The organism is uncultured Succiniclasticum sp., assembly GCF_902793885.1.
Taxonomy (GTDB): domain Bacteria; phylum Bacillota; class Negativicutes; order Acidaminococcales; family Acidaminococcaceae; genus Succiniclasticum.
In genome coordinates this window covers 115,343-165,282 of the sequence record NZ_CADBFF010000006.1, presented here as the reverse complement: position 1 = coordinate 165,282, position 49,940 = coordinate 115,343, and the positions used below count along the sequence as shown (strand labels likewise).

At 50.7% G+C, this 49,940-nt stretch carries 43 protein-coding genes, 1 riboswitch and 2 other annotated features (1 of these 46 cut by a window edge); of the genes, 35 read left to right on the top strand and 8 right to left on the bottom strand.

Annotated elements, in window-relative coordinates; genetic code table 11:
- Nucleotides 1-245 precede the first annotated feature (245 nt).
- The 4 genes from glmM to QZV31_RS04900 all read right to left on the bottom strand — a co-directional run bounded on the left by glmM (nt 246) and on the right by QZV31_RS04900 (nt 4,359).
- The gene (gene glmM, locus QZV31_RS04915) at nt 246-1,592 is read right to left on the bottom strand and encodes a phosphoglucosamine mutase (RefSeq protein WP_093730098.1); all 1,347 of its coding nucleotides are present in this window, start codon (nt 1,590-1,592) and stop codon (nt 246-248) included.
- Nucleotides 1,593-1,594: 2 nt separating this feature from the next.
- Nucleotides 1,595-2,257, bottom strand: a complete 663-nt coding sequence (locus QZV31_RS04910) for a hypothetical protein (RefSeq protein WP_295358686.1) — start codon at nt 2,255-2,257, stop codon at nt 1,595-1,597.
- A gap of 3 nt (nt 2,258-2,260) precedes the next feature.
- Nucleotides 2,261-3,064, bottom strand: a complete 804-nt coding sequence (nagB, locus tag QZV31_RS04905) for a glucosamine-6-phosphate deaminase (protein WP_093730100.1) — start codon at nt 3,062-3,064, stop codon at nt 2,261-2,263.
- A gap of 401 nt (nt 3,065-3,465) precedes the next feature.
- The gene (locus QZV31_RS04900) at nt 3,466-4,359 is read right to left on the bottom strand and encodes a 4Fe-4S cluster-binding domain-containing protein (protein WP_295358683.1); all 894 of its coding nucleotides are present in this window, start codon (nt 4,357-4,359) and stop codon (nt 3,466-3,468) included.
- A gap of 173 nt (nt 4,360-4,532) precedes the next feature.
- A riboswitch (ZMP/ZTP riboswitch) is annotated at nt 4,533-4,609 on the top strand.
- Here QZV31_RS04900 and QZV31_RS04895 point away from each other — a divergent pair.
- Both QZV31_RS04895 and QZV31_RS04890 read left to right on the top strand, forming a co-directional pair.
- Entirely contained in the window at nt 4,582-5,904 is a 1,323-nt protein-coding gene (locus tag QZV31_RS04895) for a phosphoribosylaminoimidazolecarboxamide formyltransferase (protein WP_295358681.1), read from the top strand. Its footprint overlaps the riboswitch before it by 28 nt.
- Nucleotides 5,904-6,488, top strand: a complete 585-nt coding sequence (locus QZV31_RS04890) for a DNA-3-methyladenine glycosylase (RefSeq protein WP_295358679.1) — start codon at nt 5,904-5,906, stop codon at nt 6,486-6,488. Before QZV31_RS04895 ends, QZV31_RS04890 begins: the two co-directional genes overlap by 1 nt.
- A gap of 244 nt (nt 6,489-6,732) precedes the next feature.
- Here QZV31_RS04890 and QZV31_RS04885 read toward each other — a convergent pair whose 3' ends face one another.
- Nucleotides 6,733-7,728 carry a biosynthetic peptidoglycan transglycosylase gene (locus tag QZV31_RS04885; RefSeq protein WP_295358677.1) on the bottom strand — a complete coding sequence of 332 codons (996 nt, stop codon included), beginning with the start codon at nt 7,726-7,728 and terminating at the stop codon, nt 6,733-6,735.
- Between the two features lie 161 nt (nt 7,729-7,889).
- On the opposite strand from QZV31_RS04885, the gene argF reads away from it, so the two are divergent.
- The 6 genes from argF (at nt 7,890) to QZV31_RS04855 (ending at nt 15,644) form a co-directional block, all read left to right on the top strand.
- Complete coding sequence (gene argF / locus QZV31_RS04880) at nt 7,890-8,831, top strand: ornithine carbamoyltransferase (protein WP_093730109.1); 942 nt, start codon at nt 7,890-7,892, stop codon at nt 8,829-8,831.
- A gap of 239 nt (nt 8,832-9,070) precedes the next feature.
- Nucleotides 9,071-10,300, top strand: coding sequence for an argininosuccinate synthase (locus QZV31_RS04875; protein WP_295358674.1), 1,230 nt, complete (start codon nt 9,071-9,073; stop codon nt 10,298-10,300).
- A complete protein-coding gene (gene argH / locus QZV31_RS04870) occupies nt 10,300-11,712 on the top strand; it encodes an argininosuccinate lyase (protein WP_295358672.1) in 1,413 nt (470 codons plus the stop codon). Before QZV31_RS04875 ends, argH begins: the two co-directional genes overlap by 1 nt.
- Before the next feature lie 233 nt (nt 11,713-11,945).
- The gene (gene cdaA, locus QZV31_RS04865; RefSeq protein ID WP_295358671.1) at nt 11,946-12,842 is read left to right on the top strand and encodes a diadenylate cyclase CdaA; all 897 of its coding nucleotides are present in this window, start codon (nt 11,946-11,948) and stop codon (nt 12,840-12,842) included.
- Nucleotides 12,839-13,783 (top strand): CdaR family protein, encoded by a 945-nt coding sequence (locus QZV31_RS04860; RefSeq protein ID WP_295358670.1) that lies wholly within the window; start codon nt 12,839-12,841, stop codon nt 13,781-13,783. Before cdaA ends, QZV31_RS04860 begins: the two co-directional genes overlap by 4 nt.
- A 175-nt stretch (nt 13,784-13,958) precedes the next feature.
- A complete protein-coding gene (locus QZV31_RS04855; RefSeq protein ID WP_295358669.1) occupies nt 13,959-15,644 on the top strand; it encodes an FAD-dependent protein in 1,686 nt (561 codons plus the stop codon).
- Between the two features lie 103 nt (nt 15,645-15,747).
- Here the strand turns inward: QZV31_RS04855 and QZV31_RS04850 are convergent, their stop codons facing one another.
- Nucleotides 15,748-16,431 carry a 3'-5' exonuclease gene (locus QZV31_RS04850; protein WP_295358667.1) on the bottom strand — a complete coding sequence of 228 codons (684 nt, stop codon included), beginning with the start codon at nt 16,429-16,431 and terminating at the stop codon, nt 15,748-15,750.
- 232 nt (nt 16,432-16,663) lie between these two features.
- Here QZV31_RS04850 and QZV31_RS04845 point away from each other — a divergent pair, with 232 nt between their 5' ends.
- Nucleotides 16,664-19,699 (top strand): HD domain-containing phosphohydrolase, encoded by a 3,036-nt coding sequence (locus tag QZV31_RS04845; RefSeq protein WP_295358665.1) that lies wholly within the window; start codon nt 16,664-16,666, stop codon nt 19,697-19,699.
- A 16-nt stretch (nt 19,700-19,715) separates the two neighbouring features.
- A complete protein-coding gene (locus QZV31_RS04840; protein WP_295358664.1) occupies nt 19,716-22,748 on the top strand; it encodes an HD domain-containing phosphohydrolase in 3,033 nt (1,010 codons plus the stop codon).
- A gap of 292 nt (nt 22,749-23,040) precedes the next feature.
- Here QZV31_RS04840 and thrS read toward each other — a convergent pair whose 3' ends face one another.
- Nucleotides 23,041-24,957, bottom strand: a complete 1,917-nt coding sequence (gene thrS / locus QZV31_RS04835) for a threonine--tRNA ligase (RefSeq protein WP_295358662.1) — start codon at nt 24,955-24,957, stop codon at nt 23,041-23,043.
- A gap of 646 nt (nt 24,958-25,603) precedes the next feature.
- Here thrS and QZV31_RS04830 point away from each other — a divergent pair.
- The 9 genes from QZV31_RS04830 (at nt 25,604) to QZV31_RS04790 (ending at nt 32,635) form a co-directional block, all read left to right on the top strand.
- Nucleotides 25,604-27,199, top strand: coding sequence for a DUF4127 family protein (locus tag QZV31_RS04830; protein ID WP_295358661.1), 1,596 nt, complete (start codon nt 25,604-25,606; stop codon nt 27,197-27,199).
- 103 nt (nt 27,200-27,302) lie between these two features.
- Nucleotides 27,303-27,509, top strand: coding sequence for a hypothetical protein (locus QZV31_RS04825; protein WP_093730129.1), 207 nt, complete (start codon nt 27,303-27,305; stop codon nt 27,507-27,509).
- Nucleotides 27,510-27,595: 86 nt separating this feature from the next.
- Nucleotides 27,596-28,195 (top strand): chromate transporter, encoded by a 600-nt coding sequence (locus tag QZV31_RS04820; RefSeq protein WP_295358658.1) that lies wholly within the window; start codon nt 27,596-27,598, stop codon nt 28,193-28,195.
- A 14-nt stretch (nt 28,196-28,209) separates the two neighbouring features.
- Entirely contained in the window at nt 28,210-28,785 is a 576-nt protein-coding gene (locus tag QZV31_RS04815; protein WP_093730131.1) for a chromate transporter, read from the top strand.
- 48 nt (nt 28,786-28,833) lie between these two features.
- Nucleotides 28,834-28,941, top strand: a sequence feature (ribosomal protein L20 leader region).
- A 29-nt stretch (nt 28,942-28,970) separates the two neighbouring features.
- Complete coding sequence (gene infC, locus QZV31_RS04810) at nt 28,971-29,486, top strand: translation initiation factor IF-3 (RefSeq protein ID WP_295358688.1); 516 nt, start codon at nt 28,971-28,973, stop codon at nt 29,484-29,486.
- Between the two features lie 15 nt (nt 29,487-29,501).
- On the top strand, nt 29,502-29,699 hold the full coding sequence (rpmI, locus tag QZV31_RS04805) for a 50S ribosomal protein L35 (protein WP_093730133.1): 198 nt from the start codon (nt 29,502-29,504) through the stop codon (nt 29,697-29,699).
- 28 nt (nt 29,700-29,727) lie between these two features.
- Nucleotides 29,728-30,084, top strand: a complete 357-nt coding sequence (gene rplT / locus QZV31_RS04800; RefSeq protein ID WP_093730134.1) for a 50S ribosomal protein L20 — start codon at nt 29,728-29,730, stop codon at nt 30,082-30,084.
- Nucleotides 30,085-30,221: 137 nt separating this feature from the next.
- Nucleotides 30,222-31,124 (top strand): RNA methyltransferase, encoded by a 903-nt coding sequence (locus QZV31_RS04795; protein ID WP_295358655.1) that lies wholly within the window; start codon nt 30,222-30,224, stop codon nt 31,122-31,124.
- Between the two features lie 254 nt (nt 31,125-31,378).
- Complete coding sequence (locus QZV31_RS04790; protein ID WP_093730136.1) at nt 31,379-32,635, top strand: SLC13 family permease; 1,257 nt, start codon at nt 31,379-31,381, stop codon at nt 32,633-32,635.
- Nucleotides 32,636-32,870: 235 nt separating this feature from the next.
- Here QZV31_RS04790 and QZV31_RS04785 read toward each other — a convergent pair whose 3' ends face one another.
- Nucleotides 32,871-33,470, bottom strand: a complete 600-nt coding sequence (locus QZV31_RS04785; RefSeq protein WP_295358654.1) for a hypothetical protein — start codon at nt 33,468-33,470, stop codon at nt 32,871-32,873.
- A gap of 275 nt (nt 33,471-33,745) precedes the next feature.
- Between QZV31_RS04785 and QZV31_RS04780 the strand changes: the two genes are divergently transcribed.
- The 16 genes from QZV31_RS04780 to QZV31_RS04705 all read left to right on the top strand — a co-directional run.
- The gene (locus QZV31_RS04780) at nt 33,746-34,225 is read left to right on the top strand and encodes a GAF domain-containing protein (RefSeq protein WP_295358652.1); all 480 of its coding nucleotides are present in this window, start codon (nt 33,746-33,748) and stop codon (nt 34,223-34,225) included.
- Nucleotides 34,226-34,319: 94 nt separating this feature from the next.
- Nucleotides 34,320-34,562, top strand: a complete 243-nt coding sequence (locus QZV31_RS04775; protein ID WP_295358650.1) for a type II toxin-antitoxin system prevent-host-death family antitoxin — start codon at nt 34,320-34,322, stop codon at nt 34,560-34,562.
- Nucleotides 34,546-34,953 carry a PIN domain-containing protein gene (locus QZV31_RS04770; RefSeq protein ID WP_295358648.1) on the top strand — a complete coding sequence of 136 codons (408 nt, stop codon included), beginning with the start codon at nt 34,546-34,548 and terminating at the stop codon, nt 34,951-34,953. Before QZV31_RS04775 ends, QZV31_RS04770 begins: the two co-directional genes overlap by 17 nt.
- 326 nt (nt 34,954-35,279) lie before the next feature.
- Nucleotides 35,280-35,643: a binding site (T-box leader), on the top strand.
- 214 nt (nt 35,644-35,857) lie between these two features.
- Nucleotides 35,858-36,883 (top strand): phenylalanine--tRNA ligase subunit alpha, encoded by a 1,026-nt coding sequence (pheS, locus tag QZV31_RS04765; protein ID WP_093730189.1) that lies wholly within the window; start codon nt 35,858-35,860, stop codon nt 36,881-36,883.
- Nucleotides 36,884-36,897: 14 nt separating this feature from the next.
- Nucleotides 36,898-39,330: a phenylalanine--tRNA ligase subunit beta gene (gene pheT / locus QZV31_RS04760; protein WP_295358646.1), complete on the top strand. Its 2,433-nt coding sequence runs from the start codon at nt 36,898-36,900 to the stop codon at nt 39,328-39,330.
- 175 nt (nt 39,331-39,505) lie between these two features.
- Nucleotides 39,506-40,705, top strand: a complete 1,200-nt coding sequence (locus QZV31_RS04755; protein ID WP_295358645.1) for a coenzyme F420-0:L-glutamate ligase — start codon at nt 39,506-39,508, stop codon at nt 40,703-40,705.
- Nucleotides 40,706-40,782: 77 nt separating this feature from the next.
- Nucleotides 40,783-41,766, top strand: coding sequence for a glutamine-hydrolyzing GMP synthase (gene guaA, locus QZV31_RS04750; protein ID WP_295358643.1), 984 nt, complete (start codon nt 40,783-40,785; stop codon nt 41,764-41,766).
- A 135-nt stretch (nt 41,767-41,901) separates the two neighbouring features.
- Nucleotides 41,902-43,518 (top strand): phosphoenolpyruvate carboxykinase (ATP), encoded by a 1,617-nt coding sequence (gene pckA, locus QZV31_RS04745; protein ID WP_295358642.1) that lies wholly within the window; start codon nt 41,902-41,904, stop codon nt 43,516-43,518.
- Between the two features lie 185 nt (nt 43,519-43,703).
- Complete coding sequence (locus QZV31_RS04740; RefSeq protein WP_295358641.1) at nt 43,704-45,038, top strand: DUF3298 and DUF4163 domain-containing protein; 1,335 nt, start codon at nt 43,704-43,706, stop codon at nt 45,036-45,038.
- A 13-nt stretch (nt 45,039-45,051) separates the two neighbouring features.
- A complete protein-coding gene (locus QZV31_RS04735) occupies nt 45,052-45,435 on the top strand; it encodes a hypothetical protein (protein ID WP_295358639.1) in 384 nt (127 codons plus the stop codon).
- 190 nt (nt 45,436-45,625) lie between these two features.
- On the top strand, nt 45,626-46,255 hold the full coding sequence (locus QZV31_RS04730; protein WP_295358638.1) for a hypothetical protein: 630 nt from the start codon (nt 45,626-45,628) through the stop codon (nt 46,253-46,255).
- 58 nt (nt 46,256-46,313) lie between these two features.
- Nucleotides 46,314-46,811, top strand: a complete 498-nt coding sequence (locus tag QZV31_RS04725; RefSeq protein ID WP_295358636.1) for a hypothetical protein — start codon at nt 46,314-46,316, stop codon at nt 46,809-46,811.
- Between the two features lie 93 nt (nt 46,812-46,904).
- A complete protein-coding gene (locus QZV31_RS04720) occupies nt 46,905-47,858 on the top strand; it encodes a hypothetical protein (RefSeq protein WP_295358634.1) in 954 nt (317 codons plus the stop codon).
- A 28-nt stretch (nt 47,859-47,886) separates the two neighbouring features.
- The gene (locus tag QZV31_RS04715) at nt 47,887-48,522 is read left to right on the top strand and encodes a lactate utilization protein (protein WP_295358632.1); all 636 of its coding nucleotides are present in this window, start codon (nt 47,887-47,889) and stop codon (nt 48,520-48,522) included.
- Between the two features lie 257 nt (nt 48,523-48,779).
- Nucleotides 48,780-49,289: an Rrf2 family transcriptional regulator gene (locus QZV31_RS04710; protein ID WP_295358630.1), complete on the top strand. Its 510-nt coding sequence runs from the start codon at nt 48,780-48,782 to the stop codon at nt 49,287-49,289.
- Between the two features lie 13 nt (nt 49,290-49,302).
- A protein-coding gene (locus QZV31_RS04705; RefSeq protein WP_295358628.1) for a GTPase crosses the window boundary here: on the top strand, nt 49,303-49,940 show its 5' portion. The gene runs 478 nt beyond the window's last position; 638 of the gene's 1,116 nt are visible here — the first part of the coding sequence; its start codon is at nt 49,303-49,305; its stop codon lies beyond the right edge, outside the window.

Genomic DNA, 49,940 nt, shown 5'->3' with positions numbered 1-49,940 from the left:
AAATAAGGCATAAAAAGAGCCCCCGAGTAGGGGGCTGCCAGTAATAAGAGTGTGATTGTCGGGCCGTTTCGGTGCCCCCTTAAGGGGGCGACCACAGGAGTTAGGCCCTTATAGGGCCTGAGCAAACCACCCGTTCAACGGGTGGTTTTGATTATGCCATTTTTAATTGTTACAGGCCTTTCTCTGTACTTACAGTATCGCTATGCAGGTAATGCAGTAAGCGCGGCCTTGTGTATTCGCATTCCTTATGCAATGTGTCCTTTGGCTTTAATCACTTCGATGACTTCGTCCACGTATTTCTCGCAGACTTCATCGCTTTCCGCTTCCACCATGACACGGATGACCGGTTCGGTGCCGCTTTCCCGTACCAGGATACGGCCGGTATCTCCAAGGGCTTCCGCCACTTTGGCAACGGCTGCCTGTACGTCCGGGTCGTTCTGTGCGTCCGGTTTGCTCTTTACTTTCACGTTCTTCAGCACCTGCGGATAGAAAACAACAGGCGCCGCCAGCACGCTCATGGGTTTTTCCTTGGCCAGCATAACTTCCATCAGCTTCAGGGAAGTGAGGATGCCGTCGCCGGTGGTGGCGTATTTGATGAAGATGGTGTGGCCGGACTGTTCACCGCCGATGCGGTTGCCGGTATTTACCATGTTTTCATATACGTATTTATCGCCGACTTTGGTCTTTTCATATTCGATACCTACTTTATCCAGTGCTTTGTACAGACCGAAGTTGGACATGATGGTGGTAACCACTTTGTTGTTCAGCAGCTTGCCCCGTTCTTTCATGTACAGACCATAGATGTACAGGGTGTGGTCGCCGGTGACCACGTTGCCCTTTTCATCTACGCACAGGCAACGGTCCGCGTCGCCGTCGTAAGCAAAGCCGATGTCCAGCTTGTTGTCCACTACAAACTTCTGCAGGTGTTCGATATGGGTGCTGCCGCAGTCCGTGTTGATATTGCAGCCGTCCGGCTGGTTGTTGATCACATAGACCTTGGCGCCCAAAGCGTCAAACACCGCTTTGGCAATCTGCCAGGAGGCGCCGTTGGCTACGTCCAGGCCGACCTTCACATTCTTGAAGCTGAATTTGGACAGGGAGATCAAATAGCCGATGTACCGGTTGCGGCCTGCCACATAATCCACCGTACGGCCGATGGCAGCCCGTTCCGCCATGGGAACGTCGATTTTTCCGTCAATATAGTCTTCTACTTTCAGGATGGTTTCTTCGTCCATCTTTTCGCCGTTGCTGTTCAGCAGTTTGATGCCGTTATCATAGAACGGGTTGTGAGAAGCAGAAATCATGATGCCGCAGTCAAAATCATCCACCCGGGTGATGTAAGCTACGGAAGGCGTGGTCGTCACATGCATGATGTAGGCATCCGCGCCGGACGCCACCAGGCCCGTGCAAAGGGCCGATTCGAACATGTACGAGCTGCGACGGGTGTCTTTGCCGATGACAACTTTTGCTTTTTTGCCCAGCCGGGCGCCGTAGTACCAGCCCAGGAAACGGCCGATCTTCACCGCATGCTCAAAGGTCAGGTCTTTGTTGGCTTCGCCGCGGAAGCCATCTGTACCGAAATATTTACCCATCGTTACATTTCCTCCTTATGGATGATTTCTCCGCTGTTCTTCCAGATGGAATCAGCAGGTACAACGCCTCTCACACAGGAGGTGGGATAGACATTGCTGTTCCGGCCGATGACCGTGCCCGGATTCATAACCGCGTTGCAGCCGACTTCCACGTGGTCCCCCAGCATGGCGCCAAACTTCTTGATGCCGGTTTCAATCTGTTCCGTCCCGTTGTGGACGACGACCAGTTTTTTATCTGCCTTTACGTTGCTGGTGATGCTGCCGGCGCCCATGTGGCTGTAATAGCCCAGGATGCTGTCGCCAACATAATTGTAATGGGGAGTCTGTACGTGATCAAATAAAATTACGTTCTTCAGTTCCACGGAGTTGCCCACTACGCAATCCGCACCCACTAATGCGGTGCCGCGGATAAAAGCGCCGTGACGAACTTCCGTGTTGGGCCCGATAATACAGGGCGCACCCAGATACGCGGTGGGGAAGACGGTTGCGGTTTTATGAACCCAGACCTGGGGCTTTACTTCTTCATAGTCGGCGCCCAGAGTAGGGCCCAGCTTCAGGATCAGTTCCTTGATGCCTTTCAGGGCTTCCCAGGGATAGGTGAAGCCTTTCAGGTAATCGGCAGCCAGGGTATGATCCAGATCATACAGATCAGTAATGGTATACATGAATTACAATCTCTCCTTCTTTTCGATATCCAGGAAATATTTGTAGGTGTCTACGGTCAGTTCGCCGCAGGCCGCTTCATCACAGGCGATAATCGCGCCGTTGTGCATCTGCAGGGCGCTGCAGGTCCATTTGTGGGACATGCCGCCTTCTACGGTAGCCGCCAGCGCTCTGGCTTTGTTGTGGCCGTTGATCAGGATTAGCACTTCCTTGGAATCCGTTACGGTGCCAACGCCGACGGACAGCGCCTGGGACGGAACCTTTTCCGGATCGTTGCCGAAGAAACGGGAATTGACAATACGGGTATCCGTGGTCAGGTTCCGCAGGCCGGTACGGGAAGCCAGGCTGGTGAAGGGCTCGTTGAACGCAATGTGGCCGTCTACGCCGATGCCGCCCATGAACAGGTCGATGCCGCCGTAGGAAGCGATCTTGGCTTCGTAATCCGCGCATTCCTTCACCGGATCTTTGGTCATACCGTTGAGGATGTTGATGTTCTCCGGTTTCATGTCCACCAGGTGATTAAAGAAATTGTCGTGCATGAAGTACCAGTAGGACTGATCATGTTCGTGGGGCAGGCCCAGGTATTCGTCCATGTTGAAGGTTACCACGTTGGCGAAGCTCAGTTCCCCGGCCTTGTTCATGCGGGCCAGTTCCTTATACACGCCAATCGGGGAAGACCCGGTGGGCAGACCCAGTACGAACGGACGATCCTTTTCGGGACCTGCGTTATGGGCTTTAATACGGTTTGCGATATAGTTGGCGGCCCAAAGGCACATTTTTTCATAATTATCCTGAATAACGACTCTCATTATTTCATTCTCCTTTTGTCTTTTTACAGTTTTCTGATTTTGTAACTTCTTTCAGTGATAAGAGAACCTCTGTTACGGTTTTAATTCCGCTTTTTGCTTTCCCTTTCACGATGCACTGTGCACCGTGGCAGCATCCGCCGAGTCTTTCGACAACTGCCAATCCTCGTCACCCGTTCAGGGCCTGGCGCTATAGAACCTCCTGCTTATCCTCCCCGGTCAGAGATTCCATTTACTTTTGGGGTACCTTATTGACGTATCTCCGTCTGAAACGTTGCAAAGTGTTTTAACGCAATATGTTGGTTGAACCTTTACAAACCACTCCTAATTATAGTAGGAAATTGCGATGGCGTCAATAAAAAATTGGGATTTGTCCTCACAAGTATGCGGACAAAATCGGAGCATTACACTCCGGTCCCGTCAAAGCAGGGGATGAATTCTCCGCAGGCTGATTCTTCTTCCTGCACGAACCCGTCTTCGATACCGCTGTCGAAGAGATAATCTTCCACTTCTTTATATTCTTCCGGCGTAACCTTCCGGTTCAGTTCCGGGTATTCGTTGGCACGGCCGCAGGGTACATACTGGTGCATGAGGCTGAACATCACATCCCCGGGCTTAAAGGTCTGCGCCACCCAGTCAATGACGCGTTTCGTATTTTCCAGATATCCGGGCAGTACCAGGTGGCGGATGATGACGCCACTCTGCATGATGCCGTCTGCGTCCAGCCTGTAGGGGCCGACCTGCCGGAACATTTCCAGAATGGCTTTCCGGCTGATGTTCCAGTAATCGTAGGCATTGCTGTATTTCAGCGCCAGCGTATCGTCGCTGTATTTCAGATCCGGCAGCCAGATCTGTACCTTGCCTTCGAATTTCAGCAGCGTGTCTGTGGCTTCAAAGCCGCTGGTGTTGTATACCACGGGCACCGGCAGCTTCTCGTCCAGGCTTTGCAGAATGGAATAGGCGAAGTGGGTAGGGGTGACTAAGTCAATATTGTGTACACCCTTGTCAATCAGTTCGTGATAGATTTCTTTCAACCTTGGCACGGAGATTTCCTTTCCTTTGTTCAGGCAGCTGATCTCGTAATTCTGACAGTAACAACAGTGCAGATTGCAGCCGGTGAAGAACACGGTTCCGGCGCCTTTTGTGCCGCTGAGGCAGGGCTCTTCCCACATATGGACACCGGCCCGGGACACTACCGGTAAAATCCCGACGCCGCAGCAGCCGAACATGCCGTCGGTATCGTGGATGCTTTCGGGGCGGTCAACGCCGCAGCGGTGAGGGCAAACGTAACATAACATGGCAGAGGGCTTCCTTTCTATGTTTTTGGTTCTTGATTATACTGTAAATCCGATAACATCTCATTGTGTTTTACTACTTGCATTATATATATTTTATCACAGAAAGGCTGATGCTGCAGAAAATGTTCCGGCTCGTTGACAAGTTCCGATTATAAAGGATATAATAAAGCACAGAAAGGTCATGTGACTGACGGAAGTGGATTCACCACATGGAGCATGACTGTGAATGCCGACCGTCTGGGCGAAAGCACAGGACTGGCCGGCTTTTGCTTTTATAGCAGCGAAGTGTTTGACCGGAGCATCCTGTCGAATCAGTCTTTTGTAAAAATTGAATCAGGTTTAAAACAAAACCGCAAGGAGGAACTGCACATGAATGAAATGGCGCTGAAGTATGGCTGCAACCCCAATCAGAAAATCGCGAAAGTGTATATGAAAGACGGGAAGGATCTGCCTTTTACTGTACTGAACGGACGTCCCGGCTTCATCAATCTGCTGGATGCTTTTAACAGCTGGCAGCTGGTAAAAGAATTGAAAGAAGCGACGGGTTTACCTGCTGCGGCTTCCTTTAAACACGTCAGCCCGGCTGGCGCCGCAGTGGCCACAGAGCTGAGCGACACCCTGAAGAAGATTTATTTTGTAGACGACCTGAAACTGACACCCATTGCATCCGCCTACGCTGCCGCCCGCGGGGCGGACCGTATGTCTTCCTACGGTGACTTCGCTGCTCTGTCCGATATCTGTGACAAAGAAACGGCACTGTTGCTGAAACGGGAAGTTTCCGACGGGGTCATTGCCCCCGGTTATACGGAAGAAGCCCTGGAGATCCTGAAAAGCAAACGGAAAGGCACTTATCTTGTAATGCAGATGGATGCGGATTATGTGCCGGAGGAACAGGAGACCAAGCAGGTTTTCGGTATTTCCTTTGAACAGAGCCGCAACAACGCAAAGATTACGGCAGACCTGCTGGCAGAGCGTCCTACCAAGAACAAAGATATTCCCGACGCAGCTGTCCGCGATCTGCTGGTGGCGCTGATTACGCTGAAATACACCCAGTCCAATTCGGTCTGCTATGTAAAAGACGGCATGACCATCGGCGTGGGGGCCGGGCAGCAGTCCCGCATCCACTGTACCCGCCTGGCCGGTAACAAGGCGGACATCTGGTGGCAGCGGCAGAACCCGAAGGTGATGGCCCTGCCCTTTAAGGCGGATATCCGCCGTCCGGACCGGGACAACACCATTGACGTATATATTTCCGATGACTATGAAGACGTGCTGGCGGAGGGTACCTGGCAACTGTTCTTTACGGAAAAGCCGGAACCGCTGACCAGGGAAGAAAAGAAAGCCTGGGCGGCCAAATTGACTGGCGTTGCCTTAGGCAGCGACGCTTTCTTCCCCTTCGGCGACAATATTGAACGGGCCCACCGCAGCGGCGTACAGTATGTGGCGGAAGCCGGCGGCTCTATCCGTGATGACCATGTGATCGAAACGGCAGACAAGTACAATATGGCAGTTTCCTTTACCCATTTACGACTGTTCCATCACTAATGATGAATCACGCATTTTTCCGACAGGATACCGTGGAACTGGCCCGCAAACTGTTGGGCTGTTTGCTGATACACCATACACCCGACGGCGTAGCCGGCGGTATGATTGTAGAAGCAGAAGCCTATGTGGGCGCCATTGATAAAGCATGCCACGCGTACCGGAACCGGAGCGGGAGGACGGAGATCATGTACCACGACGGCGGGTATGCCTATGTGTACCTGATTTACGGTATGCATCACTGTTTTAATGCGGTGACCGGTCCGGAAGGGGAGGGCAACGCGGTGCTGATCCGCGCCCTGGAACCGGTTATCGGACTTGAACTGATGCAACAACGGCGCCATACGCAGACCGTGCAGCATTTATGCAGCGGGCCGGGGAAGGTGTGTCAGGCATTGGGCATTACCAAAAACGAATACGGACTGGATTTGTGCGCGGCGGACAGCCCGCTGCGTCTGATCCGTTACCGGTATATTCCGGATGCGCAGATCGTTGCAACGCCCCGCATCAACGTAGCCTACGCGGAAGAAGCCGCGGCCTGGCCCTGGCGGTTTTACGTGAAAGATAATCTGTATGTTTCAAAATAAAGAACAACCCTCATTTCGATTCATGTGTGTGAGCCGGAATGAGGGTTTCCTTTTTGTTTTAACGGCCTGGCACAGTGGCAGCTCTCCCGAACAAAGCAATAAAATGAAGGTATGATAAGCTGCTTGGATACAAGACATACAGACTGTCTATATTTATAACAGAGAGCAGGCTGAAAAACCGCACCTCGACTGGAGTTGCAAAAAAAGTTCGGTCACTGAAGTGACCGAATAGGGGAATCTGGGTTTATTCAAGCAGTAATGTTCTGCCGTTTTTCAGTGTGACTCCGCGGGAAAGGGCGTCTTCACATTCTGTATTGCCGATGTATCCGTATTTCAGCATTTCTTTCAATACCAGCCGCACCCGTTTGGCGCAGCCGGCCGGATTTTCGTAAGGGTTCAGGGCGCTGGGGGCGTAAGGCATGGCGGCCAGCATGGCGCTTTCGGGGAGTGTCAGCCTGGCCGGTTCTTTGCCGAAATATTTCTTTGCAGCGTCCCGGATTCCATAAGCGCCGGCGCCGAAATAGGTGGTATTGAAATAGATTTCCAAAATCTCATCTTTGGAATATTTCTGTTCCACCCGTGTGGCCAAAATAGCTTCTTCCGCTTTCCGGGTGAAGGTCTGCTCGCTGCTAAGGAATACGTTCTTCACCATCTGCTGGGTGAGGGTGCTGCCCCCTTGCTGTACTTCGCCTGCCTTCAGGTTGGCAAAAGCCGCCCGGGCGATACCCACATAATCCAGGGCGCCGTGTTTGTAAAAATCGTGATCTTCTATGGCAAGCAGGGCTTTCCGGGTGTGGTCCGGGATCCTCTGCAAGGATACCCATTCCGGATCGGAACGCAGCGACGTTACCGTTTCTTCCACATGCCAGATGGTGGATACTTTCACTAAAGCGGAATCACCGCCCTGTTTTACCTGTTTTCCCAGTTTGTCGGCTCCTTTGGCGGCAGAATCCGCCAGCTTTCCGGCCTTATCCGGCAACGCAGCACCATCCAGTGCTTTCCCTGCGGATTTTGCCGCGTCACCGACCTTGTCAGTCACGGCTTTTGCCTGCTGACCGGTCAGGTCGATGATGTTTTCTATTTTAGGATTCTTTTTAAAGTCATCCGCCGCCTGACTTATCGGTTTGGGAATCTCTGGCTGCGGACCTAACATACTCCAGCCGATAAAGAGCAGAATGAAGAGGACCGTCAGCCCTACTATCTGCGGAAGACGGCTTTTCTTATGTTTCTTCTTGCGCATGGTATCTCCTTGCTTCTGTTATTAACACTATTGTATCAAGCCGGAAAGCATTTGGCAAAGCCACTTTGTGAAATTTTTACTATTAAAATGTAAAAGAATATGGTAAAATACTAAATTATAGCAGTTCGATTCTTAATTCCATACAGATGAGAGGGGTTATCATGAAATTAAAGCATAAGGATTTGTTGTGCATCCACGATTTATCGACAGAGGAAGTGCTGCTGATTCTGGACGTGGCGAAAAAGCTGAAAAAGATGCAGAAGCTGGGAGTTCCTCATGAATTCTGCAAGGGCAAGACCCTGGCCATGATGTTTTCCAAAGCATCCACCCGTACCCGTGTTTCTTTTGAGACGGGCTTCCATCAGCTGGGCGGGCACGCGATTTACCTGAACGACCGGGATTCCCAGATCGGCCGCGGCGAACCGATCCGTGATACTGCCCGGGTACTGTCCCGTATGGTGGACGGCATCATGATCCGTACGTTTTCCCATGATTCCGTTATCGAATTGGCAGAATATGCTTCCATTCCCGTCATCAACGGGCTGACGGACCTGCTGCATCCCTGTCAGGCCCTGACGGATCTGCTGACCATTGAAGAACAGCTGGGCTCTTTAAAAGGCCGTAAGCTGGTGTATGTAGGGGACGGCAATAATATGGCCCATTCCCTGATGTACGCCTGCGCCAAAGTCGGCATGGATATGGTCTGTGCCAGCCCGAAAGGTTACCAGCCGGATCCGATGGTTTTGAAACAGGCGCAGGAAGACGCGGCGCAGACGGGGTGTACCATTTCCGTGGAAGAAGATATTGCCAAAGCAGTCAAAGGCGCTGATGTATTATATACAGATGTCTGGACCAGCATGGGACAGGAAGCGGAACGGGAAATCCGTCTGAAAGCGCTCCACGATTACCAGATCAACAGCGAACTGCTGAAGGCGGCCAACCCCGGGGCTATTGTGCTGCACTGCCTGCCGGCCCACCGGGGCGAGGAGATTACGGAAGAAGTGCTGGAAGGACCGCAGTCCTTTGTGTGGGATCAGGCGGAAAACCGTCTGCATACACAGAAAGCCATTATGGTGCTGCTGATGAGCGACGCGGAACTGTGATGCATATCGTTTCAGCGCAGGCTGCGTCTGGCTTTTTCGGTATTTCAAAGTGCAACAGCACGCGATGCAATGCATGAAATATTTTATAATTATTCAAAAAAAATGAAAAAAATTGCATAAAAACACTTGCATTTTTTTCATTACGTGCTACAATAAGCATGTTAAAACTTTATCCGAAGCAACTGCGACAGGCAGGGCTATGCAGGAAAACACTATTACGACAAGGGAGGCCCTTTAAAATGGCAAAAGTAAAAAAGGAAGACATCAAAAAAGTTGTATTAGCATACAGCGGCGGTCTGGATACCTCCGTTATCATCCCCTGGTTAAAGGAGAATTATAACAACTGCGAGATCATCGCGGTCTGCGCTGACCTGGGTCAGGGCGACGAACTGGCTCCGGTGCATGACAAGGCTATCAAATCCGGCGCCAGCAAATGCTACATTCTGGATCTGAAAGAAGACTTCATCGCCAATTATGTATGGCCCTGCGTAAAGGCCGGCGCCGTATATGAAAAGAAATATCTGCTGGGGACGTCCTTTGCCCGTCCGCTGATCGCTAAGCACCTGGTGGACATTGCCCACAAGGAAGGCGCCGATGCGGTGGCTCACGGCGCTACCGGCAAGGGCAACGATCAGGTACGTTTTGAACTGACCGTAAAATCGCTGGATCCGGATCTGGCCATCATCGCGCCCTGGCGTGAATGGGAACTGCGTTCCCGCGATCAGGAAATCGATTACGCGGCAGCTCATAACATTCCCATTCCCGTATCCCATGAAGACGACTATTCCATGGACCGCAATATGTGGCATCTCTCCCATGAAGGTTCCGATCTGGAAGATCCCTGGAACGCGCCTCAGGCGAAGATGTTCCGGGTAACCTGCACGCCGGAGACCGCGCCGGACAAACCGGAAATGATCGAGCTGGAATTTGAGCAGGGCGTTCCGGTATCCGTAAACGGGAAAAAGATGAGCCCGGCCCAGCTGGTGGAAACCCTGAATGCCATCGGCATCCGCAACGGCGTAGGCATCAGCGATATCGTGGAAAACCGTCTGGTGGGCATGAAGAGCCGCGGTGTGTATGAAACCCCGGCGGGCGCCATCATCTACTATGCCCACAATGAACTGGAAAACCTGTGCCTGGACCGGGATACCTATCATTACAAAGAAGGCCTGGCCATCAAATATGCGGAACTGGTGTATGACGGAAAATGGTTCTGCGCGCTGCGGGAAGCTTTGGAAGCTTTCGTTAATGAAACCCAGAAGACCGTTACCGGTACGGTACGTCTGAAACTGTATAAAGGCAACATCATCAGCGCCGGCGCCAAATCCCCGTATTCCCTGTACAGCAAGGAATATGTGACCTTCGGCGAAGACGAAGTGTATGATCAGAGCGACGCAACCGGTTTCATCAATCTGTTCGGCCTGCCGTTAGCCGTACGGGCCATGATGAAGAAAGGCACGTTAAAATAATGGCCAAATTGTGGGGCGGTCGGTTCAGTAAGAATACGAACGAATTAGTGGACGCATTCAATGCGTCCATTAATTATGATAAGCGTTTGTATCAGGAGGATATCCGGGGCAGTATGGCCCATGCCAGGATGCTGGTAAAATGCGGCATTATTCCGGAGGCAGACGGAACGAAGATCGTGGCGGGACTGCAGGATATTCTGAAAGATATTGAAGCCGGCAACTTTGAATTCAGCGTAGCGCTGGAAGATATCCATATGAACGTGGAAGCGCGCCTGACGGAACGGATCGGGGATGCGGGGGCAAGACTGCATACGGCCCGGAGCCGCAACGACCAGGTGGCGCTGGATATGCATATGTATATGAAGCGGCAGATCGTGGAGGTAGCGGAACTGCTGCTGGAGTTTGAAAAAGTGATCCTGGCTGTGGCAAAGCAGCATGACAAGACCCTGATGCCCGGCTATACCCATCTGCAACGGGCCCAGCCTATTACCTTCGCCCATCACCTGCTGGCGTATTTTAATATGCTGCAGCGTGACTTCCGCCGTCTGCTGGGCGTGTGGGAGGATGCGGACATTATGCCCCTGGGAGCCGGGGCCATTGCGGGAACCACGTTCCCCATTGACCGGTTCTTTGTAGCGGAGCAGTTAAATTTTAAAAATGTGTATGCAAACAGCATGGATGCGGTCAGCGACCGGGATTATGTGCTGGATTTCCTTTCTTTTGCCTCTGTATTGATGATGCACATGAGCCGCCTGTCCGAAGAGCTGTGCCTGTGGAGCAGTACGGAATTCGGTTTTGTGGAGCTGGACGACGCTTTTGCCACCGGTTCCTCCATGATGCCCCAGAAGAAAAATCCGGATATTTCCGAGCTGGTGCGGGGCAAGACGGGCCGCGTCTACGGCGAGCTGATGGCTATGCTGACTACATTGAAAGGCTTGCCGCTGACGTATAATAAAGATCTGCAGGAAGACAAGGAAGGCCTGTTTGATGCCATTGACACGGTGAAGTTTACGCTTCAGGTCTACAGGGACATGATCGCTACCATGACGGTAAATACTGACCGGATGCGGTGGGCGGTGTCTCACGATTTTTCCAATGCTACGGATCTGGCAGACTATCTGGTCCGGAAAGGGCTGCCGTTCCGCAAGGCCCATGCGGTAGTGGGACAGTGCGTGGCCTATGCCATTAAAGAACACAAATTCCTGCTGGACATGACGCTGGATGAATATAAGCAGTTCTGCGAACTGTTTGAGCCTGACCTGATGGAGGCGCTGGATCCGGAACATTGCGTTAACGCCCGGGTTTCTTACGGAGGCCCCAGCTATGTGGAAAACGACAAGCAGCTGGAGAAAGGCGAAGCGATCCTGAAAGAACAGGAAGAAACGCTGAAGGCATTGCGGGAAAAAATCTGAGAGAGACAAAAGTGAAAATGCCGGCAGAGGAAAAAGACCGGCCGCTATGCAGATGAACGGCTCAGCGTCTCCTTACATAAAGCTGACAAGCTCTTTTGTCTGAAGATTTTCAATTTTTTTGAAGATTTTCAGCAAAAGGGTTTGTTTTTTATGGCGAAATTTACTATAGTTTGTTATAATAAAATGTACAGGTTTATGACAATTCAAATTTTAGCTGTTTATAGAAAGACAGGGTGAATCCATTGCTGGAACAATTTCAGGCATTAGCAAGGACGATAGGTATCCTGGATATAGTCGATACCGGTCTAGTTGCTTTTTTTCTGTACAGAATTTATATCATGCTGAAAAATACCAGGGCTGCGGCATTAGTCAAAGGACTGATGGTGCTGGCCTCTCTGGTTATTGTCAGCAAATGGCTGAATCTGCATGTCATCAACTGGATTCTGGAAAAAGCCATAACCATGATGATGGTTGCGCTGCCCGTGGTTTTCCAGCCGGAACTGCGCCGCGCCCTGGAGCAGATTGGCCGGGGCCGTTTGTTCCGCAAACGGATTGAACTGGATGAAGCGGAATTGAAAGACATGATCGAAACGGTGGCTAACGCTACGGTTATTATGGGACAGCGGAAAATCGGCGCCCTGATCGTCTTTGAACGGGCGGTAGGTTTGGAAGAGAGAATTGAAACCGGTGTTGCCATTGACGGTCTGGTGACGGACAGTCTGTTGCTGAATATTTTTGAAAAGGATACGCCCTTGCATGACGGTGCAGTCATTATCCGGGGCAACCGGATCGTGGCGGCTTCCTGCCTGCTTCCCCTGACTGAGGCCAGAGGGCTGAGTCAGGAACTTGGCACACGGCACCGGGCTGCTATCGGTATTTCGGAACAGTCGGACGCCCTGGTTGTGGTTGTCAGTGAGGAGACGGGCACGGTTTCAGTCACCCGTAATGGTGAGATTTTCCGCTATCTGCGGCGGGAAGATGTGGTAGATATGCTGCAGTCCGCTTTAATGGGGCATCATCGTTTTACGCTTAAACAGTTGGCCCTGGAAAAACTGGATGAATTCCGTAACAGAAAAACGGGGGAAGCAAACGACGCCAGTAAGATTGCAAAACCGGGAGGCAAATCATGATCAACAAGAACGCTGAGAATCGTGATAAATGGTTTGCCCGGTTCATGTGCGTATTCATTGCCTGTTGCCTGTGGATCTATGTGATGAGCGAGCAGAATCCTATCGTGGAAAAGGAGTTCGCGATTCCGCTGGCTTCCCGTAACCTGGCGGAAGGGATGATTGTGTTCAATGTTCCTGAAAAAGTCAGTGTGCGGGTAAGGGGTACACGAACCGCGCTGGCAAATATGCCCGAAAGCGATATTTTTGCTTTTGTGAATTTAAGCAAGCTTTCTGTGGGTACACATACGATCCTGGTCAATGCCCGCTTTGCCAGGGGGGATGTAATACAGGTGACACCGCCTGCAGTCAACCTGTTTATTGATATGAAGAAAGACAAGATTGTGCCTGTTACAGCAGAAATTGTCGGCTCTCCCAATAAAGATTTTGCGGTGGATTCGCACCTGCTCACTCCGTCGGAGGTCAAAGTGGAAGGGGCTGCCACCCGTCTGGAAGCGTTGGATAAGATTTTCGTACCGGTGGATGTGGGCGGCCGCAGCGAAGAATTCACTGTGACGCAGAAACCGCTGGCTGTGGCAAAGGACGGTATGGATATGCAGGATGTGACCATTGATCCCGCCGAAATCATCGTCCGGACAAAACTCAAAAAACGTATCCAGACTGCTACCTTACCGGTCAAGATTGCCTATAAAGGTGAACTGGCAGAAGGACTGAAAGTCACCAGCGCTACGGTCAATCCGTTTAAGGTTACCGTTTCCGGTACGCCTTCGGTGATCGACAACCTGAAAGAACTGGATCTGGAGCCGGTGGAACTGGAAAAGATAACCAAAAATGCCACGGTGCCGGTGAAAATCATATTACCCGAGGGGGTAAGCGCGTCCAGGCAGACCGTTGATGTGGATCTGACGGTGGATGGGACTGGCGCGGAAAAAACAAATGAATAGTATCTGAAACTGCAGAGGAAAGAGATTTGTGAGTTTGCCGGCTGCCTGTGCAACTGGCGGGATAAACAGCTCTTTCCTTTTGAAATTGTAATAATAACGATTGTTTTGAGTAGTAGTGTTACGCGATTTAATCGACGCGTTTTACATGTAGGGCGGATACAGGAGAAATAATACAATGACGCTGATACGGCTGCGGGTCAACGATATACGTGTAAGCCTGCGGAAAGAAAAAACGTTAAAAGAGTGTGTGGCAGACAAACTGGGAGTCAGACAGAACGCATTGCAGAAAGTGCAGGTATTGCACCGGGCCGTGGATGCGCGTCGCAAGAATAACATTGGTTTGCTGTACCACGTAACCGTGGAAGCGGATCTTCCGCAGTCTGTGACCCGGAAAATACTCAGCCGGCCGGGGGTAAGTGAATTTATATCCGCGCAGCCGGAAGCTCCGCAACTGGGAGAAGCGCCTCTGGCAGAACGTCCGGTTATCATCGGCGCCGGACCGGCAGGCCTTGTGGCAGCGTTGGAACTGGCAAAGTACGGATATCGGCCTGTTGTGCTGGAACGGGGGCGGGCCCTGCATAAACGAGTAGAAGATGTAGACCGTTTCTGGCGTACCGGTCAGTTTGATCCCTTGTCCAATGTACAGTTCGGTATGGGAGGGGCAGGTACTTTTTCTGATGGCAAGCTGACCACCCGGGTCAACGATCCGGTAATGGCCGATATTTTGCAGGCTTTTGTCAAAGCCGGAGCCCCTTCGGAAATCCTGACCGAACACAAGCCCCATGTGGGGACGGATAAACTGCGGGCTATGGTGCAGGGACTGGCAGCGGAGATTCAGCGGTGTGGCGGTGAGATCCGGTGTGAGACACAGGCTGTTGACTTTTTAATTAAGAATGACAGACTGACCGGATTACTGCTGAATGATGGAACGACACTGGCGACGGAAACGGTGATTCTGGCCTGCGGCCACAGTGCAAGGGATACCTACAAGGTGCTGGCAATGAAAGGCGTGGGGATGGAAGCAAAAGCCTTTGCCATAGGCGTTCGTGTGGAACATCCCCAGGTGCTGATCGATAAGGCCCAATATGGAGATTTTGCCGGGCACCCGCGGCTGGGCGTGGCGGATTATGCACTGGTTTATCATACGGAGGACAAAAAACGCGTGGCCTATTCTTTCTGTATGTGTCCGGGCGGGCAGGTGGTGGCGGCAGCTTCCGAGGAAGGCGGCGTTGTGGTCAACGGCATGAGCCTGTACCGGCGGGACAGCGGGATTGCCAACAGCGCCCTGGTGGTGAATGTAACCCCTGATGATTTTAGCGCGGATCCGCTGGCGGGGGTCGCGTTCCAGAGAAAGTATGAAGAACTGGCCTTTGTGGCAGGCGGTAAAAACTATGAAGCCCCTGCCCAAAGCGTACAAAGCTTTTTGCAGGGGACACTTCCTACAGTACGGGACGCGCAGAATTACCTGGCAGAGTCAGCCATGCGTTATCGGGATGACAGTCACCCGGAAAAAAACGATGCGTCCTTATCCGTCGCGCTGCCCAGCTACCGCCCCGGTGTAAGGCCGGCTGCGTTGGAATCCGTTCTGCCTCCTTATGTGAGTGACACATTAAAGCAGGGGATACAGTATTTCGGCCGCAGGATCCAGGGCTTTGACGGCCCGTCAGGTATCCTGACGGGAGTGGAAACCCGGACTTCGGCGCCGTTGCGGATTGTGCGCGGAGCAGATTATCAGAGCGTGACCCATGCGGGCCTTTATCCTTGCGGAGAGGGCTGCGGATACGCAGGAGGTATTATGAGCGCGGCGCTGGACGGTTACCATGTGGCCCGGACGATTATGAAACGGTATAAACCCTTTTAAGAAGTCAGGAACAAAAGAACTGATGCCTGAATGATCAGCGCATCAGCCTGAAAAGGTGAGCAGAAAATAAAACGAGTTGTAACAACGGCTTATGGAAGCATTGTTACAACTCTTCTTTTTTGCTTTCGTATTCCCTGAGCAGGCTGCGGTAAAGCGCCCAGGCTGAGTAGCAGTCCGCCAGGGCCCGGTGTTCTCCTTCTGCCTGAAGATTATAATACTTCATCAGCGCGTCCAGACCGAATTTCCCTCCTGTCTGGGTAGGAAGCAGGCGTTTGGCGATGCGTTCCGTGTCCAGAAATCTGGGCAGGAAAAGATCCTTGCGGTGAAACCGGCGGCAGGCCATGTTGATATTCATGATGTCGTTATAGCCGATGTCGTGGCCTAACACGATACTGTCGCCAACAAACGCGAAAAATTCATCCAGTACATCTGACAGCTTTGGTTTGTCTGCCAGCATATCTTCTGTGATTCCGGTTATGGCGACCACTCGTCTGTTCAGTTTGGTGATAGGCTTTACCAACTGCTGGTAAATATCCAAAATGTCACCGGACGCAGAGACCCGGATCGCGGCAATTTCGGTGATGTCCTCTTCCAGAAAGCCGGCGCCTTCCAGATCGAACACAACGAAACTGCAACGGCAGGGATTGGGAATCTCATTTTTGTTGACCCGGTTCTGCACCTGTCTGCGCCAGTTTTGCCGCCGCTTTTTGGCCAGCGCAAGCTGTTTCTGTCTGGGCGTCAAAGCGACTGCTTGTTTTTGTCGGGGTGTGATTGCATCTTCTTTCATATTTCCATCCTGATTGTAAAATAGAACTGCAACCATTATACCATATCTGACAGATGGTTCCAAATGAAATATTCCGTCCGATAGCAATTGGTTTTATAAAACGCTGGAAATTACGCTGAATTTATCTTAGAAACTGGAAAAAGAGAAGAATATAGAGTATAATTATATAAAACGGCAGTAATAATATTATCCTGGATTATTAACCTTATGTTTATTTACGAGGTCAGGTCAGATGTCACGGCGCGGCGTATTGTATCAGGCGGTCATTTTAATAAGCTTTCTTTTATCTTTGTGCCTGCTTCCGGTAATGGCGGAGGCAGAGCATCACCGGTCTTTGTTTGCGTCTTATAAGGAGACGCTGTTTCACAGCGGGAACGGCATGCTGTCCGATGAGGCAAACGCCATTGCCCAGAGTCATGACGGCTATTTGTGGATTGGAAGTTATGCGGGGTTGATGCGGTATAATGGTCAGTCCTTTCAGCAGATGAAGGATGCAAACAACCAGGCGATCGTCCGGGTGAGCTGCCTGTTTGAGGATTCCCGGCAGCGCCTGTGGATTGGTACCGCGGACGAGAGCCTGTATTGCTATGAAAACGGGCTGATCCGTAAAAAAGAAGAAATTACTGCCACCAACCAGAAAGCCATTGCGGAAGACCGGGAGGGCAGGATCTATGTGGCTGCCGCCAACGGTGTGGCCGTCTATAATGAAAAGGCCAGGACGCTTCAGCGTTGGATCGACGATCCGCGGCTGCAGCATCATATGGTTGTTTCCCTGGCGACGGAAGACATCGGAAGGATCTGGGGGGTAACCTATGACGGCGATGTATTCCTGCTGGATGATCAGCGGGTAATCGCATACTTTGACAAGCGTTATTTTAACGGATACTATCCCAATCATGTTTTTTGTGACAAGGATGGCATCATCTATCTGGCAACGACGGGCAATGCGATTCTTCGCCTGGATACGTATGTCAATCAATATACAGACGGGGAAGATCTGCGGATTCGGACATTTGCCACCGGAGAGCTTGAAGACCACCGTGGTCTGTGTCAGGATCAGGCCGGGCGTCTTTTAGTCTGTGCCCGTAACGGACTGGGCTATTTTGATCGGGACATGGTATTCCATAAGGTTGAGGGAGGGCTGTTTGAATCTTCTGTGGAACAAATCATGCAGGATAATTATGGCGGTTACTGGCTGGCGTCTTCCAACAGCGGCGCGCTGCATATTGCCCGGACCCGCTTTACGGATATTTCCGCTATGGCGATGCTGCCGGAGGTTACCTATAATGCAGTGATAAAATATCAGGGCCAGCTGTATCTGGGGGCGAATAACGGTCTGCATATCCTTGACAGCCAGTACAACGTGATCCACAACCCTCTGACCCGGATGCTGCGGGGGACGCGGGTACGTTATTTTGCGGAAGATACAAATGGAAATCTCTGGATTGCCACGTATCGCAGGTTCGGATTACTGCGTTATAAAGACGGGCAATGGCAGAAGTGGAGCGTTGCGGAAGGCATGCCTACCAACAAGATCCGTACGCTGCTGGTGCGCAAAAACGGGGATATTGCGGTAGGAACCGGAGACGGTCTTGTTATTATGCGTAATAATGCGATACACCGTATCTATGACCGTGATACCAGTGCGGTGGAAAATGGGGTCATCCTGTCCCTGTGTGAAGATCCCCAGGGCAATCTGTATATTGGCAGCGACGGTGACGGAATCTACAAGCTGGAAAAGGATAATACCGTCCAGGCGATTCCCATGGCAGACGACGGAAACCGGCTGGGATCCGTTATTTCCATGAAATGGGATACCCGACAGAACGGGATGTGGATCAACAATGGCAGGGGCGTTTACCTTATGAAAGATGACATGATCCATAAGGTTGACACAGGTTCCCTGAACGTCAGCAATCTTTTGGAAGTGGTGCCTTCCGCAGATCATCTGATGGAGGAACGTCTGTATCTGTTTTCTTCGCAGACGGCCCAAAGCATGGATGTGGCAGAGTTGTTGAATCCCCATGTGGAAAAGAGCGAGAGGATGAAGTCGTATCATTCCATCTCTTTCGAAAATACGCAGGATTCTTCCCTGACTATGAATGCCTGCCATTACTATGCGCCGGAAGAACAAAAGCTGTACCTGGCCTGTTCCCGGAACGTGCTGACGCTGGATGAACTGAAAAACTGGGAAGGGGCCGCGCAGCCACGGGCGATGATTGACAGTATCCAGATCCGGACGCCGGATGGCAATGTGATCAACGCCTCCTATAATCAGGAGATTATCATCCCGCAGGATTTCAGCCAGCTGGATATTACCTTTGGCGTATTGTCTTTAGCCGGGGTAAACAGCGACCTGTATTATTACATGGAAGGTTACGATACCAAGCTGATACACGTGGAAGGCAAACAGAGCCATGAAATGCACTACTCCACGCTGCCGGGAGGGAAGTACGTGTTCCACGTGCTGGCCAGAGGCCGCGACAATTCCTTCCAGAGCGAAATGTCCGCCTCCTTTAACAAACCCAAAACCCTGGCGGAAGAAACATGGATGCGGGCTCTCATTTTGCTTGTGGGCGGCTGGCTTCTGATCCGGTTTACCTATTTGTATACCAAAAAACGGAATGAGAAGAAACTGGCAGAAGCGGAAGCCAGACGTAAACTGGAAGAAGAATTTACAGAGCGTACCATCCTGATGATGTCCAATACCATTGACGCCAGAGATCAGGATACCAACGGCCATTCCCGCCGGGTGGCCCAGTATACGGTAGAGATTGGAAAACAGGAAGGGCTGCCTGTTGATGAATTAAGAGAGTTGTACTATGCGGCCTTACTGCACGACATTGGCAAAATAGCCATTCCGGATAATATTTTGAATAAACCCAGCAAACTGACCGATGAAGAATATGGAGTGATTAAGAGTCACACCAGCCGGGGTGCGAATATTCTGAACCAGATGAAAAATCAGCGGCTGGCTGACGGGGCCCACTATCATCACGAACGGTATGACGGCAGGGGCTATCCGGAAAAACTGGCCGGGGAAGCAATTCCGCCTTACGGACGTATGATTGCCGTGGCCGACGTGGTAGACGCCATGTACTCGAAGCGGGTGTATAAATCAGGTATCACTATGGATGTTGTCATTGCAGAACTGAAACGTTGTGCCGGCACGCAGTTGGATCCCCGGTATGTGGAAGATATGGTACATATCCTGGAGAACGGTTTTGTTGCGGATGAGAACCGGGAAACAATGTTTGATAATGAGTAAGGAAGAGAAAAGTGTAATGAAAAAGACAGGGATTGTTTATCAGCTTGTTGCTTTTTGCTGTTGCCTGCTGAGTTTTTGCTTTGCGGGCCGGGCACTGGCGGTAGAAAATCAGCGTTCCATGTTTGCTGCTTACAAGCAAACACAGTATAATTCGGCGAATGGGATGCCTTCCGATGAAGCGAATACCATTACCCAGACCCGGGACGGATATTTGTGGATCGGCAGTTATTCCGGCCTGATGCGTTTTAACGGTCAGGTCTTTCAAACGATGAAGGATGTTGACGACCAGATCATTTCCCGGGTTCGCTGTCTGTATGAAGATTCCAAACACCGGTTGTGGATCGGAACTACAAACGATGGAGCGTATTGCTACGAGAACGGTCTGATCCGCCAGACCGACAGTATCCGTGCCACCAACCAGAGAGCTATTACAGAAGATAAAGAAGGTCGGATTTTAATTGGCGCGGCGGAAGGCGTTGCCATTTATGATGAGCGGCAGGCTGAACCGTTATCCTGGATCGAAGATCCCCGCCTGAAGAATCATATGACGGTTTCTCTTACGGAGGATCTGGAAGGAAGAGTCTGGGGCGTTACGTATGACGGGGATGTGTTTGTCCTGAAGGATGCCAGGATTGCTGCGTACTTTCCCAAAACGGGATTTAAGGGACAATCGCCGAAACATGTTTTTTGTGATATAAACGGCGTTGTGTATCTGGCAACATCCGGTAATACGGTCATGCGTGTGGAAGACTCTTCAGATGCGGCATTTTTATCTGAAAACCTGAAAGTTACTGCGTTTAGCACCGGCAAAATCGAGAATCACAGTTCCCTGTATATGGATCATGAAGGGAAACTGATGGTCTGTGCTAACAACGGGTTCGGTTTTTTTGATAAGAGTATGCAATTCCATGAAGCGGAAGGCGGACTGTTCAATTCTTCCATTGAAAAGATTATTCAGGATTATCACGGGAACTACTGGCTGGCCTCTTCCCGTTCCGGCGTGCTGAACATTGCACGCAGCCGGTTTACAGATGTATCGGGAATGGCTATGGCTCCCAAGGATGTATATAATGCGGTCATTAAATACCGCGGCGACCTGTATATGGGAGCGGACAACGGTCTGTACGTGATGGATGCGCAGCAGAAGCTGATATCCAATCCGTTAACGGAGCTGTTAAAAGGAATCCGTATCCGTTACTTTGCGAAAGACCGGGAGGATGCCCTGTGGATCGCTGCTTATAATAAGTACGGGCTGATTCGGTATAAAGACGGGCAGTGGAAGAACTGGACAAGAAAGGATGGCCTGCCTTCTGATAAAGTGCGTTCCCTGCTGGCTCTTCGCAACGGTGATATGGCTGTGGGTACCGGGAACGGACTCGTCATCATGCACGACGGCGCAATCCATAAGACCTATACCCGTTCAACGCACCGGGAAATGGCCAATGGCGTCATTCTTTGCCTGTGTGAAGATCCGGACGGCAACCTTTACGCCGGCAGTGACGGATCCGGCGTCTATAAAATCAGGACAGACGGTACGGTCAGGGCACTGCCTTTGGCGAAGAATGGCGATAACCTCGGCTCCATCCTGTCCATGGAATGGGATGAGAAACGAAACGGCATGTGGATCGGCAACGGCAATCATGTTTACTTCATGCAGGGAGAAGATGTAGTAAAAATTAACACGGGCAAGCTGAATTCGGTAAATCTGTTTAAAATCGTGCCCTACGGCGACAGGCTTTCCATGTTTTCTTCACAGATGATTCAGAGCGTGAATATCGCTGATTTGCTGGATCCCAACGTGGAAAAAACAGAACGGATGAAGTCGTACAGCTCCACACGGTATGATAACACACTGAACTCTTCCCTTACTGTTAACGCCTGTCATTACTATGACCCGGAAGAGCAAAAGGTTTATCTGGCCTGCTCCCGCAATGTGTTGGCGATGGATTTGAATTATAATGTCAGAAACTATGTAATTCCGTATGCGGTCATCGACAGCATCCAGATCCATATGCCTGACGGCAGCGCAGCCTATTATCCAACCAATAGTGATATTGAAATTCCGCAGGACTTTACCCAGCTGGATATCAAGTTCAGTATCCTTTCCTTTATCAATTCCCAGAGTGAACTGTATTATTATCTGGAAGGATACAACCGGATGCCGATCCGAAATGAGGGAGGCAATTCCCATATCACCCGTTACTCCACGCTGCCGGGCGGAGATTACACATTTCACGTAATTTCTCAAAGCCGGAACGACCCGTCCAAACGGCATGAAACAAAAATAAAGCTGCACAAAAAGAAGAAGCTGTCTGAAGAAACCTGGGCACAGGTTGTGGGAGCGGTGCTGGCATTGGGTCTTGTGGGCGGTATCGTGTATCTGGTCATGAAGCAGCGCAGTGCAAAGAAGCTGGCGGAGGCGGAAGCAAAACGGAAAATGGAAGAAGAGTTTACAGAGCGGACCATTCTTACGATTTCCAATACTATCGACGCAAAAGACGAATATACCAACGGCCATTCCCGCCGGGTGGCGCAGTACGCGCTGGAAATCGGCAGGATGGAAGGGTTGAACCTGGAAGAGCAACGGGAGCTTTACTATGCGGGGTTGCTCCATGACATTGGTAAGATAGCGATTCCGGACAGTATTCTGAAAGGAAAAACCAAGCTTACGGATGAGGAATATGCTACCATAAAGAGTCACACCAGCCGTGGCGCAGAGATTTTGGCGGAAATGAAGAACCAGAAGCTGGCGGACGGGGCTCACTATCATCATGAGCGGTATGACGGCAAGGGTTATCCGGAACATCTGAACGGCGAGAAGATTCCCATGTACGGACGGATGATCGCTGTCGGCGACGTGGTGGATGCCATGAATTCCAAGCGCACATATAAGGACAGTATAGATATGAGTGTCGTAATTGCGGAATTGAAACGGTGTGCCGGCACACAGCTGGATCCACAATATGCGGCAGACATGGTGAGAATACTGGAAGGCGGCTTTGTGGCTGATGCGGACCGTGATGTAGATTTTGAAGAAGAGGAAGAGTAAGATATAAAAAACGGCGAAACGTTTCTGAGTTGTTCAGTACGTTTCGCCGTTTGATGTTTTGTATAAACAAAAATGAACGTGCTATATATCATGCGGCAGGGAAAGACATGAGCAAAACATCGGGAACGATTGCGATATTCCATGAGATGAAATGTGCCGTCGTGGCGAGACTGTTTGAGGGGCGAAGCCCCGAGTTTCGAAGCCACAGGCACATGAGTCCATGGAATAGCAATCGTGGACGGTTTTGCGATGTCTTTTCCTGGCAGTATGTGATATAAGCATGCAGTTTTCTTTAGTCGTTTACCTTTTCGTCAATATCCTTCTGCATGCGGGCGATGAAGTCGTCCAGTGTCATGGCGCCCAGATCGCCGCCGTGGCGCTGACGTACCGCAACGGTACCGGATTCGGCTTCCTTTTCGCCGACGATCAGCATGAAGGGAACCTTCTGTACCTGGGCTTCCCGGATCTTCTTGCCGATCTTTTCATTGCGGTCGTCCAGCTGGGTGCGATAGCCAAGTTCAAACAGTTTGTCATTGACTTCTTTGGCATAAGCCTGCTGTTTGTCGGTAATGGGCATGACGCGAACCTGGTTGGGAGCCATCCAAACAGGGAAGGAACCTGCAAAGTGTTCGATCAGGATGCCGATGAAACGTTCGATGGAACCGTAAACCACGCGGTGGATCATAACCGGACGGTGTTTCTGTCCGTCTTCCCCGGTGTATTCGCAGTTGAATTTTTCCGGCAGCTGCATATCCAGCTGAATGGTACCGCACTGCCAGGTACGGCCGATGGAGTCCTGCAGATGGAAGTCGATCTTCGGGCCGTAGAAAGCGCCGTCGCCTTCATTGATAATGTAGTCCAGATGGTTGGCTTCCAGCGCTTTGCGCAGGCCTTCCGTGGCCAGTTCCCAGGATGCGTCGTCACCCATGGAATTTTCCGGACGGGTAGACAGTTCCGCATGGTATTTCAGGCCGAACGTGGAGTACACTTCGTTGAACAGTTTGATTACGTTGGTGATTTCCGGCTGGATCTGTTCCGGGGTCATGAAGATATGGGCATCGTCCTGGGTGAAGCAGCGGACACGGAATAACCCGTGCAGCGCGCCGGACAGTTCGTGACGGTGTACCAGGCCCAGTTCCGCGTAACGGAGCGGCAGTTCCTTGTAGGAGTGAGGGCGGGTGTTATAGACCATCATGCCGCCGGGGCAGTTCATGGGTTTGATGGCGTAATCCATGTCGTCGATCTTGGTGAAATACATATTTTCCCGGTAATGATCCCAGTGGCCGGAACGGATCCACAGATCCCGGTTCATGATCATGGGGGTCATAACCTGTTCGTAATGGTATTTGCGATGTACCTGATGCCAGTATTCCAAAATGGCGTTGCGGATGCGCATGCCGTTGGGATGGAAGAAGGGGAAGCCGGGGCCTTCGTCGTGCATGCTGAAGATATCCAGCTCTTTGCCCAGTTTGCGGTGATCTCGCTTTTCTGCTTCTTCCAGCATGTGCAGGTACTCGTCCAGTTCTTCCTTGCTGGGGAAAGCCGTACCGTAGATACGCTGCAGCATTTTATTCTTTTCGTTGCCGCGCCAGTAAGCGCCTGCCAGGCTCATAAGCTTAAAGGCTTTTACCCGTCCGGTGGAAGGGCAGTGGGGCCCGGCGCACAAATCGGTGAAATCACCCTGGGTGTACAGGCTGATAACTGCGTCTTCCGGCAGGTCGTTGATCAGTTCCACTTTATAAATTTCGTTTTCCGCGGCAAAACGGGCCAACGCGTCTTTGCGGGGTACTTCGCTGCGCACCAGCGGAAGGTTCTGCTTCACAATTTTTGCCATTTCCTTTTCAATGGCGGTCAGATCTTCCGGCGTGAAGACATGATCGCTGTCGATGTCATAATAGAACCCGGTGTCGATAGCGGGCCCGATGGCAAACTTCACACCCGGGAACAGGTGCTGGATGGCCTGGGCCATTACATGGGACGCGGTATGGCGGATGGCATGCAGGCCTTCTTTGGTGTCGGGCGTAACAAATTCAACGGCAGCATCTTTTTCAATGGTATCGCTGAGGTCTTTGTTCACTCCGTCCACTACGGCTAACAACGCCTGCTTGCCTAATTTCTGATTTAAGCTTTTGGCAATTTCCAGATAGCTGGTGCCGGCAGCGAACTCTTTGACACTGCCGTCCTTTAACGTAACTTTTACTTCTGACATTTTGCTAATCCTCCTAAACGTAAACGGTAATTTCGCTGAAAACGCAGGATCTCAAACAAAACCGGAACCTTATTTGTTATGGAGTTCGGTCCTTCACAACTTCTGTTTCCGGAAAATAAAAAATCCCCGTTCCCAACATAACACAGGGACGAGGTTAATCGCGGTTCCACCCTCCTTGGCTGCAGCAGTATCTGCAACCCGCTCAAGAACCGATAACGCAGTTTACGCGGCGCTTGCTACTGTGTTTTGTTTCGAAACATTTCACAAGGCAGTTTGAAGGGGGTTCCGTTTTGCGCTGACTTTGCCGCTCTCAGCAGCTGCGGCATTTTCTGTGAAGCAGTATGCAAAACATCGTCCTTCGCATTACTTTTCCATTTTTGTTTATGCGTCAATTATAGCACTTTAAATCCGCGTGTCAAGTTTGAATATCAATATAATGTAATAAAAATCTGAAAGCGCACTATCTTTTTAACCGTGCATGCGGTATAATATTGAAATACGAATCTAATATGGCGCATTATGTATTTAAATAAAATGGGGAGATACAGGGGGCGGTGGCAATTTTGGTACTGGCTCCCAAGGTCAGATTATGAACACATTCAGTTTATTTCGAAGAGTTATCGCAGTTTGCAGTTTCATATTGTGCATGTTTGCCGGAACGGCTGTACAGGCGAAGGAAAAAACAGCGCTTCTGTTTATCCCGTTGGATAACCGTCCGGTCTGCTTTTCCTATCCGGTAAAAGTGATGGAGGCGGCGGGTTATAAAATCTACACTCCGCCGGAAAAACTGCTGGCTACCCGTACCGCGCCGGCTGATACGGAAAAGTTGTGGAAATGGCTGGAGAGCAGGGCGGAAAAAGTAGACGCTGCCGTGATTTCCACAGATGCCCTGATCTACGGAGGACTGGTAGCATCCCGAACGCATTCCATGTCCATGCCCGAGTTAGAGGCGAAGGTCAGACGGTTGCAGAACTTACGTATGGATAAGGATACCCGTTTGTACGGTTTCAGTACCCTGATGCGGACGCCCCGGGAAAGTTACGGCAATGTGGAGCCTGCTTATTATTCCAATGTAGGTCCTGCTATTTTCCGTTATTCCCAGCTTTCCGACAAGTCTGACCTGCACGCGGAAACGCTGTTGGAAGATTTTGAGGTAGGAGCCTTTGAACGCAACCTGGCGAAAGCCCATCTGAAAGACTGGCTGGACCGCCGCAATAAAAATATGGAAATCAATCATCAGCTGGCCATGCTGACGCGGGTTGGGCGGTTTGAGTATTTTGCCATCGGCAAGGACGACAACGCGCCCCTGTCCCATACCCATATGGAAGCCCGCAAGATAACCCTGAATAACGGATACATTTCCGATGAATCCTTCCAGATCCTTCCCGGCGTGGATCAGTTAGGCCTGTTGCTGCTGACCCGGGCTGCCAATGCCTTGTCCAGGAAGTCGCCTACGGTTTACCCGATGTATGTGGAAGGCGTCGGTTCCAAAACCATTCCGCAGTATTCGGATCTGCCTCTGGGGAAATCTGTGCCGGAGCAGGTCGTAGCGGCCGGCGGAAAGATCGTGTACAGCCCTGATGCGGCTGATGTGGTGCTGGCCATCAATACGCCGGCGGACGGAACCATGTACGATTCCACCAACCTGTCCAACTCGTATTATGCTTCTCCGGCAAATAAACGCTACATTGTGAATCTGGGCAAGATGCTGGAACGGGGCGTAAATATTTCTCTGGCTGACGTGGCTTTCTCCAACGGCGGTGATAATGGGTTCATGAATGAAATGTCGCTGCGGGGCTTTACGGAGAAACTGTCGGCCTATAACGGGTGGAATACGGCAGACAATACCGTTGGCTTTGCGATTGCCCAGGGTATGCTGGCGCCGCAAATCGCCAAAGATAAACAGCTGATGCTGATGCGGGAACGCATTCTGGATGACTGGTACTATCAGTCCAATGCCAGACGGATCATTACAGATGAGCTGGAAAAGAATAAAAAAGAAGCATACAAATATACATTGAACGAAATGATGCCTAAGATTAAGAAGCAGGCGATGGATATCATCAGCCGACTGGCCGTGAATTATGATATCACGGCAGGGACGAAGTTTGATGTAGTGTTCCCCTGGAACCGGCTGTTTGAAGTGGATATTGTAAAGCTGAAGCAGGATAAAGGAAATCTGCGTTTCCGCAGCCGTTCTGCCAAAGGATTGCTGCCGGATGTGCCGGTTTATACGAAATAGGCATCCGAAAACCGGTCGGCGTGCAGGCGAATTAATCAGCGTTTCCCTGACTCGTAGCAGTGTTTTAGACGATGCCTTAAGAAGCAGTTAAAGGAGAGTACGAATGTTGGATTCGATTTTTGAACCGGGTGTTACGGGCGTCAGCCCCTTCGCCATCATGCTTTCTCTGTACCTGGCCTATTATGTGCATAACGATGCGCGCAATCACAATAACCCCCGTGCCCTGCTGTGGGCTTTTGCCACGTTTATGGCCTGGATCATTTTCTTACCCTTATATTGGTACAAAAATATGCGGGGGCGAAAGTCATAATAATAACCGCATGCCCTGGATCGGTGTGCGGTATTTTTATCAGGGCGCAACATTTGATATGGTTGCATTATTTTGTGGAGGGGCTTATGGACAAAACAAAGGATACAGAAAAGAAGCTTGATCATTCAGAGCTTAAAGAACCGTTCAGTTACCGTAAACTATTTATTTCTACGTTCCTGATCAGCGCCTTCACCGTGGGGGGAGGCTTTGTGCTCATTCCGCTGATGAAAGCAAAATTTGTGGACGAGTATGGCTGGCTGAAGGAAAACGAAGCGCTGGATCTGGTATCTATCGCCCAGAGCGCGCCGGGGGTAATGGCGGCCAATTCTTCTATTATAATGGGGTATCGAATGGGCGGTTTTCTGGGAAGTGTTACTGCGTTGCTGGCGACGATCCTTCCGCCGCTGATCACCCTGACCATCATTTCATTTTTTTATGATGCTTTTGCTTCCAATCCCTATGTGCGGATGTTTTTGAAAGGGATGCAGTGCGGCGTGACGGCCATACTGATCAAGGTGGTTTTTGATCTGGTGGTCAAGCAGGTGAAGAAAAAGCTGGCGCTGCCTCTTCTTGTCATGGCGGGCACATTTATTGCTTCGGTCGTTTTCAAAATCAACATCATGCAGATTATCGCAGTGGACGCCATCATCGGACTGTTTCTGATGCGCGATCCCCAGTATGATTAAGGAGGCGGAAGCAGATGGAAATCTTGTTACAGTTATTTCTCAGCTTCGCCGCGGTAGGACTTGTCTGTGTAGGCGGCGGCTATGCGTCCATGCCGTTGATCCAGGCAGAGGTGATCGACCAGCATGGCTGGCTTACTATGACGGAATTCGTGGATATCTTCACACTCTCGCAGATGACGCCCGGACCCATCGGCATTAACGCCGCAACCTTTGTGGGAAGCAAAGTGGCCGGTATTCCCGGTTCCATTGCAGCTACATTGGGATTTGTCTTTCCTTCCGTTTTTATCGTTTTGTTTTTAGGCTACCTGTATTATAAATACGGAAACGTAGCTGCGATCCGCGGCATCCTGAACGGGCTCCGCCCTGCTGTGGTGGCCCTGATCGGCAGCGCCGGCCTTAATTTCATCCTGCTGGCCTTCTGGAATCGGGAGAAGCTGCCGGTAGATCTGGCGAAGACGGATCTGGTTGCCGTGTTGGTTTTTGTGCTGGCCTGGATTGCCCAGAAAAAAAAGACAGGCACCATCACACTGCTGTTTTCTTCCGGCGTGGCAGGGCTGCTATTCTATCTGGTCACCGGGACGCATCCGTAATTACAAAATAGGCTTGACATTGTTCGGGCTCTGTGCTATTATATCTCAGTAACAAAGAAGAAGCCATCCGCTTCTCACCTTGCGGCCATGCTCGACAGGGTTGAATACAGCGATTTGCGCGGGTGGATTTTATTCCGCCCGCGTTTTCATTTTTGTTACATATCCTGTTTTGGAGGTGAACCGCTATTAGCAAGGCAGACTTACGCATTAACGATGATATCCGCTGGCGCGAGGTACGCGTAATTGACGAGAACGGGCAGCAGCTGGGCATTATGTCCAGTCGGGATGCAAATGCACTGGCCCAGGAACGTCATCTTGACCTGGTGGAGATTTCCCCGCAGGCCCGGCCCCCCGTGTGCAAGATATTGGATTATGGCAAATATCGTTATGAGCAGCAGAAACGGGAAAAAGAAGCCCGCAAAAAACAAAAGGTTTTTGAAGTAAAAGAAGTAAAGCTGCGCCCCGGTATTGAAGACCATGACTTTGGCGTTAAGTTTAAAAATGCGGCGCGTTTCCTGGAAGACGGCAACAAGGTCAAGGTCACGATCATGTTCCGTGGCCGTGAGATGAGTCATCCGGAACTGGGTGAAGCGCTGCTGGTCAGAATGGCTGAGGAGCTTGGCGATGCAGCCGTTGTAGAAAAGAAGCCGAAATTGGAAGGCCGCAACATGACTATGATCGTTGCGCCTAAAAGTAAATGAAGGAGGATGTAAATTATGCCTAAGATGAAAACCCGCAGAAGTGCGGCAAAACGTTTTAAAGTAACCGGTACCGGTGAGTTCAAACGCGGAAAAGCATTCCGCAGCCATATTCTGGAACATAAATCTCCTGCCCGTAAGAGAAATCTGCGCAAAGCAGGTCTCGTTCACAAGACCGATCATGAACATGTAGCAAAGATGCTGCCGTACGCATAAGAGTTGAGGATACAGGAGGAAAAAGATCATGGCAAGAATTAAAGTTGGCGTAACCGCCCATCGTCGTCATAAACACATTCTGAAACTGGCAAAAGGGTATCGCGGAGCAAAGCATCTGTTATTCAGAAAAGCTAACGAGACCGTAATGAAAGCGCTGATGTATGCACGCCGCGACCGTCGCGCCAAAAAACGCGAGTTCCGTCGTCTGTGGATTGCCCGTATCAACGCGGCTACCCGTGCTAACGGCCTGTCCTACAGCCGTTTTATCTGCGGACTGACCAAAGCCGGTATCGCCCTGGACCGCAAGGTGCTGGCCGACATGGCGATCAACGATGCCGCCGCATTTGCAAAGCTGGTTGAAACCGCAAAGAGCGCACTGGCATAATAATCGGTAAAAGCAAAGAACCTGAATGAATGTTCAGGTTCTTTTTATTTTGTCTGAACGAGTTGCGGTATGATATAATGAATCAGTATGTAAAAGCATGTGGTGGTATAGTAAAGCGGAAGAAGTACAGGAGAAGGATGATGGAGTTTATCACCAGCGTGAATAACCAGCGCGTAAAAGAGGTTGCGAATTTAAAACAAAAGAAGTACCGGACGGAAAGCAGGACCTTTTTTGCGGAAGGATTGCGCGCCGTGCAGGAAGCGGTACAGTATGCGGATGTGACAGAGCTGTTCTATACGGAAGCGGAAGCGGGAAGACTGGATGAAGTTTTAAAAGCTGCGGGGAATGTTCCGGCTGATACAAAGGAAAAATCTGAAAATAAGAAAAACGCGAATCATAACAATGCGGGAACCGCAAAAAAGCGGAATGAAGCTGCCAATGGGATTCGCATGTATCAGGTGGACGAAAAAGTGATGGCAAAGCTCAGCGATACAAAGGCGCCACAGGGAGTTCTGGCTGTGATCCGCACGCCGGAGCAGAATCTGCGGCAGCTGCGCCCGGGTACCGCCTCCGATAACAACGCCCCGGTCATTATTCTGGACCGGGTTCAGGATCCGGGAAATTTAGGCACCATCATCCGTACCGCGGATGCAGTAGGGGCGTTAGGCCTTATTTTGCTGGAAGGCTGTGTAGACGCTTACAGTCCCAAAGTGGTACGGGCCTCCATGGGATCCCTGTTCCATCTGCCCATCGTACAGGACGTAACGGCAGAGGAAGCGCTGACATGGTGCTACCGAAACGGCTACGAACCGGCGGCAACCGCGCTGAAGAATGCGCAAAATGTGTACAAAGCGGATGTCAGCAAAAAGATGGCTTTCCTTTTCGGCAATGAAGCTAACGGCGTGGCAGAAGAACTGCAGGCAGCAGCGGAAACGCGCCTTTTTATTCCGATGGCCGGACTTGCGGAATCCATGAACGTGGCTATGGCTGCCGGTATCATCCTGTTTGAAGGATTACGGCAGCGGAAATTCTACCGGTAAGGGATGATACAATTTATAAACCGGTTTTACCCCAATTGCCGCTTTGGCTGCATTGGGGTTCGCATTTTTTAAATATATTTCAGGAGACGAATTAATCAGTGTTTCCTTTACTTTATGAGCTTAAAGGAGTATAGTTATAACAGGATTTAGATCTGAAAAACGGTATGCGTATTTCAGGTGTCAAGCATTGAAAAAAATCTCTGCTTGTAATATAACAGAAGTGTACAAACCGATGAACAGGAGATGAATTTATTTTGGCTCTGCTTTCCCTTGGGTTATTACTGCTGGCGATTTTTTTAGGATTTTTCCGTCATATGAACACAGGTCTGTTAGCAATCGGGTTTGCCCTTATCCTGGGACGGCTCAGCGGTATCTCCGATAAAGAGATCATCAGTGGCTTTAACTACTCCCTGTTTATGATCCTGCTGGGTGTAACGTATCTTTTCAGTCTGGCGCAGCTGAACGGTTCCCTGGAACTGCTGGCGAAAAAGGTGGTAGCGCTGGCAGGGAAGCATACTTTTATGATTCCCATCGTCATTTATGTGTTTTCCGTAGTGCTGTCTGCCTTAGGTCCCGGCACGGTTCCTACCATGGCGATCATGATGGTGTTCTCCATGGCGCTGGCTGCGGAAATGGGCATCAATCCGGCCATGCTGTCCGCCCTGTCAGTATTGGGCGCGTCCGGCGGCGGCGTTTCCCCGCTGGCGGCGACGGGCATTATCGGTATTAACCTGTGTGCAGGTTTCGGCCTTACTGGTATCGAAAAACCGTTTCTCATGAACGGCATTTTATCTTCCACCGTGTATGCAACTATCGTATATATTATGCTGGGCGGCTACAAGCTCCACTCGGATAAGGTGATCAGTCAGAAAGATCTTCCTTCGTTTAAGCGGAACCAGATCATTACCCTGATCGGCATTGCGGTGATGGTGGTGCTGGTGCTGTTCTATAAAGTGAACGTGGGCCTGACCGGTTTTGCGGTGGCCATGGTACTTTCCTTCCTCCACGTGGCAGACGAAGGGGAAGCCATCAAGCGGATTCCCTGGGGAACGCTGCTGCTGATCACCGGCGTAGGCGTGCTGATGCATATCATTATCAAGCTGGGGGGAATCAAACTGTTGTCGGAAGCGCTGGCCAGTATCATGACGCCGGCTACCGCCGTAACCATTATGGGGATCACATCCGGCATTATGAGCTGGTTCAGTTCCACCTCCGGCGTGGTGATGCCGACGCTGATTCCTACCATACCGGAAGTGTTAAGTAAATTGGGCGAAACAGGGCCCATGCTGGAACTGGAAATGGCGACGGCGATCACCATGATTTCCAATACGGCAGGTATCAGTCCTCTGTCTACCGGTGGCGCGCTGGCGCTGGCGGCGTATTCTTCGGCAGCCAATGCTTCACCGCAATTACAGCACCGGCTGTTCATCCGTATGTTTGCCATCTCCGCACTGGGCGTAGTGATACTGAGCGTGCTGGCGTATTTCGGGCTGTATCGGATGTTGTTGTAAACGAATGATATTAAAAATAGCGTACATGGATTTCATAAAACCGTGCGCGTTTGTGATTTCATGGATTCATGCATCGGTGGCTTCGAAACTCGGAGCTGTGCCCCTCGGACAGTCTCGCCACTGCGATGCATTTCCTCTCATGAAATTTCACAAACGCGCACGATGTTTTATTCCATCCATGTACGCTTAATTTTTTATACCAGATTCAAAGTGTTTAATAATCGGAGAGCAGGTTTTATTTTATATCACCGACAAAATCGTTGCAGATGCGATTCAGCATTCCGTCGTATCCGGAATCCTGCCGCTCCCGGGTATCGATGCAGTTATAAACAGTACGGCCGGTGCTGCGGTCTTTCAGTGTAAATTCAACTTCGGCGTAAGCATTGGTAATCCAGTGACCCGGATGCTGAACCACTCTCTTGACCGGGATGGTGATGGTCCGTTCTCTGCCGTCTCTGTCTCTTTCGGTGATTTTCTTGTTTTCATAGACCTCTTCAAACCAGGGCTCTTTCCAGTACGTATAGGTGGCAAGGGTATGAACGGTCAGGTGCAGATCTAATCTGGCTCTGGTCGGTTCATCCGGTGGCACGATCAGATTTTTATTTTTTTTGGCCATAGCGGTTCGCAGGGAGTTCAGGGCACGGCCTGTGGGATTGCTGTCTTCCTGTAAATCATGCGGCTGGTTTGCTTTGGGAGCATAGGTACATTCCGCCAGATATACATTCATGATGTTGCTGAAACTGTAGTTGGGATCTTTGAATCTGCTTTTCGATGCGGATGCGGTTCCCATGATCCCAATTAATAAAACAAGTACGAGAATAAACAGCTTTTTCATAAACGGTTCCTCCTGATAATAATAGGTTTAATTTGGCCTTCGGTCATTGATTCATTTATTGCGTGAGGTGATTATCCTGCTTTGGGTTTAAACGTAAAAATGCAACAGCAGACGCAACGTTTTGCTTTAATAATAGCTGCTCTATAATCATTATAACAAGAATTTTGCAATTTGAAAATTGAAATCTGATTTCATTTTTTGTATAATCGAATATATCAGATTAAGGAGACTCATTTAATCAGCGTCTCCTTAAGAATTTCAGGGAGTGCAGGCAAATGGATAACAAATACAAACAACAACCCGATTATGATTTGCTGGTGCAGCAGGTGAAAGCGCTGGGCGAAGAGGAAAACTACTGGCTTCCGGTGCTGGCCAATACGTCCGCGTTATTGATGAACGCGCTGCCGGATTTAAACTGGGCCGGCTTTTATTTAATGAACCGGGATTCGTTAGTGCTGGGACCGTTCCAGGGCAACCCGGCCTGTATCCGTATCCCGTTGTGTGCCGGCGTGTGCGGCGCGGCGGCGCTGCAGAACAAAGTGCAGCGGGTGGACGACGTGCATCAGTTCCCCGGGCATATTGCCTGCGACAGCGCCAGCAATGCGGAAATCGTGATCCCCATCCACAAAAACGGAAAACTGGTAGGCGTACTGGATTTGGACAGTCCTTTAAAGAATCGCTTTACCGAAGAAGATGAAGCGGGGCTGAAGCAAATCGTGGCCGCGCTGGAAGAAATCGCGGAGTTTACGGATTAAGAGGGGATTGTGTAACGGCAAGGGATAATCTATGCTTGCATTTTAGCTAAATTATGTTATAATAAATTTAGCTAAAACAAGGAGGAACCTGCAAATGATTGGAACAATTGCAACCGCTACAGAAATGCAGAATAATTTTGGAAAATATCTGGGTATGGTGATGCAGGGTGATGAAGTGATCGTGACTAAAAATGGCAAAGAGGTTGGTCGCCTGATTCCGAGGGAAGCGGTTGTCACTTATTTGACAGATTCGCTGACCGGTGTGCTGAAAGGTGATTACGATTTGAAAAACGAAAAGGAAGAAGGTTTGCGGAAAAAGTATGAAATTGCTGGTTGATGGTAACATTTTACTGGATGTGTTACAAAACCGTGAGCCGCACGTTACAGCATCTGCCCTTGTATGGAAACTTTGTGAGACGGGGCAGGCAAAAGGTTTTGTTTCGGCGCTGACCTTTGCCAATCTTGTGTATGTGCTGCGCAGGGAACTTGACCCGAAGAAAACAGAGGAAGTGTTGAAAAAGCTTTCTCTGATTTTTTCTTTTGTGGAACTAAGCGGAGCGGATTTACTGAAAGCCGCGGGTTTACACTGGAATGATTACGAAGACGCCTTGCAGGCAGTGACAGCTGAACGTTTGCGGGCGGATTTTATCATTACAAGAAATGTGAAAGATTTTAAACAAAGCAAAGTTTTGGCCTTGACGCCTGCTGAATTGTTGGCAAGGTTGTAATCGGGGGAAAGAAGGTGGAATATATTCAGGACAGATACGAAAGCATCAACGCAAGGTTTGCGGGCAGAAACCCAAAGCCTCCACTCTCTGTCAGTTGCACAGTTGTATCTGGTGGCTTCACCTGTACAGACATATAAACTGTCTATCCTATAATATTAAGAGGTGGAGGAACCAAACCCCAGTATCCATGCGGATTTTCGGTTCAAGGTTGGTCGTTTTTACGACCAGCCTGCTGGAAAGCAGGAGTTATAGAAGCTTTTTCCTTGCCCAACCGTTCTTCTTGTGCTATAATATTTAAGTCAATTGCATAACGTCCCTAACATGATGATTGCACAAGGAACGGGAGAGTAGCGTTTTCAAAGCATAAAGAGAGTTCGGGCAGGTGGGAACCGGATTGCGGAAACTGCGTGAAGTTCACCCGGGAGTGCCTTTGCTGAACAGACCATTTGCAGCGGTTGTTCATCGTTTTGCAGTTTTGCAAAACAAAATGCAGAATTACAAAGACAACCATGCTGCGTAATTGTAAAAAAGTAGGCAGAGCGTTTGCCGCGTTAAGGCGCAAGAGTAAAGGAAGCACGGATTATTCGTTTGCATGCTTACCAATCGCGAAAACGTTTGAGAAGCGTGTTATTTAATCAGCAATTCCTTTAAAGTAGGGTGGTACCGCGGAACATCACTTTCGCCCCTTCACAGGGACGGAAGTTTTTTATTTTTGCGACAAAATTCCAAGAAGCGAGCCTGCAGGGCGAAGCTGATTGGAAAATTTTGTCCATATGCAGTGCGCCGCAGAGAGCGAGCCGCAGGCGAAGGTCGATGCGTTGCGCACGAGCCATTACTTCGAAATCTGGAAGGCGGGTCATCAGGGCGCCGCTGACCGGAAATTTTAGGAGGCATGAACATGAGCATGAAAGAAATGCTGCTGGAGCTGAAGGAAAAAGCACTGGCAGACCTGGAAGCTGCAGCCAGCTCCCAGGAGTTGCAGGATTTGAAAGTAAAATACCTGGGCCGCAAAGGTCCCATGACGGAAATCCTCCGGGGCATGGGCAAAGTGCCGGCAGAAGAACGTCCGAAAATCGGCGAGATCGTCAACCAGGTGAAGCAGACGCTGGAGCAGTGCCTGAAAGACCGCACGGAGATTTTGCGGGCGGAAGCACTGAAAGCAAAAATTGCCAACGATAAAGTGGACATCACGTTACCCGGACGCAAACCGGCGGGTGGGCATCTGCATCCCATCACGCTGACCAACCGGGAAATCAAAAAGATCTTCATGCATATGGGCTTTGACGTAATTGAAGGCCCGGAAATCGACAACGACTACTTTAACTTTGAAGCGCTGAACCTGCCCAAGGATCATCCGGCCCGTGATATGCAGGACACATTCTACATCACGGACAATTTCCTGCTGCGCACCCAGACCAGCGGCGTGCAGGCGCGCACCATGCAGAGCAAGGAGCCTAACACGCCCATCCGCATGATTTCCCCTGGCGCGGTGTACCGAAACGATTACGACGCCACCCATTCCCCCATGTTCCATCAGGTGGAAGGTCTGGTGGTGGATAAAAATATCAGCCTGGCAGATTTGAAAGGCACGCTGGAGACTTTCTGCAAGGAAATGTTCGGCAGCAGCGTGAAGATCCGTCTGCGCCCCAGCTACTTCCCGTTTACGGAACCCAGCTGTGAAGTGGACATCAGCTGCGTGATCTGCGGCGGCAAAGGCTGCAACGTGTGCAAACATTCCGGCTGGCTGGAAATCTTAGGCGCCGGCGAAGTGCATCCCAACGTGCTGGAGATGAGCGGCTACGATTCCAAAGTCATGAACGGCTACGCTTTCGGCATGGGCGTGGAACGTATCGCCATGCTGAAATACGGTATTGACGATTTACGGTTATTCTTTGAAAACGATCTGCGGTTCATCCGCCAGTTCCGGTAAGGGAGGGATAGAAAATGTTAGCTTCGATTGCGTGGTTAAAGCGCTATGTTGATATTGATGTAACTCCCGAAGAATTGGCTGACAAGCTGACCCGCGTAGGGCTGGAAGTGGAAAGCGTGATTCATCAGGGACAGGGGATCTCCGGCGTGGTGACCGGTAAGGTTACTGCCATTGAGAAGAATCCCAAAAGCGATCACCTGTGGGTGTGCCAGATGGATTACGGCAGCGGCGAGATCGTACAGATCCAGACCGGGGCCCAGAATGTGAAGCTGGGGGACATCGTTCCTGTGGCTACGTTGGGCGCGGAACTGCCCAACGGCATGAAACTGAAAAAAGTAAAGATGGCCGACGTGTATTCTTACGGAATGCTGTGCAGCGCGGCGGAACTTGGCATTGACAACAAGCTGCTGCTGCCGGAACAGCGGGAAGGGATCCTGATCCTTTCGCCGGATACACCCATCGGCAAGGACATTAAAGAGGTGCTGGGTCTCAACGATACGGTGCTGGACATTGACCTCACCGCCAATAAACAGGATTGCTTCTGCATGACGGGCATTGCCCGGGAAGCGGCGGCAGTGCTGGGTAAAACGATGCGCATGCCGGACACCAGCGTAAAGGAAGCGGCCGGCGGCGACGTTCACGACATGCTGCGTGTTGCCATTGAAATTCCGGAACTGTGCAGCCGTTTCACCAGCCGCGCGCTGAAAAATATCAAGATTATGCCGTCGCCGGACTGGATGCAGAATGAACTGCGCGCCTGCGGTGTGCGTCCCATCAGCAACGTGGTTGACGTGACCAACTATGTGATGATGGAACTGGGACAGCCCATGCACGCCTATGATTACGATACGCTGGCCGGTCAGTCCCTCATTGTACGCCGGGGCAAAGCAGGGGAACACCTGCAGACCCTGGACGACCAGGATCGGGAACTGACGCCGGACATGATCACCATCGCGGATACGGAAAAGGCCGTGGGCCTGGGCGGCGTCATGGGCGGTCTGATCACCGAAGTAACGGATCAGACCAAAACCGTTATTCTGGAAGCGGCAGCTTTCAACGGCCCGTCGATCCGGCGTACCTCCAAAGCGTTGGGCCTGCGCAGTGAGGCTTCCATGCGCTTCGAGCGGGGTGTGGACATTGCCAACTGCCATCGCGCGCTGGACCGGGCGGCTCATCTGCTGGAAGAAATGGGAGCCTGCGAAACGGTCTGCGGTATTGCGGACGCGTACCCGGTGCCCTATCATCCCGCAGTGATTACCGTAACGCCGGAAACCATCAACACCCGTATCGGCGTGAATATTCCCAAAGAGGAAATGATAGAGATTCTGCAGCGCCTCCAGTTTGACGTGAAGGAAGACAACGGAGCGCTGGTAATTACGGCGCCTACCTGGCGGCAGGATGTGACCTGTGATGCGGATATTTCCGAGGAAATCGCCCGCATGCATTCCTACGATAAAATTGAAAGTCACAATCCGGAACTGGCCCTGCGTCAGGGTAAGGAAGACCCTATGGAAGAAGTGAAGAGCGAAGCGGAAGATTATCTGGCTTCTGCCGGTCTGGACGAAGTGATGACCTATACCTTCATCCATCCGTCTTTTGTGGATAAGATGATGCTGAAAGCAGACGACGCCCGCCGCAACGCGATCAGACTGATGAACCCCATCAGCGACGAGTTCGGCGTGATGCGCACCACTATGCTGCCCAGCCTGCTGAACACGGCGGCCTATAATCTGGCCCGGCAGGCGGAAAGCGTGAAGATTTTCGAAGTGGGCCGGGTGTACCTGCCCAAGTCTCTGCCTCTGACCGAACATCCGGAAGAACGCCGGGTGATCGGCGCGGTGATGAGCGGCCGCCGCAATGAGCTGACCTGGACCAGCGGCAAGGACAGCGTGGACTTCTATGACATGAAGGGCGTGGCGGAAGGATTGCTGGCGAAGATGCAGCTTACAGATTATGAGCTGGCTGCCTGCAAAGAACCCTACATGCATCCGGGCAAGAGCTGTGTCGTAAAAGCGGGAGAAAAGGTCATCGGTTATTTTGGCTGCCTGCATCCGACTGTTGCGGCAAACTTTGATGTTCCGGAAGAGACCTATGTGCTGGAACTGGAACTTGCAACCCTGGCTGAATCCGCCCTGCGGGTTCCCCGGTACACGCATCTGGCAAAATTCCCCGGCACCAGCCGCGACATCGCCGTAGTGGTTCCGAAGAACGTTACCATGCAGGAACTGGAACGTGTGCTGCGGGCTAACGCCGGTGAACTGCTGAAAGATATCCGCGTCTTCGACGTGTACACCGGCAAACAGGTGGCGGAAGGCTGCAAGTCCGTGGCCTTTAACCTGACCTTCCAGGCAGAAGACCGCACCCTCACCGACGGGGAGATCGATCCTATCATCAAAAACGTGGTGGAAAAAGTGGCGGAAGCCTATGCGGCGGAGCTGAGAAAATAAGAAAAAAGTGTGAAAAGGGTTGCTCCCACTGTAAAATAAAGGTAAAATAAATAGTGGTATGTTATTTGGAAAGCTTTTGTTTTTATCTTTCTTTTTAAAAAGGAAAATGGTAGACGGGCTTTCCTGCTGCCCTGTTTAAATCCGGCCTTACGGCCTTAAGAAGGGAACATTTTATATGGAAAACAAAGAACGTTTAGTTGGTACTGTATCCAGAGGCATCCGTTTACCCATCATCCGTCAGGGCGATAACCTGGCAGACATTGTAACGGACAGCGTATTGAAAGCCGCGGCAAGCGAAGGCTTTGCCCTGCGTGACCGGGATGTCATCTCCATCACGGAATCCATCGTGGCCCGCTCTCAGGGAAACTATTGCTCCGTAGATGACATTGCGGCGGATGTGAAAGCGAAGTTGGGCGGCGAGACGATTGGCGTCATCTTCCCAATCCTGTCCCGCAACCGGTTTGCCATCTGCCTGCGCGGTATTGCCAAAGGCGCAAAGAAAGTGGTGCTGATGCTGAGCTATCCTTCCGATGAAGTAGGCAACCATCTGGTAAGCCTGGATCAGATTGATGAAGCGGGCGTGAATCCGTTCAGCGATGTGCTGACCCTGGAAAAATACCGTGAACTGTTCGGCGCAACGGTTCATGAATTCACCGGCGTGGATTATGTTGACTATTATAAGGAACTGATGGAGTCCAGCGGCGCGGAAGTGGAAGTGATCTTCGCCAACCATCCGGAAGCCATTCTGAAATATGCGGACAAGATTTTGAACTGCGACATCCACACCCGTGCCCGCACGAAACGGATTTTGAAAAAAGCCGGCGCGAAAGTGGTCTGCGGTCTGGATGATATCATGACGACGTCTATTAACGGCAGCGGCTACAATGAAAAATACGGTCTGCTGGGTTCCAACAAATCCACGGAAGACAAGGTAAAACTGTTCCCGCACCAGTGCCAGTCCCTGGTGGAAGAAATCCAGGAACGGGTGCTGAAAGCTACCGGCAAACACGTGGAAGTCATGGTATACGGCGACGGCGCCTTTAAAGACCCCCAGGGAAAAATCTGGGAACTGGCGGATCCGGTGGTTTCCCCGGCCTTTACCAGCGGTCTGGTGGGTACGCCCAATGAACTGAAACTGAAATATCTGGCGGACAATGATTTTGCGAACCTGTCCGGTGAAGAGCTGAAGAAAGCCATTACCGACAGTATCGTGAAGAAGAGCGGCAGCCTGGTTGGCAACATGGCGTCTGAAGGCACCACGCCCCGTCAGCTTACCGACCTGATCGGCTCTCTATGCGACCTGACCTCCGGCTCTGGCGACAAGGGAACCCCGGTTGTTCTGGTACAGGGCTATTTTGACAACTATTCCAATTAAACTGTATTGCATAGCAGGCCTGGATAAAAGCCTGCTATGCATTTTGTAATTTTTATAAACCCGAAGGAGGCTCATGTATGGAACAGGCAAAACGTCCGGAAACGATGGAACGGATTACGACAAGCGAACTGGCAAAAGCATTTATTGAGGAACAGGTTGCGGAACTGCGCAAGCAGATTGGCGATAAAAAAGTGCTGCTGGCCCTGTCCGGCGGCGTGGATTCTTCCGTTGTGGCCGCTCTGCTGATTAAAGCGGTGGGGCAGCAGCTGGTATGCGTACATGTAAATCACGGCCTGCTGCGTAAAGGCGAACCGGAGCAGGTCATCAAAGTGTTCCGGGACGAAATGAAGGCAAACCTGATTTACGTTGACGCGACGGAACGGTTCTTAGGCAAGCTGGCCGGCATCAGCGATCCGGAAACCAAACGCAAGATCATCGGCGGCGAATTCATCGAAGTATTTGCGGAAGAAGCAAAAAAGCTGGAAGGCATCGAATTCCTGGCCCAGGGTACCATTTATCCGGATATTCTGGAAAGCGAACAGGGAATCAAGGCCCATCACAATGTGGGCGGCCTGCCTCCCGAACTGAACTTTGAACTGGTGGAGCCGGTTAAGTTGTTATATAAAGACGAAGTCCGTGTAGTCGGAAAAGAGTTAGGTCTTCCCGACAACATGGTATACCGTCAGCCCTTCCCCGGTCCGGGACTGGGCGTGCGGTGCCCAGGCGCTATTACCCGGGATCGTCTGGAAGCAGTGCGGGAAAGCGACGCGATTCTGCGGGAAGAATTTGCGAAGAACGGGCTGGAAGGAAAAGTATGGCAGTATTTCACCGTAGTGCCCGACTTCAAGTCCACCGGGATCCGCGACGGCAAGCGTACCTTTGATTGGCCGGTCATCATCCGTGCCGTCAACACCAAAGACGCTATCACCGCAACGGTGGAAAATGTTCCCTACGAATTGATGCAGCACATCACCGACCGCATCGTCCACGAGGTGAAAGGGATCAACCGTGTGCTGTACGATTTCACCCCGAAGCCTACGGCAACCATCGAATACGAATAAATTCTGCAATAACCAGCGGTTACCGTTTACATTGCGGTTTATGCTGAATGAATATTTGCAACTTGCGAATGCGGCTTGCAAATTGCAAAGATATCATCTATCAAAAACAAAAGATTAGGAGAGAGGTTTAGGAGAATGGCAGTTTTGAAGTTGGAACAGTACGGTATTACCGGTGCGACAGAAATCATCCACAATCCGTCCTACGAATTCTTATTCGAAGAAGAAATGAAGTCCGGCCTGGAAGGATATGAAAAAGGCCAGCTAACCGAGCTGGATGCGGTGAACGTCATGACCGGCGTTTATACCGGGCGTTCCCCAAAAGACAAGTACATTGTCATGGATGAAAATTCCAAAGATACGGTGTGGTGGACGACGCCCGAATACCCGAATGATAACCATGTCATGAGTGAAGAGGTATGGGCCAAGGTGAAAGCGCTGGCCGTGAAGCAGCTGTGCGGCAAGCGGCTGTTTGTGGTGGACGCGTTCTGCGGAGCCAACAAGGATACCCGCATGGCGGTGCGTTTCATTATGGAAGTGGCCTGGCAGGCGCACTTTGTTAAGAATATGTTTATTGCCCCTACAAAAGAGGAACAGGCGGACTTTAAACCGGATTTTGTAGTGTATGCTGCGTCCAAAGCAAAAGTGGAGAACTACAAGGAACTGGGCATCAATTCGGAAACCTGTGTTGCGTTTAACATTACCAGCCACGAGCAGGTGATCCTGAACACCTGGTACGGCGGCGAGATGAAAAAGGGCATGTTCTCCATGATGAACTACTACCTGCCGTTGAAGGGCATTGCTTCCATGCACTGCTCCGCCAACACGGACCTGAAGGGGGAGAACACGGCGATTTTCTTCGGCCTGTCCGGCACCGGCAAGACCACCCTGTCCACGGATCCCAACCGCTACCTCATCGGCGATGACGAGCACGGCTGGGACGATAACGGCATCTTCAATCTGGAAGGCGGCTGCTACGCCAAGGTCATCGACCTGGACAAAGAGTCCGAACCGGATATTTATAATGCCCTGCGTCGCGACGCCCTGCTGGAAAACGTAGCCGTTGATGCAGCCGGAAAAGTGGATTTCCATGACAAGAGCGTTACGGAAAATACCCGCGCTTCCTATCCCATCAGCCACATTGAACATAACGTGAAGAAAATCCGCGCCACATCTTCCGGCCCTGCCGCGAAGAATGTGATCTTCCTTTCTGCCGATGCCTTTGGCGTACTGCCTCCGGTTTCCATCCTGACACCGGAACAGACCAAGTACTATTTCCTGTCCGGCTTCACGGCCAAGCTGGCCGGTACGGAACGGGGCATCACCGAACCGACGCCGACCTTCTCCGCCTGCTTCGGCCAGGCGTTCCTGGAACTGCATCCGACAAAATATGCGGATGAACTGGTGAAGAAAATGGAAAAATCCGGCGCGAGGGCATTCCTGGTGAACACCGGTTGGAACGGAACCGGCAAGCGCATCTCCATTAAAGATACCCGCGGTATCATCGACGCGATCCTGAACGGCGATGTGAACAAGGCTCCTACCAAAAAGATCCCTGTATTTGATCTGGAAGTTCCCACCGCACTGCCGGGGGTTGCTACCAATATCCTTGATCCGCGGAATACGTACGCGAATGCTGCGGAGTGGGATGCTAAGGCCAAAGATCTGGCAGAACGGTTTATCAAAAACTTCAAAAAATATGAAGGAAACGCGGAAGGCAAGAAGCTGGTAGCGGCAGGACCGAAGCTGGATTGACATTCCCCATTGAGTCATACATATATTATGCTGTTAAAAAAAACGGAATACCTGACTTAACAGGTATTCCGTTTTTTTACTTCTGAATTTACAATGCATGTAATACTCTTGTCAAAAATATGTTATAATATTTATAAATTAAGAACAAAGTATCTGTTTTATTATTGTGCAAGGGAGGTCATCATATGCAAAAGGTTAAAATGTTGAGCATTGCATTGGCTGCGGCGTTTACGTTTGCTGTAGCACCGGTTTGCGATACGGGGGTTATGCCGGACATCTCAAATTTGGGCTGGTCGCGTTCCGCTTTTGCTGAAGGAAACGGTGTAGACTATCAGATTGACCTGCACTACATTCCGCTGATGATGCGTACGGAACATTATGATGTGAGCGATGAGAAAGGCGACCTGCTTCATTCCCGCTGGACGGGCATCCGGGTGACCGGCCCTGTGCCTTTTGAACCGAATATCAACAAAGCCCTGGATGCATACACGGCAAAGGCAGAAAAACAGTTTGCCGCATCAAGCAAAAAAATGGTATCCGACGCTAAATCAGACCACAGCGAACGGGCAAAATATGGCGCTACGTTCTTCCCCGCATTTGAAGATAACAGTGATATCTATGTACGCCGGGCGGATTCCCTGGTGGTAAGTCTGCTGGAATTCGGCTCCAGCTATATGGGCGGCGCCCATGGCATGTACGGTTTTACAGGCAAAACCTTCGATACCTACACAGGTAAGGAGATGCAGCTGACCGATGTGTTCACCAGCCAGACTGCCATGACTGACGCCATCAAACAGCAGCTCATGTTCGATTATCCCAAAGCGTCATTCCAGGGAAGCAACGGCGCAAGTATGCGCAACATGGTTGACCAGCTGGCGAAGGAAGGCCACCTGTTCTGGACCATGGATCCCCGGGGCGTGACTTTCTATTTCAATCCGTACATCCTCGGTTCCTATGCGGAAGGCGTTTTCACGACTACGCTGCTGTATTCTGAGCGGCCGCAAATCTTCAAACATAGTGAATATACGAAAGCTATCGAATGGCGGGGACCAAAAGGTTATTGCATGGAAATTCCTTCCTACCTGCCCGTACGTTTAAGCGACAGCCCTCGCGGTGACAGACTGTCCGTGATGAACGACCCGGAAGAACTGCTCATTGATTACTGTGGCGAGCAGCTGAAAGACAAGTTTAACGCAAAAAACATCCGTACCACACTGGTGTCAATGCCGGAAGGTGAACGGTATCTGTATGTGGATTATCAGAAGGAAGACTGGAAGCACGCCGTGCGGGTGTATGTCCTCGGTAACGAGCCGGTCTTTGTGGGCGAGTATGCCATGACCCGTTTTGTCTCGGATATGGTAGGGAAAAATGGCTCGGACTGGTACGTGATGACGAATCCCCAGGAGTTTTACATGACGGCCATGCCGGACAGCGGCTATGCTCCCTGGACAAAGCTAACCTGCCGGGTAGGCGCAAACGGTGCGCCGGAAGTGTATGAAGTGAAAGGCGGAAAAGGGTAAGAGGAGGTTCAACATGAAGAAAATCATTGTTACAGTGCTTTTTTTAGTGGCGGTGGTATTTTCTGTTTCGATGCCTCTCTGTGAAGCGAAGGACGTTTGGGTGGACCGGTGGCAGAACAGTAACGCGGACATCTATGTGATGGACGAAACGCTTGCCTGGGAAGAGAACCTGAACGGCAAATTCTTCCGGGTTACCACAAAAGAGGTGCAGAACGGAAAAGTGAAACGCTTCATCAAATGGAAATATGTAAAACACGGACAGGAAATGTGGCGCTATGAAACCAACCAGATGGGCGGTACCCACATGACGACGGTTTCACCCGGAGATAAGTTGTTTGCTTTCTGTATGAAGCGCATCGGCTGGCAGTATCGCACGGAAGAGCTCTGGTGCTATTAAAACCTCTATTTCTAAGATTATGAAATTCAAGTATGTGGATATTGTGAAAGAGATGATCAACCGCCTTCCTGGACTGATTGCTTTGACCGCCCTGTTTTGCTTCTTTGTGCCTGCGGCTTTTGCCACACCGGCGATACCGGTGGACCGAGATACGTTTTCCTTAGGGAATACATGACGGAGGTTGTTTAAAATGAATGACCATATTTACGGAAGTAAAAACATTACGATGTGTCCGGACGGCAAATACCGCTGGGTGTATGAGCTGGACATGTACAAATCCTCGGTCATCATTAAAGAAGTGTGGCGGGCTATGCTGATCGCCGGGGTGATTGTGCTGGCATTTCTGTTTGTTATCAATATTATGGACAACGATTTGATGGAAGCACTGGAGTTCGTGGCGCAGGCGGCAGCCGTTCTGTTTGGTATTTTTATGGTTCTCAGCATTATAGGTTACCTGGTTTTCGCGTTTATCATTGGCGGAAAGTATTGCGTGGTTTTCGAGATGGATGAAGCCGGAGTGAATCACAAGCAACACGAGAAGCATGTGAAGAAAGCGCAGCTGATAGGCGCGATTACAACGCTGGCAGGCGCTGCAAGGGGTAGTTTAAACATGGTGGGCACAGGTGTATTGGCGGCGGCGCGAACATCTATGTACACTGACTTTGATGCTGTTAAAGAGCTGGAAATTTTGCCGAAGCAGCATCTGATTCGGTTGAACGAAACCCTGAGCCGCAATCAGGTCTATGCGGCGGATGAAGATTTTGCCTTTGTGGCGGATTATATCATAGCACGTTGCCCGAACGCGAAGGTGAAAGGGTAAGCTTATTCAGGAGTTGTTTTGAAATGTAGTTGCTATAATTATGAAAAGAGGTGTAAGCATGAAAAAAGTCAGGATCATCACGTTGTGTTTCGTTTTATTATTTGGTCTTGTGAGCCTTGCGTATGCAGAACTGCCTGCCAACCGTATCGCGTTAGGGGTGCAGTTGGGTGCGACGGTTTCACAGGTTAGAAATGTTTTCGGTGTTCCGGACCGGACTACAAAAGAACAGATGAAGTCAGAGGCATACGGGGATTTTGTCGAAACAACCATGATTTACGGAAACAATTCTATTGTGGTAAAGTTTTATGATGAGAATGTATGGCGGATTGAATCTAACAGCAATAATGGCTGGGCGACCCCAGACGGGGTAACCGTGGGCATGCCGTTGCAGGGTATGTACGACCGGTTGGGGAAGGAAGACATCAAAAGCCCGGCGGAAAACGGAGAAATGCTGTACTGGTATAATCATGATACCAAGAGCCAGGAAAACCGCGGCAACCTGTACGTGTTTGTAAAAGGCGGGCGCGTTTCCCGAATCGTGATTGCGTATCAGTAAGAAAAGGATAGCTCTTTTGTTGTCCTTGCATCGTGAATATTCTAAATGTAAACGCAAAAGCAATATTATAAATTGACAGGAGGGCAGGAGAAAATGAAAATTCCGATGGTTTTTAAAAAGTTCACAGCACTCTTCACCATTTGCTTTGCTTTTCTGTTAATGCTTCCCTGTGCCGGCTTCGCAGAGGACAATCATGTTGAAGCGAAAAAGAACCCGAATGCTACGCATTTCCCCGTAACCGGTTCCGGCAAAACTTCCCGGGATTTATTTAAGGAAGGCGTGTATCGGCTGTTTGCGGATGACAGTATGATTACCTATCTGGTTGTGATGCACAAGAAGGGTGATTTGGCAGGTGATCCCTTTGAACGTACTTACATCGGTATCGAGTCTGTGCAGCGGAATCACCCCGGCGGAAAACCGGATGGCAGCGTGTTTATGGCGGCCCGGTTGCGGAGCCCGAGAGAGGTAAAACGCTATCTGGGCATGAAGGATAATCCACCGGTAATAAACGACAATGAGCTTCCTTTCCTGCTGGATTATGCGGATACGATCCGCAACGGACAAAAGGGGATGCTTAAGAACCAGCCGAAGATGTATATCATGCTCCCCGCCGGTGAAGGACGCATCAACATCATCGGTGGTCCGGATAATCTGCCGGCGCCTGTTATGGGGCACTACATCCCGGTAACGGACAGACCGGCTCCGCTGGTGCTGCAGCAGGCCATGATCAAATGTATGCTGGAAGATTTCATTCCCGCCGCAACCAATATGCTGAGTACCTCCCAGTTCTATGATTACAAAATGGAGTTTAAGACCGGGGACAACCCGCCGGTGGATTGCTGGGCAGGCTGGTATCAGGTTACGGTACGGGAAGACAGGCACATGAATGAATATGATTCCCGTTACCAGATGAATTTCATCGTAGGCGATACGGGGAATGAGATCAAGCTGCTGACGTTGTACGACGGTAAGATGTGGCCGATCTTTGAAGATGAACGGCTGAAAGGAAAGACAAACCGCGGCCCGGTCGTGGTGCCGAAAGGATAATAAAACAGAATTGAGGAGGGGAATCATCATGGCAGATCCGAGGACAGAGCGCAATGCAGTATTAGGAGCGACTCTGGTAAAGAAATTGCAGGCGCGGGCTTTTGACGCGTACTATTGCGCTACCAAAGAGGAAGCGCTGCAGCAGGCGCTGGCGTTAATTCCGAAGGACGATGTAATCAGTTGGGGCGGATCGGTTTCCATAGCGGAAATCGGCCTGCTGGATTATGTACGGAAAAATTACAAATGCATCGACCGGGATGCGGCGAAGACCCCGGAAGAGCGGATGGAGATTATGCGAAAAGGGTTGCTGTGCGATACCTTCCTGATGAGTACCAACGCCATGACAACGGACGGAGAACTGGTAAACATCGACGGGAACGGCAACCGCTGCGCCGCCATGATCTACGGTCCGAAGCAGGTCATCGTCATCGCCGGGCTGAATAAAGTAACAGGGAATCTGCACAGCGCCATTGACCGGGCTCATACCACGGCAGCGGCTATCAACATCCAGCGTTTCGGCGCCAAAACGCCCTGTGCATCGACCGGCGTATGTGCTAATTGTAACTTAGCGGATACGATTTGTAACTATATCGTTGTCACCCGCCGCAGCAAACCGGCGAAAAAAATCAAAGTCATCCTGGTGGGTGAGGATATCGGCTTTTAATGAGATAAAACAGATTGGTTTTTTCAAAGCAGTACTCTTGCATTTCAAGCGCTGGCAGGCATTTATGCTTGCCGGCGTTTTCTTTTTGCTGTATTCATTGACGTTACAATATTGTAATGTTAAAATATAACAAAAGGTATTTAAATGGTGATATATTTTACGTTTCTGCTAAAGCCCGGCGTTATTTCAAACCGGGTTTGCCACTTGAAAGGGCGATACCTCTTTTGGTTTTTGGCTGAAACGAGGAGGAGGGCATTATGCAATTTTCATCCCGTTTTACCATTGCCGTGCATATCCTGCTGGCAGTCAACGAATTTGACGGACAGTGCAAGACGACGTCCTTCTTTTTGGGCAACAGCGTCAATGTGAACCCGGTTATTATCCGTAAAACGCTGGGGCAGTTGAAGGACGCCGGCCTGGTTACGGTGGAAGCCGGCGTAGGCGGCGCGTCGCTGGCGAAAGATCCGAAAAAGATCACACTGTGGGATATTTTCTGTGCGGTGGAAGATAAGAAGGAAGAACTGTTTCACTTTCACGAAAATCCCAACCCTGATTGCCCGGTGGGAGCGAATATTCACGCGGTCATGGACGGCCGGCTGCGGAAGTTCAAGCGGAACCTGCAGAAGGATCTGGATGACGTGACGCTGCAGGATCTGGTAAAGGATTTGCGCAAAGAACTGAAAAAAGGCCGGAAGCTTTGGTTTACTTCCACGCCTGCGGCAACAGGGGAGATAAATAAACCGAAAAAAACCAATACGGCAGAATAGGGGGCGTTTTGCATTGAAAGAAGAAGATATTAAGAAGCTGATCGATAAATTACAGTATTTTGATTATGATAAACTGCTGAACAAGATCCGTAAAAATGTGAAGAAGCCCAGCGTCCTGGTGACTGGCGGAACCGGTGTGGGGAAGAGCAGTCTGATCAATCACCTCTTCGGTATGGATGTGGCGAAGACAGGAAACGGAAAGCCTATGACAGACCGTATCACCCGCTACGAGCCGGAAAACTATGACGTGGTGCTGTACGATACCCTTGGCTACGAAGTAGGGGAAGACAAGCAGCAGCAGTTTTATAAAGATGTAATCGGTTTTGTGAAGAAAGCCAACGGGCAGAGTGATATCAAGAAGCATGTGCATCTTGCCTGGTACTGCATCTCTGCTGCTAACAAGCGGGTGACGCCTACGGACCTGGACGCCATTGCGGCACTGGACGGTTTAACAGAAGTCTGCGTGGTGCTGACCCAGATCGATGCGGCCACCATGGTGGAACTGGACGAGATGAAACAGGTACTGCAAAAGAAACTGCCGAAGACTTCGGTATTCCTGGTGAGCATCGATCCCCGGGTGCCGGAAGAAAAGATGCAGTGGAACGAACTGCTGGGGTGGTCGGTGGATCATCTGGATGCAGGGCTGCAGCT

Coding starts and splice junctions, on each gene's coding strand:
- glmM (WP_093730098.1), bottom strand. CDS start 1,592: ATGGGTAAATATTTCGGTACAGATGGCTTCCGCGGCGAAGCCAACAAA.
- QZV31_RS04910 (WP_295358686.1), bottom strand. CDS start 2,257: ATGTATACCATTACTGATCTGTATGATCTGGATCATACCCTGGCTGCC.
- nagB (WP_093730100.1), bottom strand. CDS start 3,064: ATGAGAGTCGTTATTCAGGATAATTATGAAAAAATGTGCCTTTGGGCC.
- QZV31_RS04900 (WP_295358683.1), bottom strand. CDS start 4,359: ATGTTATGTTACGTTTGCCCTCACCGCTGCGGCGTTGACCGCCCCGAA.
- QZV31_RS04890 (WP_295358679.1), top strand. CDS start 5,904: ATGATGAATCACGCATTTTTCCGACAGGATACCGTGGAACTGGCCCGC.
- QZV31_RS04885 (WP_295358677.1), bottom strand. CDS start 7,728: ATGCGCAAGAAGAAACATAAGAAAAGCCGTCTTCCGCAGATAGTAGGG.
- argF (WP_093730109.1), top strand. CDS start 7,890: ATGAAATTAAAGCATAAGGATTTGTTGTGCATCCACGATTTATCGACA.
- QZV31_RS04875 (WP_295358674.1), top strand. CDS start 9,071: ATGGCAAAAGTAAAAAAGGAAGACATCAAAAAAGTTGTATTAGCATAC.
- argH (WP_295358672.1), top strand. CDS start 10,300: ATGGCCAAATTGTGGGGCGGTCGGTTCAGTAAGAATACGAACGAATTA.
- QZV31_RS04860 (WP_295358670.1), top strand. CDS start 12,839: ATGATCAACAAGAACGCTGAGAATCGTGATAAATGGTTTGCCCGGTTC.
- QZV31_RS04855 (WP_295358669.1), top strand. CDS start 13,959: ATGACGCTGATACGGCTGCGGGTCAACGATATACGTGTAAGCCTGCGG.
- QZV31_RS04850 (WP_295358667.1), bottom strand. CDS start 16,431: ATGAAAGAAGATGCAATCACACCCCGACAAAAACAAGCAGTCGCTTTG.
- QZV31_RS04845 (WP_295358665.1), top strand. CDS start 16,664: ATGTCACGGCGCGGCGTATTGTATCAGGCGGTCATTTTAATAAGCTTT.
- QZV31_RS04840 (WP_295358664.1), top strand. CDS start 19,716: ATGAAAAAGACAGGGATTGTTTATCAGCTTGTTGCTTTTTGCTGTTGC.
- thrS (WP_295358662.1), bottom strand. CDS start 24,957: ATGTCAGAAGTAAAAGTTACGTTAAAGGACGGCAGTGTCAAAGAGTTC.
- QZV31_RS04830 (WP_295358661.1), top strand. CDS start 25,604: ATGTTTGCCGGAACGGCTGTACAGGCGAAGGAAAAAACAGCGCTTCTG.
- QZV31_RS04825 (WP_093730129.1), top strand. CDS start 27,303: ATGTTGGATTCGATTTTTGAACCGGGTGTTACGGGCGTCAGCCCCTTC.
- QZV31_RS04820 (WP_295358658.1), top strand. CDS start 27,596: ATGGACAAAACAAAGGATACAGAAAAGAAGCTTGATCATTCAGAGCTT.
- QZV31_RS04815 (WP_093730131.1), top strand. CDS start 28,210: ATGGAAATCTTGTTACAGTTATTTCTCAGCTTCGCCGCGGTAGGACTT.
- rpmI (WP_093730133.1), top strand. CDS start 29,502: ATGCCTAAGATGAAAACCCGCAGAAGTGCGGCAAAACGTTTTAAAGTA.
- rplT (WP_093730134.1), top strand. CDS start 29,728: ATGGCAAGAATTAAAGTTGGCGTAACCGCCCATCGTCGTCATAAACAC.
- QZV31_RS04795 (WP_295358655.1), top strand. CDS start 30,222: ATGATGGAGTTTATCACCAGCGTGAATAACCAGCGCGTAAAAGAGGTT.
- QZV31_RS04785 (WP_295358654.1), bottom strand. CDS start 33,470: ATGAAAAAGCTGTTTATTCTCGTACTTGTTTTATTAATTGGGATCATG.
- QZV31_RS04780 (WP_295358652.1), top strand. CDS start 33,746: ATGGATAACAAATACAAACAACAACCCGATTATGATTTGCTGGTGCAG.
- QZV31_RS04775 (WP_295358650.1), top strand. CDS start 34,320: ATGATTGGAACAATTGCAACCGCTACAGAAATGCAGAATAATTTTGGA.
- QZV31_RS04770 (WP_295358648.1), top strand. CDS start 34,546: ATGAAATTGCTGGTTGATGGTAACATTTTACTGGATGTGTTACAAAAC.
- pheS (WP_093730189.1), top strand. CDS start 35,858: ATGAAAGAAATGCTGCTGGAGCTGAAGGAAAAAGCACTGGCAGACCTG.
- pheT (WP_295358646.1), top strand. CDS start 36,898: ATGTTAGCTTCGATTGCGTGGTTAAAGCGCTATGTTGATATTGATGTA.
- QZV31_RS04755 (WP_295358645.1), top strand. CDS start 39,506: ATGGAAAACAAAGAACGTTTAGTTGGTACTGTATCCAGAGGCATCCGT.
- guaA (WP_295358643.1), top strand. CDS start 40,783: ATGGAACAGGCAAAACGTCCGGAAACGATGGAACGGATTACGACAAGC.
- pckA (WP_295358642.1), top strand. CDS start 41,902: ATGGCAGTTTTGAAGTTGGAACAGTACGGTATTACCGGTGCGACAGAA.
- QZV31_RS04740 (WP_295358641.1), top strand. CDS start 43,704: ATGCAAAAGGTTAAAATGTTGAGCATTGCATTGGCTGCGGCGTTTACG.
- QZV31_RS04735 (WP_295358639.1), top strand. CDS start 45,052: ATGAAGAAAATCATTGTTACAGTGCTTTTTTTAGTGGCGGTGGTATTT.
- QZV31_RS04730 (WP_295358638.1), top strand. CDS start 45,626: ATGAATGACCATATTTACGGAAGTAAAAACATTACGATGTGTCCGGAC.
- QZV31_RS04725 (WP_295358636.1), top strand. CDS start 46,314: ATGAAAAAAGTCAGGATCATCACGTTGTGTTTCGTTTTATTATTTGGT.
- QZV31_RS04720 (WP_295358634.1), top strand. CDS start 46,905: ATGAAAATTCCGATGGTTTTTAAAAAGTTCACAGCACTCTTCACCATT.
- QZV31_RS04715 (WP_295358632.1), top strand. CDS start 47,887: ATGGCAGATCCGAGGACAGAGCGCAATGCAGTATTAGGAGCGACTCTG.
- QZV31_RS04710 (WP_295358630.1), top strand. CDS start 48,780: ATGCAATTTTCATCCCGTTTTACCATTGCCGTGCATATCCTGCTGGCA.